Source organism: Priestia sp. D3YE.R1 (assembly GCF_049199565.1).
Classification (GTDB): Bacteria; Bacillota; Bacilli; order Bacillales; family Bacillaceae_H; genus Priestia; species Priestia aryabhattai.
The window spans coordinates 115,343-157,275 of the sequence record NZ_JBLTHW010000006.1 but is presented as its reverse complement, the minus strand read 5'-3'; the positions used below and the strand labels follow the sequence as shown (position 1 = coordinate 157,275).

Here is a 41,933-nt window from a genome sequence, read left to right as displayed (position 1 = left end):
CAGGATCAAACTCTCCGAAGAAATGTTTGACTTGCTCAATTTAAAAATAAAAATTAACGTTGACGTTTGTCGCTTTGTTCAGTTTTCAAAGTTCAACCGCCGCTCTTAAGCGACTTTTTAATCTTACCAGCTTATCTCTTTCTTGTCAACAACTTTTTTAAGAAGTTTTTTCAAGTTTTTGATAAATTTAGTATCGCTCATCAGCGACGTATATAAATTTACCACGGATTTTTCAAAGCGTCAATAGATTTTTTAAAATAAATCGTGTTTTTTTAGAAAAACCTTTCATCTAGGCTATAAAGTCATATGTCAGGGTATCTATACGTGATAACCATACCGTATCAGATACCCTTTATCTCTCTATCATTTCGCCACATAGTGTCTATGGTACAAACTCTTTCCTTTGGTTTCTACTTTTCTTACCATGATGATATCTTTTTCAATTAAAAACTCAAGGAGTATTCCTAAATCAATAGCATAAGGGCGTATTTCGGGATGATGAACAAGTTCATTAAACGTCCATTCCTGCTTTTCACTTTTCATAATATGAACAAGATGCTTTGCACCCAATTCAGTTTTTTTATTTACTAGAAATTCACTTGCTAAGAAAAGCAGCTCTAAACGCTTGCTAACCTCTTCTTGGCTAATAATTAGCTCTTCATAAAGACGATGAATTTCAGGTTCTATTTTTTTCACTTGGTTCCATACTGTTACTTCTGGGTGAAATCCATTTTCCAACACAGACAGTCGTGCTAAATGATGAAGAGCATGAATGACATGATTGAATGCATCTAAATAATGATTAGACGCATAAAAGTCTTTTCCTTCTTTAAATCGGCGAATCAACTTAGCAAACTCGACACCTATTCTCTTTGTCCGATCTTCTCTAGGGAAATCAATTAAGCGGTTCTTTAAGTTTTCCATATATTCGTTTCGATCAAATAGCACTTTACCATTTAAGATCCAATCAATAATACGGCGGTTCGTCCCATTCATAATCCATTCACTCATTTGCTGTTCAGAAGCCATATAAAGTGCCGCACGCTCATTTTCATATTCGTATTGTTTAATAAAAAGAGAAGTTTCTGTGGTTTTGGTCACAATAAATAAGATAGCATCCAAATTATCCGTCACTGGAGATTCTGATTTCTTTTTTTCAATCAGTAAAATACCTAGTGTGTCTTTATTGCTAGCTCTTTCTTGATATATTGGCCGTAAAACATCTTCCATTTTGAGCTCTCCTAACTGTAATAGACAAATATTTTTCAAAATTTTAAAGGCTATGGACTAAGATTTCTTTTTTTATTATATACGATGTATAACGGATATCCCACTCAGAATTATGGAAATCATTCAGAAAGCTCAAAAACCAAAGATAATTTTCCGAAGATTCAATTTTTATCACCATTCACTGTCTCACTCTATGATATATTGGTAACAGGGGGGATACTGATGGGGATAAAGTATTCAAATAAAATTAACAAGATTCGCACGTTTGCACTCAGCCTGATCTTTGTTGGTTTCATTGTTATGTATGGGGGAATTTTCTTTCGGTCTTCAGTTTGGCTAATGACTATTTTTATGCTTCTGGGGTTGCTGTGCATCGTAGCTAGTACCGGCGTTTATTTCTGGATTGGCATGCTTTCTACAAAAGCGGTTCAAGTAACCTGCCCTACATGTCGAAAGCAAACCAAAATGCTAGGGCGTGTAGATATGTGTATGTATTGCAACGAGCCGCTTACGCTTGATCGGTCTCTTGAAGGAAAACAATTCGATGAAAAGTATAATAGAAAAAAACAAAAAGAAAGCTGATAGTATCACTACTATCAGCTTATTAATGCGCTTTTTTAGCCGTACAATCAGGACACGTTCCGTAAATTTCCATTCGGTGGTGACTAATATCAAAGTCTGTAATATGAGCAGCCAGCTTTTCTACTTCGTCTAAACCAGGATAATGAAAATCCACAATTTTTCCGCAGCTTTCGCAAATCACATGATAATGCTCTGTTGTAACATAATCAAACCGGCTTGATGCATCACCGTATGTTAGTTCCTTTACAATACCTACTTCGCGAAATACTCTTAAATTATTGTAAACGGTTGCTACACTCATATTTGGAAACTTACCTTCCAGCGCTTTATAAATGTCATCTGCTGTTGGGTGTGTCATGGAATTGATTAAATACTCTAAAATAGCATGACGTTGTGGTGTAATACGAACGCCAGTACCTTTTAACGTTTCAAGGGCTTCTTGTAAATGATTTGACACGTCATGCACCCCTCTTCTGTAAGTATTATTACTTTATAATTCTTATAATTAGTCTACATGTTTTACCCACGTTTTGTCAACTTGATGCCTATTCCTATTTTATGTAATAAGTAAAAACTATTCATATATTTTATGCAAAAAAAGAAGTGTGGAAATCAACCCACACTTTTAAATATATTAACATCTGAGGAGGTATGCCCTACACTGATATTGTATGTTCAAAGACTAAAACTGCTCTAGTTATCTGCCTGTTTTTATGCCATTTTTTCTTTAATAAATGATAAAGCTTCTTCCACATGCCCTTTTACTCGAACCTTGCGATACTCTTTTACGAGCGTTCCTTCTTTATTAATGATAAAAGTAGAGCGTTCAATGCCCATATATTCTTTTCCAAAGTTTTTTTTCAGTTTCCATACTCCATACTCTTCAGCTACGCTGTGATCTTCGTCAACTAAAAGTAAGAACGGAAGGCCGTGCTTATCAATAAACTTATGGTGTTTGTCGATTGGATCCGGGCTCACTCCTAGAATCACCGCATCTAGCTCTTCAAAATTTTCATGCTGATCTCTGAAATCACAGGCTTCTGTTGTACAGCCTGGCGTCATATCTTTCGGATAAAAATACAGCACAACGTTTTTTCCTTTCATCGACGCTAGTGATACTTGTTCTCCATTTGTAGACATCAATACAAAATCGGGTGCTTTTTCTCCAACTACAGCTGTCATATTTATCTTCTCCTTTACGCTTTTCATTTTCTCTGAATAGCGTACCCAATATTAGATAAGATGACAAGTTTAAGTGCGGGTAACAGTTCGCATCACAAAGATTGCAGGCATAATATAGCCGATAAACGCTTCAAAAGTTGCAAATAATTTCCCAACTCCAACCGGATACATATCTCCGTATCCTACTGAAAATAACGTCGCTGCGCTGAAATACATGCTGTTAAACAGCGTATAAAAATAATGACCTTCATGTTCAAACCCTCCGCTTAACACTGGAATGCTCCCCATCTCACACACTGTATAAATAAGGCTAAATCCCAATAAAACTGTGATATATGAATAAAACAAGACAAAGAAATGACCAATTGAGAAAAAATGAAATTCTCCAAGTTCTTTTTCAAAGAGAAACTTCATACTACCAATCACAAAAACAATGATAACGAGGATTAGAAAAATAACCATCATTCTACTCCTTTAACTTGTACTCTACTACCACTATACGCACGTTCTTGTCCATTCATTACTACTCCGAAGCCACGAAAAAGAGCAGGCATTTAATTGCCTGCTCCTCTGTATTTTTTGACACCTGTATTCCATAAGAAAATAGAGATTACAAAAAAGACGATTCCTATAACTGGGGTTAAAAATGCATATCCGTACCATTCTGACCTTCCTAAGAAATAAGCAGCTGGATATACGCCTACAAATGCAAATGGAAGAATCCACGTTAAAACATATCGGATGACATTATTATAAATATCTACAGGATACCTTCCGTAATTTCCAATATTATAAATAGTAGGCATAATAGAAGTTCTGGCATCCGACCAGAAGCCTATGCTTGCTAAGGCGATGAAAATTCCTGCGTATACAAGCGCTCCTCCTAAAATAAACAATAGAAAAATAAAAACATCATACCACTGGAAATGAAGATGTAAAGAAGACGCAGCGTAAGCCATTACTGCAATTCCTGTGATACCACCAAACAATGATTCTAGTTCCATCCGCTCTAAAATAACTTGAAACAAACTGTGAATCGGCCGCGTTAAGATTCGGTCCATTTCTCCTTTAACAATGTACCGCTCGTTGAAATCCCAAATATTAAAGAAAGACGAAAAAATAGCAAAAGGGACCAAAAAGAAACCATAAATAAAGATAATTTCCTCTCGTGACCATCCGTGCAGCGACTGAGTATGTCCAAATACAACTAAAATAAAAATCAAATTAACTGTTTGAAACAATAAGTCTGAAATGATTTCAACTACCATGTCGGTGCGATACTGAAGCCTGGTTTTCATATATTGACTAATGTACTGAAAGAAAATCGAAAAATAAAACATTTTCATAGACTACCCTCCTTGAATAACCATTTTTTTCTTCGCTATGTTCCACAAACATGCAATAGGGATAAATAGAAGTCCTGACCAAACTGCTTGTGTGATAAGAGCATTTATTATTTCCTGCCCTTTAAATCCATTTGTGAAAATCATGCTCGGAATATAACTAATGGCCTGAAAAGGGAAATAGCTCATAATATGTTGCGCCCAGAAAGGATAGAAACTGATGGGCAAAAGAAGTCCTGAAAACAAATCAATAACCACTCGCTTTGCTCGAATGAGCCCATCATTGTTAAAGAGAAAGAAAGTCGTAATACCCGTTAATAAATTAATTTGTGTATTAATAATGAAACTAAAAATTAAAGACAGTCCAAAATAAAGCCATGTTGCTGCATTTGCTGAGAACTGTACTGGAAATAAAAACGCGACAATAATCATACCTGGCACTGAGAAAAACAGCAACCGAAAAATCCCTTCTCCCAGTCCTTGCATTGTTTTCATACCAAGGTAGCTATAAGGCTTAATTAACTCTACTGCCACTTTGCCATCTTTAATTTCCATTGCCATTTCACGGTCAATGTTATTAAAATAAAAGGCTCTTGCCATCCATGAAACTGCTACATACGTTGTCATCTGGGTAATGGATAACCCTTGAATATTCTCTTTTCCTCCATAAATAGCGGACCATAAAAAGTAGTAAGCACCAATATTAATCGCATAAATCAATATTCCGCTGTAATAATTCGTCCGATACGCCAGCATCATTAAAAAGCGAATGCGTATCATCTCTATATATTTATCCATTCACAACACCTTCTTCATAAATGTTGCGGATGATTTCTTCCGTTGAAATTTCTTCAATGTTAATATCACTGATTTCATGTTTTGCCACCACTTTAGCAATCAGCTGTGACATTAAGTCTCCTTTATTTTGAAGCTGCGCTGTCCACAAATATTTTTGATCACCTTCAATCCAGTTAACAGGCATCCCTTGCGTCAATAGCTTCAACTGCTCTTGATTTGGAGCTGTTCCAAATTCAAACGTAACTTGTTTAAGGTCTCCCCAATTCGAACGCAGCTTTTGCAGTGATCCGTCATAAATAATACTGCCTTCATCCAGCATTACAACGCGTTCACATAAAGCTTCAATATCTGCTAAATCATGTGTCGTAAGTAAAATTGTCGTATTATACTTTTCATTAATTTCTTTTAAAAATTGGCGGATTTTTAATTTAACTAGTACATCTAAACCGATCGTCGGTTCATCTAGAAATAGAAGCGGCGGATTATGAATAAGAGCAGCAGCCAGCTCACAGCGCATTCTTTGACCTAGAGAAAGCTTTCGCACCGGCTTATCTAGCAGCGGTCCAATATCTAAAGTTTGAATAACGTGCTCCATATGAGCGTTATAATCTTCATCTGACACTTTGTATACTTTTTTTAACAAGCGGAAAGATTCTTGTACGGCAATATCCCACCACAGCTGAGAGCGTTGACCAAAAACAACTCCAATCGTTTGGGCAAACTTCTCCCTTTCTTTATGAGGGTTCATTCCATTTACGGTAATCTCGCCTGAAGTAGGAGTTAAGATTCCTGTCAGCATTTTGATTGTGGTCGATTTCCCCGCTCCGTTTTCTCCTATATAACCTACCATTTCCCCTTGTTTTACGGTAAACGAAATATCGTTCACAGCTTTCATGACTCTATAATTACGGGTAAATAAATCCCGGAATGCCCCTTTAAGGCCAGAGCGGCTAGAATAAGCTTTAAATTCTTTCCGAAGTTGATTCACCTCAATAGCATTTTTCATCGTATTCCCTCCGTTACGTCGACGTATTAGTGGTTTCTTTTATTGTTTCCGGCGCCCTTGCTAGCAACTCCTCCAAGAAACGAGGAACTATTTTCTAGCAGTTAGCTCACAAATTTCTATCATACACGTTCTCGAATGTTTTTCAAGAAACAAATAAGTTTGATAGAATAAAGAAGTTGAACTTTTTATTAGGAGGCATAACATGCAATTTACAAAATCAGAACAATTACACGCTGAAGCGCTCGAACATATTGTAGGCGGCGTTAACAGCCCTTCACGTTCATATAAAGCCGTGGGAGGCGGAGCACCTGTTGCAATGGAAAAGGCAAGCGGAGCTTATTTCTGGGACGTCGATGGAAATAAATATATTGACTATTTAGCAGCTTACGGTCCTATTATTACAGGACACGCTCATCCTCATATCACGAAAGCTATTACAAAAGCAGCTGAAACGGGTGTTCTTTACGGTACTCCAACTGCTCATGAAGTCACATTTGCTAAAATGCTCAAAGAAGCGATGCCCGCATTAGATAAAGTGCGCTTCGTCAACTCNGTGTTCTTTACGGTACTCCAACTGCTCATGAAGTCACATTTGCTAAAATGCTCAAAGAAGCGATGCCCGCATTAGATAAAGTGCGCTTCGTCAACTCTGGAACAGAAGCAGTTATGACAACGATCCGTGTAGCACGCGCTTATACTGGACGCGATAAAATTATTAAATTTGCAGGTTGCTATCACGGCCATTCCGACCTTGTATTGGTGGCAGCTGGATCTGGCCCTTCTACACTCGGAACTCCTGATTCTGCAGGTGTACCAAAAAGTATCGCTAATGAAGTCATCACAGTTCCTTTTAACGATATTGAGCCTTACAAGGAAGCATTAGAAAAATGGGGCGATCAGATTGCGGCTGTTTTAGTAGAACCAATCGTTGGAAACTTTGGAATTGTTGAGCCGGAACCTGGCTTTTTAGAACAAGTCAACGAATTAACTCACGAAGCTGGAGCACTTGTTATTTATGATGAAGTTATTACAGCGTTTCGCTTTATGTACGGCGGAGCTCAAGATTTACTTGGTGTAAAACCTGATCTGACTGCCTTTGGAAAAATCATCGGCGGCGGTCTTCCAATCGGAGCCTACGGCGGTAAAAAAGAAATCATGGAAAAAGTGGCGCCGCTTGGACCCGCTTATCAAGCAGGTACAATGGCAGGAAACCCAGCTTCTATTCTTTCTGGGATTGCTTGCCTGGAAGTACTAAAGCAAGAAGGCGTTTATGAACAGCTGGATAAGCTAGGGGCGATGCTCGAAGAAGGTATTTTAAAACATGCTCGTACATATAACATGCCTATTACGATTAATCGATTAAAAGGCGCTCTTACTCTCTACTTTACAACAGAAACGGTTAAAAACTATGAACAAGCAGAAAATACAGACGGCGAATTATTCGCACGCTTCTTTAAACTAATGCTCCACCAAGGTGTCAATTTAGCTCCTTCGAAGTATGAAGCATGGTTCCTTACTACAGCTCATACAGAACAAGATATTACCGACACATTAGAAGCAGTGGAAAAAGCATTTAAACAATTAAGTGAAGAACGCTAATTTTTATTCTAAAGAGGCTGAGATAAAAGGATTTTAAACGAAGTGAAAAACGAACCATTGATCAGGATGTTTGATTAGTGGTTCGTTTTTTTGTTAGGGTAAACGTAGGTTTCATGTATGTAGGTCTTTCTAGCAGTTGATTGGATTTATTTCGTTATATCTCGACCTCTTTTTCGTTTTACCTTTGGGTTTCCTTATAGAACATTCCCACCTTTCATAACCATTTCTTACGCGTCATCTCCTTTTTGTCAGCCTGTCGAAAAATCCCGAGAAATACCCTTATTTTTCTGCTTGTTTTCTCTTGATATCCATTCTTAAACCTTGTATAGTATGTTATTGTTTATATTATTTCCAACAGGTTATGTAATAAAGAAGGATTGATTTTTGCAATTTATCATTTGTTTTGGGGAACATTCTTCATAACGAAAAAACTTTTCTACAGAAAGGAACTACGAACGCACATGAAACTTGGTGCCCGCATCTTAAAAACGGGAATTGCCATTACACTTTCATTGTTATTAGGTGAATTTCTAAGTTTACCATCTCCAATATTTGCGGCAATTGCGGCAGTTTTTGCAATTCAACCGTCTATTTACAGATCTTATTTAACAATATTGGAGCAAATACAGGCGAATGTGATTGGAGCTGCTTCTGCAGTTTGTTTTGGACTTATTTTTGGTACCCATCCCATCATTATTGGTTTTACCGCTGTTGTTGTCATCGCAGTCAACTTAAAATTACGTATTAATAATACAATTGGGCTTGCGCTTGTGACAGTAATTGCAATCATGGAAAATCCAGGAGATAATTTCGTTGAATATGCGCTTATACGCTTTGGTACAGTGTTACTTGGGGTATTCTCAGCATTTATTGTCAATCTTATTTTTATTCCGCCAAAGTATGAAACAAGATTGTATTATAAAATTGTAAGCACAACGGAAGAAATTATTAAATGGATTCGCATGAACCTTTATCACGCATCTGAGCACACATTGTTAAAAGAAGACATTGAAAAAATGAAAGACAATGTGGCTAAAATGAATCAAATCTTTGATTTTTACAAAGAAGAACGCACCTATTCAACCAAAAAACGTTTTGTTAAGTCACGCAAGCTCGTTTTATTTCGTCAAATGATTACCGTAACAACACAAGCTCTTACAACCTTGAAACTACTTCACCGAGTAGAAAATGATCTTCAAGTCATGCCGCAGCAATTTCAAGATTTAATCAAATCTGAAGTTGAGTGCTTGTTAATGTATCATGAGCAAGTATTATTAAAATTCATTGGGAAATTACGCGTACAGCCAACCACTACTGTACCAAACGAAGCCTGCGTTGGAAAACGAGCTTTAATCGATAAATTTATGCAGTATAAAATATACGATAATGATGAAGAGAATAAGGTTATTTATCATATCTTTCCTTTAATTTCTGTCATTATTGAGTATAGTGAAGAGTTAGAACATCTTGATAAGCTGATTGATACGTTCCAAAACTATCACAAAGATGATAACTCATTTGATATTAATCATCAGCGACAAGAAGATTAAAAACGCCACCTATTGTTAGACAATAGGTGGTGTTTTTAAATTGTATCAAGCTGCTGAACGTTAAAGAGCTGATAGTAATGACCTTTTTTCTTAATTAACTCCTCATGAGAACCCCGTTCGACTACTCTTCCATTTTCTAAAAGTACAATTTCATCCACATGAGTAATTGTAGATAAACGATGGGCTACAATGAAGGTCGTACGGTCTTTTGCCAGTTCAGCTAATGCTTCTTGAATATAGTGCTCACTTTCCAAATCTAGCGCTGAAGTGGCTTCATCAAAAATAAGAATAGCTGGATTTTTTAAAAATACGCGCGAAATGGAAATGCGCTGCTTCTGTCCCCCCGATAGCTTCATTCCCCGCTCTCCCACTTTTGTATCATATCCTTCAGGCAAATTCATAATAAAATCGTGTGCATTTGCGGCTTTTGCCGCAGCGATTACTTCTTCATCTGTCGCTCCTGGCTTTCCAAGCAGTATATTATTTTTAACCGTGTCACTAAACAACACCGTATCCTGCAGAACAATTCCAATCTTATCTCGCAGGCTGCGTACTTTATAGGTTTTGATATCAATGTCATCAATGAGAATTTTCCCCTCTGTCACATCGTAAAAGCGCGGAATTAAGCTGATAAGCGTGGATTTCCCTCCTCCGCTCATTCCAACAAACGCAACGGATTTTCCTTTTTCTACATCTAAATTAATATCATGAATCACAGGTTTTTCTTCTTCTTCATAAGCAAATGAAACGTGCTCAAACTGAACTTTTCCATGAAGCTCAGTGCATTCTTTTGCATCTTTTTTGTCTGTAATATCGTATTCTTCATCAATGAACTCAAACACCCGGTCCATAGATGCAACAGACTGCGTGAGCGTAGTCGATGAATTGACCAAGCGGCGAAGCGGATTATACAAGCGGTCAATGTAGGCAACAAATGCTACCATCGTTCCTACGCTAAGACTTTCTGTGATGACTTGATATCCAGCAAATGTAATCACGATTAAAGGTGCCAAATCGGTAATAGTATTCACTACTGCAAATGTTTTTGCATTCCAATTCGTATGATTGATTGCTTTTTGTAGAAAATTTGAATTTTGCTTATCAAATTGTTTCTGCTCATGAGGCTCAATAGCAAAGCTGCGAATAACAGAGATTCCTTGAACTCTTTCATGTAAGTGACCCTGCACTTCCGCTAAAGCCTGCGAACGGACTCTGGTTAAATGGCGCAGACGGCTGTAAAAATATTTTACAGAGAACGCATAAACCGGCAGCAAAATAATCGATACTAGTGTTAAAGGCACATTCATCGTAAACATAATCACAATGGCTATTACAATCGTCATCATATCAAGCCATACATTCATTAAGCCTGTGATAACAAAGTTTTTTGTTTGCTCTACATCATTGATGACTCGTGAAATCACTTCACCCGCTCGAGTATTTGCATAGTAACGTAAGCTAAGCTTTTGAATATGGCTAAACAGCTGATCCCGAATATCATATAATACTTTGCTCGATACCCACTGAGCATAATACTGCCTGTAATATTCAATGGGAGGCCTTAACACTAAAAATATAACAAACGAAATTCCCATAATCGTCACCATTTTATGAACTTTTTCAGCGGAAGACATGCCATGTCCATTTACGATATCGTCCAAAACATATTTCAAAAGCAGCGGAATTAATAAAGGAATAGCAAATTTAATAATACCAATTAATACAGTGCCGACAATTTGCCATTTATATGGCTGTACAAACTTCATGTAGCGTCTTATACTTCCCATAAAATCTCCCCTTTCTATCTATGAGGGCAAGCTTTCTTAGTATATGTACACGCGTCGATTTTTTAGTGCTTTTATCTCTTCTAAAAGATGGTGAGCATAACGCCAAAAAGAACATTATATCAAACAGTCAGCTTTAGACGGCCTAACATAATGTTCTCTAGATCATTCATCAAGAATGCCGATATGTTAAAAAGCGCTCATACCAAATGTCAATGAAATCTGGAGCAAACGGGCCTTTTCGCTGTCGAATCCAACCTTTTAACTCCTCTACGTGATTATGTAAAATACGGTCAATCACTTCTGGATAATTCATTTCTTTTCGATGCTTCTCATATTCATCTTCATCAAGAAGGGTGTATGTCATATCTGGGTAGACTTTGATATCTAAATCATAATCAATATATTTGAGCGCTTCATTGTCATCATAAATGAACGGCGAACTGATATTGCAGTAATAATAAATTCCATCTTCACGGATCATCCCAATGACGTTAAACCACTGCTGAGCATGAAAATAACAAATTGCAGGCTCTCTTGTGACCCATGTTCGTCCATCTGATTCTGTAACGACCGTGCGATCATTTCCTCCAATCACTAAGTTATTGGTTGCTTTTAATACGGTTGTCCGATCCCACACGCGATGAATATGTCCATTATGCTTGTAGCTGTGTATTTGAATTGTTTCTCCTTCCACCGGAATTCCCATCTCCAATACCTACTTTCATTTTAGCACTTAAAAAAATTCATATAACGTCTCCATTTGTCTTATGTTTATTATAACGGTTTCTCTCTCATTTTAACACAAATGTGCTAACCTTCTTGATTTCAAAAAAGTCACTTCCCCTACTTTTCCTTTGCTTGACAGCCTTAAAAAAGAGAGGAAGTGACCCATCAATGTTCATTAAGCAAGTGTAGAGCAAGCCCCTTCACTTTTATATGTACGAATAATGTCTTCGGTTTGTGCTTCAAACGTCAATTGAATCTCTTTTAATTTTAGCTTCATTTCACTAATTTCATACTGCACAGAATGAAGTTTTGCTTCTTCATGAAGTTTTATTAGTTCACCTTCAATTTCCTGACAGCGCTCAATCTCAGACTGCAAAAACAGAAGTTGATCCATGGTCTCCAATTGTTGAGTCACTAGCTGATCAAATTTTTTCATACGATAGCTCCTCCCTATTTGCTTTAACCATACACGCGGCACTTCTGTTAACATTCTGTTTAGGTGATCCAGATTCCTTTGACGAGCTGTGTAAAGTTTCAAGAAGTTTTGTCATACTTTGTTGCTTTTTATATAAGAAAAAGCGAACTTAACATCGCCGTATGAAAGACGTTAAGTTCGCTTTTGATATTAACCTTGGTATTTACCAGAGTTTTGGTTTTTCTTTGCTTCAGCTTGTGCGTTTTGTTGTCTCACTTCTTGAGCACTTGTTTCGCTAGCAAATTCAGTACCGAAGTTGTTTTTAGATGCTTGAGCATTTTGGCTTTTGTTTGCCGCTGCTTGAGCATTTTGTTGTTTCACTTCTTGTACATTTGTTTCGCTACCAAATTCAGTACCGAAGTTGTTTTTAGATGCTTGAGCATTTTGGTTTTTCACGTGTTGTGTGCTTGTACCAGATGCTGTTTTGTTTGTTTGTTTTGCCATTGTAATCACCTCCACGAAAATTAATATGCCCGGGAGGTAAATAGCGTATGCAAACTTTTTTCAGTATTTTAAAGCGCAAGCACAAAATACATTTACCTTACATTAAAAGTGAACGCCCTCCGTCAATAATAAGCGTTTGGCCGCAAATCATATTTGCTTGATCGGAGACTAAGAACATTACTGCATCTACCATGTCTTTTGGCTCCACCATACGACCAGCTGGAGTATGTTTGCGCGCATCATCTAACAGTTCATCACGATTTGGGAAATGCTTTAATGCTTCTGTATCCACAGCACCTCCAGATACAGCATTTACCACAATATTCTTTGGAGCAAGCTCCACTGCTAAATAGCGGGTCAATGCTTCTACAGCAGCTTTTGACACGCCTACTGTTGTATAATTTTCTAAATAGCGAATAGAACCAAGCGAACTGATGGTAACAATCTTTCCTCCGCCTACTTTTTCCATACGTTTAGCCGCTTCTTGTGCACAGAATAAATACCCTTTACTATTGATGTCCATTGTCCAATTCCAGTGAGTTTCTTCTAATTCCATAATAGGACGTAAAACCCCTGAAGCCGCATTACTTACAAATACGTCTAAGCGACCGAATGCTTCATCAATTTGTTCAAACATTTCTTTAATTTTTTCTACTTTTCCTACGTTTGCTTTAACAACTAATGCTTCTCTGCCTAATGCTTTGATTTCTTCCGCTACTTCCTGCGCTGCACTTTTGCTTCGTGCATAGTTTAATACAATATCGTATCCTTCTTTAGCCAGACGTAAGGCAATCTCTTTACCAATACCTCTGCTGCTTCCCGTAACTAGTGCTACCTTTTGTGACATGATGTCATCTCCCTTATGTATCATATTATCTTTACATTGTACTGATTTTATCGCATAAGAAACAAGTAATATAGGGAAAATAGATAAAACTTGATAAAATGAACGAGGTGAATAGAATGTATGTAGGTAGAGACATGACGGCTCTTTCAATGATTTCTAAAAGCGAGTGGAAAGACAGCGAGCTTGCGTTTTTCCATCACTCTTTACAGCAAATGACGCCGTATTTAAATGCTGAAGGACAAAGTATTCATCAGCAAATTATTAAAGAAATTGAAGCACGGGGCGGGTTACAGCGCCACGAAGCAGATTATACACACGGCACACATGTTTCATATGATTAAATAAAAGAAGCGCGGAGTTTATCCACGCTTCTTTTATTTAACAAGTAAATATTCTTTTAAGATTTTTTGATGGGAAACAGGAAATGCATATTGTTCTAAATCTTTTTCAGAAACCACTTTCAAATTTTTTAATGCACTGATATCACTTACAAGCTCTGCCTCATATACTGTGACGTTCCAGACGATATGAGAAAACACGTGCTGAATTGTGGTAAACGGCGCATTAATTTTAATATCAGCTCCGTACTCATTTTGAATAAATGCCTGAAGCTGCTGATGATCTGGCGCTATACTAAGATCTACTTCTATATTTGGAAATTCCCATAGGTTAGCTAAAAGTCCTTTGCTTGGACGCTTATGAATCAGATAATTTCCTTCACCGTCTTTAACCACCGCTGCAGCAAGCTGAAGAGCACGCGGCGCTTTTTTCTTTGATTTAACAGGAAGCTCATTTTGCACCCCTTCTTCAAAAGCGCGGCAATGTTCGCGAACTGGACATAACAAACAGGAAGGAGAAGTTGGTGTACAGACAATGGCACCCAGCTCCATCATGCCTTGATTGAAATAAGAAGGATTATCTTTTGAAATAATTTCATGCACGATTTCTTCAAACAGCTTTCTTGTTTTCGGTTTTGCAATATCATCCCAAACGGATAAAATGCGCGATAGCACACGCATGACATTTCCATCTACAGCAGGCTGCGGCACTCCGTATGCAATACTTAAAATGGCCCCTGTTGTATAAGGACCCACTCCTTTTAGTTTGGAGATTTCTGCTGGCGTATTTGGAACTTCTCCCCCGTATTGTTCGTGAACTTCTCGAACCGCGGTTTGCAAATTACGGGCGCGGGAATAATAGCCTAATCCTTCCCACGCTTTTAACACATCATCTTCATTCGCATAAGCTAAGTCTTTGATAGTGGGAAATTTGCTAATAAAATTATTAAAATAAGGAATAACCGTATCTACTCTTGTTTGTTGAAGCATAATTTCAGATACCCACACCTTGTAAGGGTCCTGATCTTGACGCCAAGGTAAAATGCGCTGTTCCTGTTCAAACCAAGAGATTAAGTCATTTTGAAATGCTCGAATATCAAAATTTTGTACAATATCTTTACTTTGTTTCACGTCATAGCCTCCGAGGTATTAACTATACATATACAATGTGTTGCTTTTTGAATCTTAGTAACTTTATGATAACCTTATAACAACTACAAATATGAATAGTAAAATGAATTGTTCAAATAATGAATAAAAACAGCCAATTTGCTGCGTTAATAATAAAACAAGATTTTTTGCTTTAAATCAAGCTTTCATGTTGAATTAGAATAATCTAAGATCGTCATCTTACAAAGGAGGAGTTCGCTCTGGATACTGGTACACACATTGCAATGGGAATCGCTCTGGGCGGCCTTGCAACATTAGACCCCACTGTATCTGCGAATACAGCCACAATGGATGCTGTGATGATTGGCGTAATGGCCGGGTCATTAGCACCTGATTTAGACACTGTTTTAAAGCTGCGAAACAATGCACAGTATATCCGCAATCACCGTGGAATTACACATTCTATCCCAGCTGTTATTTTATGGCCTTTGCTTATCGTGCTCATTCTTTCGCTTCTGCTGCCAGGAGCTAACTTGCTGCATCTATGGATGTGGACCTTTGCAGGCGTCATTATTCACGTTTTTGTTGATATCTTTAACGCTTATGGGACGCAGGCTTTACGGCCTTTCACAAATAAATGGATTGCGCTTGGCGTAATCAACACGTTTGATTACGTGATTTTCTCAGCTCACGTACTTGCGATTTTAATTTGGTTTATTGGAGCAGAGCCAGGACCAACATTTATTACGCTGTATGTGTTATTGGCGTTTTACTATGGACTGCGCTTTTATATGCGCCATCAAATCGCCAAAAAGCTTCGAAAACAGTTTCCTGATGTAATCAAGCTCAATATCTCCCCCACAATGCGTTTCACTCACTGGCACTTAGCCGTGACGACCGAAAAGTATTTTCATGTAGGAAGAGCAATCGGAGAAGAAATTTTCATTTATGATACGTTTGATAAAGTTCCAATTCCTGAATCGGCCGTAATCGAAGTAGCGAAAAAAGATGAAAACTTATCTGCTTTTCTTTCCTTTTCACCTATTTACAGATGGGAACTGGACGAATACAACGACCATATTGAAGTGCGCTTTATTGATTTACGCTACCGCAGCAAAGATTACTATCCATTTGTAGCCGTAGTCCAGCTTGATTACGACTTAAATATTATTTGTTCGTACACTGGTTGGATTTTCAGTGAGAAAAAATTGCGTAAAAAGCTTGATTACCTCCCGCACTAATCATAACAAGAACAAATATGAAACCCAAAAACGAACCGTCTTGAGAAGACGGTTCGTTTTTATTTAATGTTTTAAATAGTCATCGTTATTTAATAAATGCTGATATTTAGGGTTTTTAACCGCGATTTCATGAAGTTTGTCGCCGTAGCTGTTGATGTACATCGTAACAACCTTTTCCGTCGCTTCTTTCCCTTTATAATCATATCCTGCTTTTGCGTAAGACGACTCAAAATCTTCCCAGAAAAGTTCAACCCAAGTGCGCGCTTGAGCGTATGAGAGCGAACTGTTTTTATTTAATAGCTGATTCGTTAATCTTTCAAATATATCGTTCATAAGAACACCTCGATTACCAAAATTCTTTATGAGTATGTTTGCACTTTTAACTTACACTATAAATGCGGAGTTATTCACTCCCTCATGTACTATATCATAACCGCAACGCTTTCTGTTGTAAAAGGAGAGGTATCGATGCGCAATAAAGCAAAAGATTTTCCAAACCAACATCATACTAAGTTTGAAGGCGAACCTCGAGCAAAAGCTGAATACGCTTCAAAACGTGCAAATGGAACAATTAACACGCACCCTCAAGAACGTATGCATGCTTCTAATGAGCGCGAAGAATAACCGCTTGCTTTATTTATTTGTTTAAAAATAAAATGAATATAGAAATCAAACAAGCAGCACACTTCGTGCTGCTTGTTCGTCCCTTTATTTTTTCAACATGGAAATAGGCAATGCCTCTTCGTTTTGCGGTGAGCCAAGTCTAAACCCCCACGCAAAAACTCCGTTCATATAATCAATTTTAAAATATGAACCCGGATCTCCTTGAATTTCATATACTTCCCCTGCTTTAAACGTTTCAGGATCCAATAAATACGATCTAGCCATTGTTACTTTTCTTTCTAATACTGCATACTCATTGACCATGCCAAGCTGTTCAGCTTTTCGTGCTTTTTCTTGAAGAGACCCAATTTCTTGTTGAAGTTCATACGTCGTCATATCACTGTAACGTTTTTCAGACATGCTGTTTTCCCCCTTGGTTGCTTTCATTTTATTATAACAAAAGGTATAACTAAAGGGAGACTATGAAAAGGGAGTTTTGGGAATGAAAACAGTATTAATCACGGGCGGTGCGACGGGTCTTGGAAAAGAACTCGCAAAACTTTACGCAAAAGACTACAACGTCATTCTAGCTGGACGCAATCAACAGAAATTAACTGAGGCGCAGCATGAGCTGGGAGACAACGTATATACGATGTCTGTAGATATTACACAGCATGAAGAAGTAGGAAAATCTGTAGAAAAACTGCTGATGCAGCATTCAGTAGATATCCTTATCAACAATGCAGGCATTGGACATTTTGGTCCTTTGACAGATTATACAAAACAAGCAATCGATGAAGTCATCGATACAAATATAAAAGGAACTATTTTTTTAACGCAAGCGCTTATGCCTCATCTCTTGACGAGACCTGATCCTAAAGTTATAAATATCATTTCAACTGCAGGACTTCGCGGAAAAGCTAATGAAAGCGTCTATGTGGCAAGCAAATTTGGCTTAAGAGGATTTACAGAAAGTTTAAAAGTAGAGTATCAAAATACCAGCCTTCATGTGATTGCAGCTTATATGGGAGGCATGAATACTCCTTTTTGGGATCACAACAACCACATTAAAGATAAAAGCCGCTTGCGCTCGGCTTCAGAAATTGCTGAGATTATTTATAAACAGCAGAATGACTCAGAAGACATTTTGTTTTAAAGAAAGAGTGAAACCTACGTTAACGTTAACCATGAAAAAATCCGAACGAGTTGGATTCTCCATCAAGAATCTCGATTCACCGTTCGGATTTCCCTTCAACTAACGTACTTTTTCCTCCACCTCTACTCCTCTTCAATAGAGTCTAGAAATGATTGAATTTGATCAATGGAGAATCCTTTTCTATAAAGAGCCTGCTTCATTTTTTGCTGATATTCCCAGCCTTCATGCTTTGAAAAACGACGATGAGCTTTCATTCCTTGATATTGCAGAGCTTCCCAAACCTCATCGCTTTCTTTTTCTGTATCCGTTCGCTGAAATGCTTCTTGAATAACAGAAAACGAATAGCCCTTCACTGCCAATGCTTGTTCCATTTTTTGTTTCATCATTACTTGAGATAATTTTTTATATTTTCCTTTTAACTTTTCAATTAATTTTACAGCAGTTTGAATTTGCTGTTCTTCAGGGTATTCACATAAACTAAGGGTAATAATGGAATCAGAAATCCCCTTTTCTTTTAATTCTCTTTGAATCACATTTGGTCCTTTTGATTTCGTGTTCATCTGAGTTAACACAAATGCTTTTGCAAACTCTTCATCATTTAAATAACGATGGCTGACTAGTTTCTGAATAACTTGTTGAATAATAGTAGAGTTAATTTCTTTTTTCTTTAAATAATCATGTACCTCTTTTTCAGAGCGCATTCGATAAGATAAGTAAGTGATCGCTAAATTATAAGCTTTTTTCTCATCATCTGCGTACTGAATTTCCGTTAATTCAAATTCATCAAGCTCACGACCTTTTTTTAAGTCATATTTGATGAGGACATTTTCGTCAACGCCAAAGCCAAACTCTTCACCTTTACCGTAATCTAAATACACATTATAACGTTCACCGCTATTCTTTTGCGTTGTGATCTTTGTGACAACAGGCATACACCTTCACCTCATATTTCTTATTTAAATTGATGGCTGAAGAACCGCCAAACGTATCATACACATTTTTATTTATCTCAATAAAGGAGGAAGTTCGTATGAAAATTGTTATTGCTGGAGGAACTGGATTCGTAGGTAAAGCTTTAACAAAACATTTTTTAACACAAAAACATTATGTATATATTTTAACACGCAATGCAGACAAAGCTGCAAGAGATCCGAAACTTAAATATGTAGAGTGGATGCAAGAAAACAGCCAACCTGAAGAGCATGTAGAAGGAGCAGACGTTTTTATCAATTTAGCTGGCGTTTCACTTAACAGTGGCCGCTGGACGGACGAGCGCAAAAAAGCCATCGTGGAAAGTCGCCTTTCTTCTACTCAAGAAATCCTTCGCATTATGGCTGCCTTACCCGCAAAGCCGTCACTTTACGTAAATGCAAGCGCCGTTGGTTATTACGGGACATCAACGAAAGAAACGTTCACAGAAGCTTCTCCATCCATCGGCACAGACTTTTTAGCTGAAACGGTAAAAAAGTGGGAAAACGAGGCCCTAAAAGCTATGGAACTCAATATTCGTACTGTCTTAACAAGATTTGGCGTTATATTAGGAAAAGATGGCGGAGCACTTCCTTCTACGGCCCTTCCCTATAAATTATTTGCAGGAGGAACAGTCGGTTCCGGAGAACAGTGGATGTCTTGGGTACATCTTCAAGACGTCGTGAAGATCATTGATTATTGTATTCATACCGAACAAATAGAGGGACCTGTTAATGTAACGGCCCCCAACCCCGTTCAAATGAAAGAGTTTGGAAAGACGATTGGAAAAGTATTGAATCGTCCTCACTGGATGCCCGTACCTAGCTTTGGCCTTCAGCTGCTGATGGGAGAAATGAGTATGATTATTTTAAAGGGACAGCGCGTTTTACCTGAAAAATTGATTCAACAGAATTACATTTTTACATATACTGTATTAGAAGATGCATTGCGAGATTTACTCTAGTTATTTTCTGTTATTTCCCTAAAACAGGTGACTAAGCTGCCGATAGATAGGAGTAACTTTATGAAAACCATTCTCTTGAAAAATGCAACGCTCTATCCTATTACGTCAAATCCTATTTATAATAGTGATGTGCTCATTCAAGATGGAAAAATTGTTTTAATTGGGCCAAACTTGCAGCCACCTCTTCGAGTAGAAGTCATTGACTGCAAACAGCGTTATTTATTCCCTGGATTTATTGATGTTCATACACATCTAGGATTATATGATGAAGGAACCGGCTGGGCCGGGAATGATGCTAACGAAACCATTGAACCTATGACTCCACATATCCGAGCTTTTGACAGTGTACATCCTTTAGATCCTGGGTTTAAAGATGCCATTGAAGCGGGTATTACGTCTGTACACATTATGCCTGGAAGTGCAAATGTGATCGGAGGTACAACGTCCGTTATTAAAACAGCCGGAACAAGCATTTCTCAAATGTTGATTCAAGAGACAGCTGGACTTAAGATTGCGCTAGGAGAAAATCCAAAACGAATTCACAGCCATGGTAATAAAGAATCGATTACACGAATGGGTATTATGGGGATGCTGCGAGAAGCCTTTTATCATGCAAAAAGCAGTGACAATAAAAATGATTTGCGCATCAAACCGCTCATTCAAGCACTGAATAGAGAGATTCCCGTTCGAATTCATGCTCACCGAGCGGACGATATTCTATCAGCCCTGCGCTTAGCAGATGAATTTCATTTAGACGTTCGTATTGAACACTGTACAGAAGGCCATTTAATTGCTAAAGAGCTGGGTGGAAGAAATTTAAAAGTGAGCGTAGGACCAACTTTAACACGCCGCTCAAAGATTGAACTTAAGAATAAAACGTGGAAAACCTATCAAGCTCTTTGCAATGAAGGAGTAGAAGTTTCCATTACAACAGACCACCCTTATACACCTATTCAGTACTTAAATATTTGTGCATCCATTGCCGTACGTGAAGGACTCGAAGAACAAAAAGCATTAGAAGGCATCACGATTGCTGCTGCTCGGAATCTCCGTATTGATCATCGAATCGGCAGTATCGAAGCAGGAAAAGACGCCGACTTAGTGCTATGGAGCCATCATCCCTTTCACTACCTAGCAAAGCCTATTTTCACCATGATAGATGGTAAAATATTATTTAAAAAAAATTAACATTTTACCTATTTTCTTTTTTTATTTTTTTTAGTATGATACGTTTAGAAGCATGTGAATTTCACAAAAGCATAAACATCACACGTTGACTTTTTATGTTTGTTGACTTGTAATGGGAAGGCAAATGGTGCGCCACCAGGTAACTGGTTCTAGTGGGTTCGATTCCCACCCCGAAATTTTTTTAATTATTAAAAAATTTCGAGGGTGGGGACTTGATTGGAGTCTGTATATACCCTCGATCAGGAGGGAAAAGTTATGTTAAAAAAACGTGACCTAAATGACTGTCAATCTCTATACGAACTCATGGTACATCCTGATGTCTTCCCTTTTGTTCGTCATAAAGCCCATTCCTATGAAGAATTTTTATTTGTGACTAAACAAACGATGGAAGCAGAAGATCATGGAGAAATTATTTCTCGCACGATTTTAGATGAATGGGGTAACCCTATCGGCACCATTAATTTATTTGATGTACAGGACCAAGCTGGTTTTTTAGGCACTTGGCTTGGCAAACCGTTTCATGGAAAAGGATATAATCAAATTGCAAAAGAAGCGTTCTTTAATGAACTGTTCTTTGAGTTAAATATAGAGCGAATTTTTATGCGAATTCGTAAAATCAATATCAGGTCTATTAAGGCTGCCGAAAAACTGCCTTATGCAGTACTTGCGAATGAAACACACAAAGCTTTATACGATGAAATTAATCAACATGAAGACGTATATGATTTATACGAAATTCCAAAAGACTTGTATACATTATACTACCTGCGTCACGAACAAGACGTTCAAGAAGATCACCAGCTTAAAGAAGCGTAAGAGTCTCTCCGTTACACGGAGAGCTTTTTTTTATGATTAAAAACGAGAGATTCTGGAAAAAATAAGTAGCATGATCGAAAAACGTTAATTGGAGGTTTTTTTATGTCTGAAAAGAAACGAAAAGAAAACGCAAAAAATACGTTAAGTAGCGCTCAAGAAATCTATTACGGCCGCGAGTTTAAAAAAGCGGATCGTGCAGGCGGCTACACGAAAAAATAAGTGAGGCAAAACATCTCTATCCAACGCTTGATCATCCCAACGTCCTTTCTGTACACTGTGTATCGGAAGGACGTTTTATATTATGTAAAGATAATAACACGAAGATTCTATGCGTATGATTTACGTTTTTTTAATAATCTACTATATCCACAAAGTTTACCCACAATTATGTGGATAATGTGCATAACTTTATCGGATATGTATATTACCGCTTTCATAACTTGAAATGACAGTGGGTAATTTTTATGTAAATTTTCTGAAAAAATGTGAATAATGTGGATAAAGTTGTGAATATCCTATACAATTCAGCAGTTAACTTCTTGTTAACCTGTGGATATCTTCTTTAGCGCTTTCGTTTGTTTTAGTAGCATGAAAGCTTTTGATATATTATAAGTATAATAATAAAAAGTAGGGGAACTTCCCCTACTTTTTTATGATTGGAAACAATATATCCACACTTGTTCCTTGATTTAACTGACTAGAAAATGTCATCTGCGCACGGTGAGCTTTAATAATCCGGTAGCTGACCATCAGCCCTAAACCTGTACCTTTTTCTTTTGTACTATAAAAAGGCTCGCCTATCTTCGCTAACCGTTCAGGAGGAATACCTTGCCCTTCATCAGCAAGCTGCAGCCAAAGGTGGTTTTCTTTTGCTTTGATAGTAATATGAATACCCCCTCCTTCAGGCATTGCTTCGATAGAGTTTTTAATAATATTAATAAATACTTGTTTTAACTGATTTTTATCTCCATATACCTGTGGTAACTGGTCGTCCCTTTCAAATATGAAAGCTACCTTTTTTTCTACTGCTTCAGGTTCAAGAAGCAAGCACACTTCTTGAACAAGCGCTTGCATATTCAAGGGTTCAACATTCATAACCTGAGGTTTTCCTAACATCAAAAATTCTTCTACGATTCCATTCATTCGTTCTAATTCAGTTTCCATGATATCTATATACAAAGCATCTTTGGGATTTTGTTCTTTTAATAAGTGAACAAAACCTTTTAAAGACGTCAAAGGATTTTTGATCTCGTGGGCAACTCCAGCTGCAAGTTCTCCTACAACGGCAAGCTTCTCAGAAGTTCTAAGCTTCTCTTCTGCTTTTTTACGCTCCGTAATATCTGTCGATACGCACAGCATTTGAATCACTTCCTGTTTTTCATTCATAATAGGAAGTTTTGCTGTTTCGACCCACCGCCGGTTTCCTTTCGAATCTTTAAACTGTTCTTCTAATACCATCCCTTTTTGCGTACAGTTTGAAAACGCTCCTTTATATAAAAGATCTGATTGAAGGTTGAACTGATATTTATCAATTGATTGTCCAATCAAGTCATCAGATTTTTCACCTAGCAGTATCGCAAAAGATTCATTAACAAGAATGAACTCCCTTTTTTGATTAACGGCATAAATATAGCTTGGATTAATGTCAATGACTTGTCTTAAAAACGTTTTTTGTTCCTGCAGCTGATTTTCTTTTTGCTGTAAATTTGCTTTAGAATGGCGTATATAGCTAATCATTTCATTAAACTGTTTAGATAAAGTACCGATTTCGCCCCGCTCAATTTCTCGTTCTGGAATTTTTTGATTAAAATTCCCGTGCGCTACTTGTCCCGCCAATTCGTATAGTTTACGAATTGGATTCACAATTTGCCTTGCATATAACGCAGTAAAAAAAGAAAGCAGTAAAATTGTAATACCTGAAACGGTCCAAAGCGTTTTTTCAAACGTTTCATAAGGCCTGTAAATTTCTTCAACGGGTAATTCAGCAACAATTCCCCAGTCCAAAACAGGAATATATTCGAAAGACGCAAAGAAATACTTACCTTCGGTGTTCACAACGCGCTGATATCCTGATTTATGATTCATCGTTTCCTGGACGATTTCATTTTCCCTGGCATTTTCACCGATTCTCTGTTTCTCAGGGTGTGAAATAATTCTACCATTGCGGTCTACAATAAACGTATAGCCGTTCTCTCCTATATCGAACGTTTGAAAAATGGATTGAAAGCTTTTATTTTCTTCAATGCGCAGCGCTAAATTTATAACTTTTTTTACATTTTGCTGCTCATCCAAAATAGGAATCGCCATCACCACAATGTAATGCTTTGTGTCTGCTGAAACGACATCGCTTAAATATATTTTTTTAGTTCGCAGCGCTTCTTGAAAATATTTTCTTTTACTTAAGTTCACGTGCTTCATATTCTTTAAATCATCTGGGTAATAATGCTCCACATACCCTTTTGTATTAAAAATGGTTCCGCTATCGATATACGGTGAAATATTAACTATTTTCTGCAGTTCTTTGTCTATCTCTTGTTCATCATCCGATAAAAAAATAGGATCTTGCTGTACCTCGTCGCCCAAGCTCCAAATATCTTTAATCACGACGTTAATTTGCTCTTTCATTCTCTTGACGGTTTTATCAGTTACCTGTCGATATTGATCTTGAGAAATATTAGGCAGCATCACTCTTGAAACTATAAACATTAGCGTCAGTACGGTACAAATAAGAAGCACATTAATCGTGAAGATTTTCCAAAACGTATGAGATTTAAACCATTTCATGTTTGTTCACCTTAATCTAATGAAGTCTACCTCCATTGTACTGTAAAATGAAAACTTTTCCATGTAAATGATAGAATTCCACCTTTAGACATAGAAGAAAAGCATTGGGTTCTACATTACGACCAGAAAACTATGAGCTTTTTCACTGTGTTTTAAACATTTTTTTAAGGTTCTTATATAAACTTTGCTTCCTGCATTTTCTTCATGCAGTAGAAATCCATTATTTATCCTCCAATAAAAAGACCCCATCACGAAATGATGAGGTCGTCAATTTACTATTTCTTTTTCCTTCTAGCCCAGTAAAAACCAAATAAAAGAATAAACCAAACGGGTGTCAACAATAAGGCTGGGCGCGTCGCATCAGAAAACAGCATAATAATAAGAATCACTGCAAATAACGCTAGCACAACATAGTTTATAAATGGTGTTAACGGTGCTTTGAATGTTGATGCTGCATGCAGCTGCGGACGCGTTTTTTTATATCTTAGATGGCAAATCAAAATGATACTCCACACCCAAATAAAACAAATAGCGCTAATGGTTGTTACGATGCCAAAAGCTTGGTCTGGTATCAGTTTGCTTAACAAAGCTCCCGCTGAGATAACCAGCGTAGATACAAACAATCCGCTGCTTGGTACGTGGTTTTTGTTCAGTTTTGCAAACGTAGATGGCCCTTGGTCATTTTTACTTAAATTATATAAGATACGGCTTGTTGAAAACATTCCGCTATTACAAGCAGAAGCGGCTGAAGTTAATACAACAAAATTAATAATTCCAGCAGCAAGCGGAATTCCGACTAAACTAAAGGTTTTAACAAATGGGCTTTCTGCCGCATTTAATTCCATCCACGGGTTAATAAATAAAAGGACGATAAGCGCTCCAACATAGAAAAATAAGATTCGCAGCGGAATTTTATTAATGGCCGATGGAATATTTTTTTGGGGATTTGATGTTTCCGCTGCCGATACCCCTACCAATTCAACCCCGACGTATGCGAAAATAACCATTTGGAATGAAAGTAAGAAACCTGAAACCCCGTTCGGAAACAGTCCTCCATGATTCCAAAGATTTTGAACCGTAACCGATCCTGTATCCGTTTTAAATCCGATTACCAGTAAAATAACGCCAATCACAATTAACGCAAGAATCGTAATAACCTTTATTAAAGCAAACCAAAACTCTAATTCTCCAAATAATTTTACGGTTAATAAGTTAAGCCCTAATAAAATAATCACACAAATAAGTGCAGGAATCCACTGAGGGAGATTGAACCAATATTTCACATATACGCCAACGGCAATCACGTCAGCCATAGCTGTCATGATCCAGCAAAACCAGTACGTCCATCCTGTGACAAATGAAGCCCATGGTCCAAGATACTCTTCAGCAATATCTGTTAACGATTGATAACCTGCTTTAGACAGCAGTAGTTCTCCTAGCGCTCTCATCACAAAGAAAAGCGCAATACCCACAATTAAATAAGCAAAGATGATAGAGGGACCTGCAAGCTGTATTGCTTTACCAGAACCTAAAAATAATCCCGTCCCAATGGTTCCTCCAATCGCGATTAGCTGAACATGACGATTGGATAAATCCCTCTTTAATTCTCGTTGTTCCAACTCTAACTCCTCCTAACAATAAAACCTTTGATACAATCGTGCGGACTACAAAATAAAGTCCAATAAAAAAAGAGATTGGATGCGCTCCAATCTCATGGTCATAAGAATAACAAATATTATGGTACATACTAACAATTAGTAACATGCCAAATAAATATCCGGTACTCTTCTGTCCTTTTGCCTGAGATTGTGAACCCTTCGGCGTCGCGAAACTATCGCGATCTCTCCAGAAGCTGCTCCTGCTATAGTGTGATCCATAGCAATCATAGCTTTCTACGTATTAAATTTTTCAGTCAATAGAATGACTGTCGAATAGTTGTTTATTCTAATACCAGTTGGATGCTTTGTCAATAAGAAAAATTATTTTCATTTATTTTCCTTCTTTGAAAGAAGACACTACATAAAAACCTTGTTCTTTTATTTGTGATAAAAATCATCCTATCACAAACAAAAAAAAAGCAGAATCAAATCTGCCCTTTACTCTTTTTCTATTCATTTCTTTAACGTCAAACTCACCACATTCTCCACATGCGCCGTATGAGGGAACATATCAACAGGCTGAATGTAATCAACATGATAAGCCTTCGACAGCTGCTGCACATCTTTCGCTAATGTGGATGGATTACAAGAAACGTAAACCACTTTCTTTGGCTTCACTTGTAAAATTGTTTTTAGAAGCTTGTCATCACAGCCTGTTCGCGGAGGGTCAACGACGATTACGTCTGGCTTCCAGCCTTCTTTTACCCACTGCGGCATCCATTTTTCAGCTGGACCCGTCACATATGTGGCATGTTCAAATCCATGGTCTTTGGCATTTTTTCGCGCGTCTACAACGGATTCTTCAATCGTGTCCATTCCGCGAATTTCTTTGGCATCTTTAGCAAGCCATAAGCCAATTGTCCCTACTCCGCAGTATGCATCTACAATTTTTTCACTGCCCGTTAGCGCAGCTGCTTTTTTTACTTCGTCATATAGCTTCACCGTTTGAAGAGGATTCAACTGGAAAAATGCACGCGCTGAAAGTTCGAATGAGATATCACCTAACGTTTCTTGAATCACTGATTTTCCAGCGAGCGTAAACGTTTCGTCTCCAAAGATAAGCGATGTTTTTTGGCCGTTTACGTTTTGTACGAGCGATTTCACTTCCGGCAGGCGGCGCTGAATTTCTTTCATCAGCAGCTCTTTTTTCGGAATTTCTTTTTTAGCCGTAATCAAGACAATTTGAACTTCACCCGTTTCAAATCCTACTCGAGATACAATGGTACGCACAATTCCACGGCGTTTACGCTCATTGTAGATAGGGATTTGAAGGTCTTGTAAAATTCGTTTTATTTCTTTTGTCACGTGATTTGTGGCTTTATGCTGAATGGGACAGTTTTCAATATCAATCAAGCGGTGAGAATTCAGTCCGTACAAACCAGCAATGACTTTTTGTTTGTCCACGCCGACTTGAAACTGAGATTTATTACGATAGCGCCACGGATCTTCCATGCCAATCGTTTGGCGTGTTTTTTCTTCTACTTTTTTTAATGAACTGTGACGTTCGAACGCTTGCAGAACGATATCGCGCTTGGATTCTAGCTGACCTTCATAGGATAAGTGCTGAAGCTGGCAACCTCCGCACTGGTCGTAAATAGGACAGGGTGCTTCTACGCGATGAGGAGATTTTTTGCGAATTCGCTTGATTTTCCCTTCGGCAAACTTATGCTGAACATTTGTTGCTTCTACAACTACTTCTTCATTCGGTAATGCTCCCGGCACGAAGACGACTTGGCGCTTAAAATATCCTACGCCTTCTCCATTAATACCGAGTCTTTTTATAGTCAACGGAAACGTTTGTCCTTTTTGAACTTTCATTTCAGTTTTTGGTTTATTCATGAGACCAACTCCGATTAGTTTAAATTCTTTATATAGTTATTAACGGTCTTTAGCTGCTTAAAACCTATTAGACCGTATCGCTTTAAAAAAGACATCAACGCATATTATAACACTTCAACAGCAAAAAACCGACAGAAGAAACATTCCCGTCGGTTTTTATCTTTATTTCGTTTTAGAAGGACTTTTCTTCATTTGTTTGCGTTCGTTCATTAAATCATCAATACTTCTAAACGTATAGCCCTGCTTTTTTAAATCCACAATCGCTTGATCTAACGCATCTGCGTTATCTTTTGAAACGGTATGCAAAAGCATAATCGCACCTGGATGTATTTGAGCCATCATATTGTCGTATGAGTAGCGCCAGCCTTTTTGTTCATTCACTTTCCAGTCAACGAATGCAAGTGACCAAAATACATTCGTATAGCCTTCTTGCTTTGAAAGAGCTAGCGTTCGCTCGCTAAATACACCTCTAGGTGAGCGAAGATACTTCATTTCATCACGACCCGTAATATTCTTGTATTCATCTTTTACTTTTTGCAGTTCCTCTTTAAAACGCGCATCATCCACTTGAGTTAAGTCAGGGTGATGCCATGAATGATTGCCGACAATATGCCCTTCTTTTACCATTCTCTTAATTAGCTTAGGCTCTTCTTTTAAATAGTGTCCTGTTACAAAGAACGTGGCAGGAACCTTTCTTTTTTTGAGCACGTCTAATACCTGCGGTGTATAACCATTTTCATAACCGTTATCAAACGTTAAATAAATATCTTTTTTAGTTGTATCTCCGAGGTAAAACGCATCATACTTAGCAAGAATTTGTTCATAAGCTGTACCTGCAGATGCGGGCTTGTGATTTTTACTTTTTTGAAATCCCCAGCTGATCGGAGTGTTTGGATACATTTGTGCTTCAACAGATTCTAGGCCTGTTGACATCACGAATAAAAAAACGAGAAAAAAGGTGAACCGGCGCATAAGAAGCTCCTTTCGGAAGTCATTTTACGCTTAGTATCCACTCAATTTTCTCGTTCATGAACGTTACTTTTTACCATACGCTCTGAACGTATGTTTATTTAAATACCGGCTCCTTAAATTGCTCAAGCTTTTCAAATGAAGATTTGTCTACATCTGCATGCAAGCTGTTTCCGTGCGAATCCATCGTCACTACAGCTGTAAAGCCTTCTACTTTTAAATGCCACATTGCTTCAGGGATACCAAACTGCATCAAATCAACGCCTTCTACGCTTTTGATACAATCAGCATAGTACTGCGCAGCTCCGCCGATAGCATTTAAGTACACGCCGCCATGCTCTTGAAGAGCAGCAAGCGTTTTAGGACCCATACCGCCTTTACCGATAACCGCGCGGATACCAAATTTCTTCATAATATCCCCTTGGTAAGGTTCTTCACGAATACTTGTTGTTGGTCCTGCAGCGGTTACGTGCCATTTTTCATCTTCATCTTTTAACATAACCGGACCACAGTGATAAATGATTTGTCCATTTAAATCAATTGGCGCATCGTGATCTGTTAAATGCTTATGAATAGCGTCGCGTCCTGTGTACATCATACCGTTGATGCGCACCACGTCGCCAACTTTTAATTCACGAATTTGCTCTTCTGTAATAGGTGCTTGTAATACAACTTCTTTTGTTTCATCCGCATTTTGTTTCTCTTCTGCACCTGCATTTTTATTAAAATCTACTTCTTCGCCTTCTTGATACAGCCACTCTTGAACGCTTCCTGTATCGGCATTGATTTTAACGCCCAAACGGCGGTAAGCCCAGCAGTTATACGCAACTGACACATAGAAGCTAGCAGGAATACGATTGATTACGCCGACTTTACAGCCAAGTAATGTCGTTTCTCCGCCGAAGCCCATTGTACCGATTCCTAACTTATTGGCATTTTCCATTACATACTCTTCTAATTCTTTCAACTGAGCATTTGGATTTTCGTCATCTAAGTTTCGGAACAGCTGCTCTTTTGCTAATTCATAGCCTGTTGTACGGTCGCCACCGATTCCAACACCAATGACGCCGGCACTACAGCCTTGGCCTTGCGCTTGGTATACTGAGTGCATCACACATTTACGAATGCCGTCTAAATCACGGCCAGCTCGACCTAATCCTTCTACTTCACAAGGCAGGCTATACTGAATGTTTTTGTTTTCACAGCCGCCGCCTTTTAAAATGAGACGCGCATCAATATAGTCATTTTCCCACTGTTCAAACTTAATAACCGGCGTGCCTCCGCCTAAATTATTACCGCTGTTTTCTCCCGTTAACGAATCTACAGAGTTAGGGCGAAGCTTTCCGTGCTTTGTTGCTTCTTCAATTGCCCAATAAATCGCTTCTTTAATTTGAAGCTGATTCACTCCTACAGGGGTTTTAATTTTAAATGTTGGCATACCTGTATCTTGACAAATTGGCGATAAATTATCATCCGCCATTTTAATATTATTGGTAATGGTCGCTAAAGACATTGCTGCACGCGTTCCTGCATTTTCACGCGCTTTTGCCTTTGCGATAGCACGTCGAACGTCTTTTGGCAATTTTGTAGATGTTTCAACAATTAAATCGTACATGCTTTGTTTTAAAGCTTCAATCATCACTTAATTCCTCCCATATCCCGCTAATGTATGTATTTATCTATCTGTCGTACAACTTTCAAAATTTATTATACTCCTTCAAAAATTGTTTCGAAAGACCTTTATAGGAGGATTTCCACTTCAAGCAAAAAAGCGCTAGTTTTTCTAGCGCTTTTTTCTTCTTCATTCTTTATCTTTTTTAAACTGCTCACATTTTGCTTCTAGGTCATCAATCATTGTGATCAAACGGTCAATGTCTTCTAGATCTGTGTTTTCAGGCTCCATAGAGTCTAATACGTGTACAAACATATTTAAACGATCTTTTAAATAACGTACTTGTGAATCTTTATCTCGAACGGCGTTTCCCATTTTAAACCCTCCTGATATAGCTTTTCATTCGTATTTCCTTATATCCTAACGAATACTTTCATATTTGACAACTAAAAGCAATAAAATCCATAATAGTCACTGGTGTCCGTTTTGAATGGGACGTATAATTTAGTCTAGCAGGACGGACCGTGAGATGTTTTCATCATCATTTCACTTTACGGAAAAATAAAAGGAGTTTTTTTATGGCCACTTTACAACGAATTACCCCGGAGTTCGATCCGTGGGAAGCGTATTTAGATATGAAACAATATGGCAAACCGACGCTCACAAACGTTGAATTTACAACAACGACGCTTTGTAATATGCGATGTGAGCACTGCGCAGTTGGATATACGCTGCAGCCAAAAGACCCAAACGCACTGCCTCTTGATTTAATTTTAAAACGTCTCGATGAAATTCCAACACTTCGAGCGTTAAGCATCACGGGCGGAGAGCCTATGATGTCTCTATCTTCTGTAAAAAATTATGTGGTGCCTTTATTAAAGTATGCACATGAACGAGGTGTCCGTACACAGATTAATTCAAATTTAACATTAGATCTTGCTCGTTACGAACAAATCATTCCTTATTTAGATGTTTTACATATTTCTCACAACTGGGGAACGATGGATGACTTTGTGGAAGCTGGCTTTGCAATGATGGAGCGAAAGCCTACTTATGAGCAGCGCGCCAAATATTTCGACCGTATGATTGAAAACAGCCGCGCGCTTGTAAAAGCAGGTGTAACGGTATCAGCTGAAACGATGTTAAATAAACGTACGCTTCCTCATATGGAAAAAATTCATCGTCAAATTGTGGATGAAATGCTTTGTCAGCGTCACGAAGTACACCCTATGTATCCAAGTGACTTTGCCAGCACTTTAGAAACATTATCTCTTCCTGAAATGCGTCAAGCTATTCATCACCTTCTTGATATTCGAGATGAAAATGTGTGGATGCTATTCGGCACGTTACCGTTTTATGCATGCAGTAATAACGAGGAAGACTTAACGCTTTTACAGCGCTTGTATAGCAGTAAAAATGTAACCGTTCGAAACGATCCAGACGGGCGTTCTCGCCTAAATGTAAATATTTTCGACGGAGATATCATCGTAACTGATTTTGGTGATACGCCTCCTCTTGGCAACATTCAAGATACAAAACTTACAGACGCTTTTGATACGTGGCAACAAAGCACGATTTCTAAAGAACTTAGCTGCCATTGTTCAGCAGTGTCGTGTTTGGGACCTAATATTTTGGTGAAAAACAGCTATTATCAAGGTACTGATTTCAGCAAACTCCAAGCGAACATTACAAAATAACAAAAAGAGATTCCATCGTGGGAATCTCTTTTTTTGTTATCTCGGCTGATCGTAAGCCCCAAAACTTAAGGAGACATAATCTTGTACTGGAATCCATGCTCCAATTCCTTGAGACGTTACATTTCTCACCACAATTGAACGCTTGCTGCCTTTTACCGTTACATACACTTCTCCATACGTCACTTTTCCCTTTTCACTTACGGCAGGCGTGTACGCATAGAGATAACCTACTTTTTTGGGAGCTACGTTATACACCTGGTCTTTTTTCGTTCCGGCACCTACAAACGTTTGAAATGATAAAGTGAGCTTTGTTTTTTTAGCTGCTTCAATTAGCATCATTTGTTTAACATGATCAGGCTGGGGCACTTTTGCTGTTAATCCGCCTTTTACATGGCTTTGATTTTCCTGACTGTACATCATTTTGTACTGAGTTTTTCCTGCTCTGTTATCATAATGATTCGTATTGATTCGCTGGTGCTGCCAGTTAACGTTTGTTTCTGTTGATTCATAATTTAACGGCCACTGTCCTAAAAAAATGGTTGCTCTGAACCCAATTGCCCATGGAGTTTTAGAAATGTTTGATTCATTTAATATACGAATTAAATCAGGGTTTTCAATTTTTACATTTGACGTTTCAATGAGCTCTTTTGTGAACTCACTCGGCTGCAAATAAGGCGTGTCTTGACTAGCATTTGGATACGTATTTTCTTTTGAAATATTTAAAGCTGAAGAAGGCACGTTGATGGTAGGCTGAGCTGTTTTAGCAATGGCGATCTTCGTTGAACATGAAAATGAAATAATGATGGTAAACACAAATAAAAGCAATTTACGTAACATCTAGAAACTCCTTTCAACATCGTTAATGAATGCAACCATAGTTTTTTCAAACATCCCCTGTTTTATCCTGAATACCAAAAGGGAAATTCTTCTATTCACCTACAAAAAAGAAACGTCCACATAAAGTGAACGTTTCTTTTTTAAATAAGATAAAAACCAATTCCCATAATAATATAAGCGCCTAAAAGAGTTGCACCTTCGAACCAGTTTGTATCTCCGTCGTTAGAAATGGCAATCGTTAAAAATACGGCTGTTACCATCGCAATCAACTCCGGCCACGTAAAAACAAGAGACATTTGATTTTCGAACATCAGCGACACTAACACTAGTATCGGTGCTACAAACATCGCTACTTGTAAAGTCGAGCCAACAGCAATTTCAACTGCTACACCCATGCGATTTTTAACAGCCATAATAATTGCGGAAGCATGCTCTGCCGCGTTCCCAACAATCGCTACAATGATGACCCCGATGAACAGCTCACTCCAGCCAAAGCTTTCCGAGACAATTTCGATTGTACTTACCAAGCTTTCGGATACGTAAGCTACAGCTAACGTAGACAAAAAGAGAACCGCAATCGCTTTCCACATTGACCACTCTGGCTCCTCATGTTCTTCCACTTCTTCACTTTTATGCTGATACACGCCTCGATGCGTTACCAGCTTAAAAAATAACGCCGCTAAGTACAAGATGATGAGAATAATGGAGATTCCAACACTTAGGGACATGGTCTTCGCTTCGTCCATTTCGCTAGCAAACACTTCAGGAATAACAAACGCAACAATAACGGCAAAGATCAATAATCCAGAATTATGTCTTGCATCATAGACGTTAAATTCTTGACGCTTAAATTTAAGTCCTCCGATAAAGAATGAAAGACCGCCTACAAGAAGAAGATTTCCTAATACAGAACCGGTTAACGATGCAAGCACTACGGCTGTAAGGCCTTCTTTTAGAGCAAAAATAGAAATAATTAATTCTACAGCGTTACCAAACGTGGCATTTAATAGACCGCCTATTCGAGGACCAGCTACAACAGCTAAGCTCTCTGTTGCTCTTCCCATAAAAGCTGCGAGGGCAATGATTGTTAAACAGTAAATAATAAACATAAGAACATCTGACCAGTGCATCATGTGCCCAATAACAGATAGCGGCACCCCAAGAATAACCGCTATAAGAAAAATCCGATTGATCATCGATATGTACACCCACCTTATTCATTTTTTGACAACAAAATCAATCATATCAAATTAATGGAATTTGTATAGACTCACCGTCAATGTTAGTATTTTTAACCTATTTTTATAAATGATAAACCCCTAATTGATTTTTGATTAAGATATTTAAAAATCAGCCAAACTACCAAGGATAATGAGATAGAATGAGGAGTGAAAAAATGAGTAATGATGTAAAAAATCAAATTTTATCCGTACTGGATGACTATACAATCGGAACGTTAGCTACGATTCAAGATGGAAAACCTTATTCACGCTTTATGATGTTTTTTCATGAAGATCTTGTGCTCTACACCGCCACCAATAAAGATACCCATAAAGTCGAAGAACTAGAAAAAAACCCTTACGTTCATATTTTATTAGGCTATGATGGGCAAGGTTGGAGTGATCCGTATGTAGAGGTAGAAGCCAAAGTAAATGTAGAAACAAACGAAGAGTTAAAAAAGAAATTTTGGAATGAAAAGTTAAAAGAGTGGATTAAAAGTCCAGATGATCCAAATTATTTGCTTCTTCAGCTGACCCCTGAACGCATGCGCTATTTTGATAAAGCCGGAAGCAAACCAAAAGAAATATAAAAGTGGACAATGTCCACTTTTATTTTATTTCGAAGGTTTCTGTCACTTTTATACTGTCAATAATCGACTGTAGCATCGAACAATTTTTTCGAGCTAGCTCAATTGATTTTTCAATTTTATCTAATGGAAGGTCTTCTCCTGTGATGATATAGTGCAAATGAATTTTTTCGATTCGCCCCGCTTTTTCATCATTGCGCGTCACATCAGCTTGGATGCGTAGATCTGAAAAAGAGATTCTTTTTTTCTCTAGAATCTTTCTTAACACGCCTCCGCTGCACACGGCAATGGACGATGTCATTAACTGATAAGGACGAAAGCCATGCTCTTCATCTCCGGCGATATGCAGCTCTCCGTAAGGAAGATTTGTCGTAAAACCCTCTTCTTTTTTCATGTTAAATTCCATTTTCTTCACTCCTTTACTTCATTATAAACCGCTTTTTATATAACCAACTACTCTCACTATGGATTACTTGTTACACTGCGGTTTTATTTCCGGGCACCATCACAATAAAAAAATCCGAACGAATTTAATTCTTGATCAAGAATTAAATTCGTTCGGATTTTCCTTCAACTAACATACTTTTGTCCTAGCCTTTTTTATGCCGCCATGTTAAATTAATTTTCCAGCGCGAATATCATCCGTCATTCCTTCGTAAGGCGCTTGAGCGATAACTTCCTCATTGTTCGCTCCGACATTTTTGATGAACGTAATATCAGCAAATTCCGGAACAACATATTTTGGATATGTTTCGTATTTTTCACGGGATTCGTGCATTAAATCAAGATAATCATTTTGATAGCACACGGTAATTTCAGGATGTTCATGTACCCATTTTGGAAAGAAAATAATGCCGTGCATGCGTTTTTCATCAGGCATAAAGTTCAAAGATACATCTGTGCCCGTTGGTTCAGTCCAGGATACTTTATATACACCTTCTGTTAATTTCACAATATCTACTTTCTGGTCACGAACCCATCGTCCTGCCACCATTCCGCTATGAATACGGTAATCGATTGTATTTTCGTTTTTAATATAGATTTCATATTCCCATCCGTTTTCGTATGTGTAAATCATATGATTCCCAATAAATTTTTCCATGTTTATACCTCTCCTCTAATTTGATTTATAAAACTTCATATATGTCTAGCACAACGCTGTCTGGGTTTCTTACAGCAGCGCCTATAAAAATGCGGTCCTGTAACCACTTATACTTTGCACTTCCAGTTTCAAAGACAGGAATCGTACGAAAGTAAACGTGCTCTGGAGGTACAATTTCACCTTCAGCAGCCTGTTCTCTAAATTCTTTACTAACCTGACGTATTCCGTTGTTTTCAATGTAGATAAGTTCATCATCTTCTGTGTGAATCACATAACGAGCAGATAAATCGACGCGGCCATCCCAACGAATAATTTGAGAATCTGCTCCGCTTGGAAGGATTAAGCCTTTTATCTTTCCATTTGCAGTACCTGACTTAATGGGGATAAACTGTTTTTTCCCTAACCCTGTATGACCAATGACAATCGGGGTACCAACATTAATTGTGAATGTCGCTATTTTCTTTAACCCTGGTTCTATCATAGCAATCACCTCTTAATTGTAAACAAAAACATGTAACTATTTACATATTTTATTCTACTCTCCTTACATAAAGATGTCAAATGGACAGCACGGCCTGTTTATATCCTTGTCAATAAAGCGTTTTCCTTGTACGATTAAACAGTTGGATTGACAAAATATAGATAAAAAGAGGTTAAATGCTATGGGTGCTACTCATCAACAACGTTTCTGGATTTTAGTTAGCCTTGTCGCCATTTCTGGATTCAGCCAAGGCATGCTGCTGCCTTTAATTGCTATTATTTTTGAGAAAGACGGTCTTTCCTCTACTATAAACGGATTAAACGCAACTGGATTGTACCTGGGCATCTTATTTATTTCTCCTTTCATGGAAGCGCCGCTTCGCAGATACGGATACAAGCCAATTATCGCAGCAGGCGGACTTTTAGTTATTGTATCTTTAGCTTTGTTTCCCCTGTGGAAATCTGTTGTATTTTGGTTTGTGCTCCGTTTATTTATTGGAATAGGAGATCACGCGCTGCACTTTGGAACTCAAACGTGGATTACATCGTCTTCCCCTGCTGATAAACGAGGGCGAAATATTTCATTGTACGGACTTTTTTTCGGTATTGGTTTTGCTGTTGGACCTTTAATGACGCCGTTAATTGAAATTAATCAAGCGCTGCCTTTTATGATTTCATCCGCTCTATGTCTTCTAACGTGGGTATTTTTGTTTTTAATAAAAAATGAATTTCCCCTACAGGAAGTTGAGGTGAACTCATTAAAAGAAACGGCTAAACGATTTTCTAAAGCGGCTAAATATGCTTGGATTGCTTTTTTACCGCCTTTTGGATATGGGTTTTTAGAATCATCACTGAACGGAAGCTTTCCCGTATATGGTTTGCGAATTGGTTTGCAAGTAGAGTTTATTTCACTTCTGCTGACTTCTTTTGCAGTGGGAGCTATTGTTTTTCAGCTTCCTCTTGGCATACTAAGCGATAAATTCGGACGGAAATTGGTATTAGGATGGATTTTATCAATTGGAGCCGTGACTTTTTTTACAGCAAGTCTCTTGGAAGACACCGCTATTCCATTAGTAGCTTGTTTATTTATAGCAGGCATGGTTGTAGGTTCTACGTTTAGTTTAGGAATCAGCTATATGACGGATTTGATTCCTGCTCGTCTGCTTCCTACAGGTAATTTACTATGCGGCATTGCTTTTAGTATCGGAAGCCTGGCCGGTCCTTACATAGGCGGTACTTTTATTCAGTTCTTTCATCATGTCAGCTTTTTTAATATTATTAGCGGGATGCTTGGCTTTATTTTTATCATTCTTTTTGTATTCGGACAAAAAATGCCTATGCAGCAAAAAACAAGCGAGAACCTATAGGTCCTCGCTTGTTTTTTAAACTTTTAGCGTTCGATGCTGAAGAGCTGACTTTTCAACTTGTATCGTCGTATGCTCAATGCCGCAGTGATCGTGTACTAAATCAATGGCTTTTTGCAAAATTTGCTGACAATCTTTTTCATCTTCTACGCGCATATGACAGCTCAATGAGTCCAGTCCTGAAGTAATCGTCCAAATGTGTAAATCATGCACATCTTTGACTCCTTCAATGTTTTCAAGAAGGTTTTTGATTTCACTATGATCCACTCCTTCAGGAGAACCTTCCATCAAAATATGAACACTATGAGCAAGCACGCCCCAAGCGCTTTTTAAAATTAATACAGACACAACTACAGAAATAATCGGGTCAGCAATATACCATCCAAACAGCATCATAAGAAGTCCCGCTACAATAGCACCAATAGATCCTAGAGCATCTCCCAATACGTGTAAGTAAGCACTGCGTAAATTTACATTTCCTTTTACATCGCCTTGTCTCATAAGTGACCAGGCGCTGATTAAATTAGCGAGTAAACCAACAGCAGCAATCAGCATCATGCTGCCGCTTGCTACAGACTGCGGCTCTAGTACGCGCTGATAGGCTTCATAAATGATAAACCCTGCTATTACAAACAGTGCCACTCCGTTAAAAAGAGCCGCTAATATTTCAAAACGATAATAACCGTACGTTTTTTTAGCCGATGCAGCTCGGTTAGCAAACCATATCGCTACTAGGCTAAGAGCAAGTGAGCTTGTATCAGACAGCATGTGTCCGCTATCGGATAATAACGCTAAGCTATTTGTAAAAAGCCCTCCAACAAACTCAAGAACCATAATACCCGCGGTGATAATTAGTGCAATTAACAGACCTTTTTTGTTGCCTTCACGCTGTGTATCAAAATGGTGATGGTGACCATGATGATGGTGACCATGATGATGGTGGTGATGATCATGACTCATGCAAAGCCCCTCCTCCTATTCGTTATGTGCGCATTCTACGTGCTGAATCACTTGATGTAAAATTCCAACCACGTGTTCATCATCGTACGTATAGAAATACGTATTCCCTTCACGACGATATTTTACTAAACGTAAATGACGCAAGTGAGTTAACTGATGTGAAATAGCTGATTGTGAAACACCAAGCACTTCAACCATATGACCGACTGAACACTCTTCTTGAAATAGCAAATAAAGAATTTTCATTCTCGTAGGATCTGAAATAGCTTTTAGTATTCTTGATGCTTCTTCTACTGTTTGAGGCGATAAAAACGAATGTTCATCTTTTTTCATACCATCTCTCCGTTCATTATATGCAAGTATATGAGCATATGTTCATATATAAATTATAAAACACATTTTTCTATATAGTCAATTATTTACGTCTTTCAAAATTTTTTTGCCTATTTTTAAAAAAAATCCACACAAAATACTTTTTCTGTTATATAATACAATTAAATATAATAAACTGTATTAAAACAGATGGAGAGGAGAATAATGAATGAGCAGACAAGAACGTAAAAACATGATTACATTTATTGAAACAATGAAGGGGATTGACCGTGAAACCTTAATGTACATGACGGATGCCGATATCGAGCACATTTACACTTCCGCTTATAAATATTATGAAGAGCATTTAGATATGTAGTATGTTTTTTACAGAATGCAGACGTCCAGCTGCATTCTGTTTTTATTTTTTAAGCATTAGTTGTTACCTCCTTGCTTGTTCCGTGCTATACTATACTAAATATCCCAATTCAAAAGATAATAAATGGAAAAAGTGTGCTGCTATCGCTGAGATGGCAGCTTTCGTGCTTTTTTAGGGGTAATGATTGTGATTATTCTTCTCAATTATCGTTCAAGGAGGATTTGTATGGAAAATGCGTTACCTAAAAAACAAGAACAAACGCCGCAAACGTCTTCTGCTGTCAACGTATTAAAAACACATGGTGAACTCATTGCTGCACTGTTGAGCGGAGTGCTTATTTTAGCCGGCTGGCTGCTTTCAAAACAGCAGGATACAGCTGTATCTATTACGCTCTTTGTATTAGCTTATGTGATAGGCGGATTTGCTAAGGCAAAAGAAGGAATTGAAGAAACGATCGAAAATAAAGAATTAAACGTCGAAATGTTAATGATTATTGCCGCCATTGGAGCAGCTGTAATTGGCTACTGGACAGAAGGTGCTATGCTTATTTTCATTTTTGCATTAAGCGGTGCATTAGAAACGTACACCATGAATAAAAGCAACCGAGAAATTAGCGCCTTGATGAATTTACAGCCGCAAGAAGCAACGCGCCTGATTGGAGATCAAGAAGAAATTGTATCGATTTCGGATTTACAAATCGGTGACTTGCTGCTAGTTAAGCCGGGTGAACGAGTGCCATCCGATGGTATTGTTGTCTCAGGTCAAACAACGATTGATCAGGCTGCTATTACGGGTGAATCTGTTCCTGTACTAAAACAGCTCGATGATGAAGTATTTGCGGGCACGGTGAATGTGAAAGGCGCCATTACCATTAAAATGACAAAGCCAAGTGCTGAGACGCTGTTTCAAAAGATCATTCAACTTGTTCAAACGGCTCAAAGTGAAAAGTCTCCTTCTCAATTATTTATCGAACGATTTGAAGGCACATACGTAAAAATTGTTCTATCGGTTGTGGCAGTTATGCTTTTCCTCCCACACTATGTGCTTGGATGGAGCTGGACCGAGACATTTTACCGAGCAATGATTCTCTTAGTTGTAGCGTCTCCTTGCGCCCTAGTTGCATCTATCACCCCTGCTTCGCTGTCTGCTATTTCAAACGGAGCAAAAAAAGGAATTTTGTTCAAAGGCGGTGTGCATTTAGAAAGGTTAAGCCATTTAAGCGCAATTGCTTTTGACAAAACAGGAACGTTAACAAAAGGAAAGCCAGAAGTGACAAATGTTATTGTACGTTCTGATATAAACGAACAGGAATTTCTTATTAAAATAGCATCCATTGAGCGTCAGTCCAATCACCCGCTTGCTCAGTCCATTGTTGATTTTGTGAAAAACAAGAAGGAATTGACGCTTGTTCAGCCAGATTCACTTGAAGACGTTCCCGGATACGGTGTCATTGGGTCTCTTCAAGGAGATACGTGGAAGATAGGAAAAGCAGATTTTGTAGGTAAAGAAGATGCAGCTGAATTTGAAAATGGGATTTCATCTACGCTTGCCAGTGAAGGAAAAACGATTGTGTATGCAAAAGACCAGCATGGTATTGTGGGATTGCTTGCGCTAAAAGACGTTGTACGAACAGAAGCTGTAGACGCTGTTAAATCTCTTAAAGAGCAGGGTATTCATACCGTCATGATTACAGGAGACAGCGAAAAAACAGCCGAGGCCATTTCAAAAGAATGTGCCGTCGATGAATACATTGCAGAATGTTTGCCCGAAGCGAAAGTAGATAAAATTAAAGCGTTAAAAGAAAAATTCCCTACTGTTTCAATGGTGGGAGATGGCATTAACGATGCACCTGCTCTCGCTACTGCTAACGTTGGAGTAGCCATGGGAGAAGGAACGGATGTGGCACTTGAAACGGCAGATATCGTTTTAATGAAAAATGATTTATCAAAAATTTCGGATGCAGTAGCTCTTTCTAGACGAATGAACTCAATTGTGAAGCAAAACGTTATTTTTTCTATTGCCGTCATCTTTTTATTGATTTGTTCGAATTTTTTCCAAGTGCTTGATATGCCATTTGGTGTTATTGGTCACGAAGGCAGCACCATTTTAGTTATCTTAAACGGCCTGCGTTTGTTAAAATCTTAACGCAAAAAAGAGGTTGAGACATAACAAAATAAAT

At 38.0% G+C, this 41,933-nt stretch carries 44 protein-coding genes, 2 pseudogenes and 1 riboswitch (1 of these 47 cut by a window edge); of the genes and pseudogenes, 16 read left to right on the top strand and 30 right to left on the bottom strand.

Features of this window, described 5'->3' with window-relative positions:
- Nucleotides 1–363: 363 nt before the first annotated feature.
- Nucleotides 364–1,230, bottom strand: a complete 867-nt coding sequence (locus ACOZIR_RS25070; protein WP_045291955.1) for a nucleotidyltransferase-like protein — start codon at nucleotides 1,228–1,230, stop codon at nucleotides 364–366.
- A gap of 222 nt (nucleotides 1,231–1,452) precedes the next feature.
- On the opposite strand from ACOZIR_RS25070, the gene ACOZIR_RS25065 reads away from it, so the two are divergent.
- Nucleotides 1,453–1,812 (top strand): YgzB family protein, encoded by a 360-nt coding sequence (locus tag ACOZIR_RS25065; protein WP_045291956.1) that lies wholly within the window; start codon nucleotides 1,453–1,455, stop codon nucleotides 1,810–1,812.
- Nucleotides 1,813–1,834: 22 nt separating this feature from the next.
- On the opposite strand, the gene perR is transcribed toward ACOZIR_RS25065, so the two are convergent.
- The 6 genes from perR to ACOZIR_RS25035 all read right to left on the bottom strand — a co-directional run bounded on the left by perR (nucleotide 1,835) and on the right by ACOZIR_RS25035 (nucleotide 6,141).
- The gene (gene perR / locus ACOZIR_RS25060) at nucleotides 1,835–2,269 is read right to left on the bottom strand and encodes a peroxide-responsive transcriptional repressor PerR (protein WP_013055172.1); all 435 of its coding nucleotides are present in this window, start codon (nucleotides 2,267–2,269) and stop codon (nucleotides 1,835–1,837) included.
- A 254-nt stretch (nucleotides 2,270–2,523) separates the two neighbouring features.
- A complete protein-coding gene (bcp, locus tag ACOZIR_RS25055; RefSeq protein ID WP_045291957.1) occupies nucleotides 2,524–2,994 on the bottom strand; it encodes a thioredoxin-dependent thiol peroxidase in 471 nt (156 codons plus the stop codon).
- Between the two features lie 69 nt (nucleotides 2,995–3,063).
- Entirely contained in the window at nucleotides 3,064–3,456 is a 393-nt protein-coding gene (locus ACOZIR_RS25050; protein WP_045291958.1) for an ion channel, read from the bottom strand.
- Between the two features lie 92 nt (nucleotides 3,457–3,548).
- Nucleotides 3,549–4,334 (bottom strand): ABC transporter permease, encoded by a 786-nt coding sequence (locus ACOZIR_RS25045; protein WP_057275247.1) that lies wholly within the window; start codon nucleotides 4,332–4,334, stop codon nucleotides 3,549–3,551.
- A 9-nt stretch (nucleotides 4,335–4,343) separates the two neighbouring features.
- A complete protein-coding gene (locus ACOZIR_RS25040) occupies nucleotides 4,344–5,135 on the bottom strand; it encodes an ABC transporter permease (RefSeq protein ID WP_045291959.1) in 792 nt (263 codons plus the stop codon).
- Nucleotides 5,128–6,141 carry an ABC transporter ATP-binding protein gene (locus ACOZIR_RS25035; RefSeq protein ID WP_045291960.1) on the bottom strand — a complete coding sequence of 338 codons (1,014 nt, stop codon included), beginning with the start codon at nucleotides 6,139–6,141 and terminating at the stop codon, nucleotides 5,128–5,130. Before ACOZIR_RS25035 ends, ACOZIR_RS25040 begins: the two co-directional genes overlap by 8 nt.
- A 202-nt stretch (nucleotides 6,142–6,343) precedes the next feature.
- On the opposite strand from ACOZIR_RS25035, the pseudogene ACOZIR_RS25030 reads away from it, so the two are divergent.
- Nucleotides 6,344–7,740: pseudogene (locus ACOZIR_RS25030) on the top strand (aspartate aminotransferase family protein).
- A gap of 461 nt (nucleotides 7,741–8,201) precedes the next feature.
- Nucleotides 8,202–9,290, top strand: coding sequence for an FUSC family protein (locus tag ACOZIR_RS25025; protein ID WP_045291961.1), 1,089 nt, complete (start codon nucleotides 8,202–8,204; stop codon nucleotides 9,288–9,290).
- 35 nt (nucleotides 9,291–9,325) lie between these two features.
- Here the strand turns inward: ACOZIR_RS25025 and ACOZIR_RS25020 are convergent, their stop codons facing one another.
- From ACOZIR_RS25020 to fabL, 5 genes are all read right to left on the bottom strand, one after another.
- Nucleotides 9,326–11,077 (bottom strand): ABC transporter ATP-binding protein, encoded by a 1,752-nt coding sequence (locus tag ACOZIR_RS25020; protein ID WP_045291962.1) that lies wholly within the window; start codon nucleotides 11,075–11,077, stop codon nucleotides 9,326–9,328.
- Nucleotides 11,078–11,246: 169 nt separating this feature from the next.
- Nucleotides 11,247–11,783: a nucleoside tri-diphosphate phosphatase gene (locus ACOZIR_RS25015; protein WP_013055163.1), complete on the bottom strand. Its 537-nt coding sequence runs from the start codon at nucleotides 11,781–11,783 to the stop codon at nucleotides 11,247–11,249.
- A 195-nt stretch (nucleotides 11,784–11,978) separates the two neighbouring features.
- Nucleotides 11,979–12,239, bottom strand: a complete 261-nt coding sequence (locus ACOZIR_RS25010) for a YgaB family protein (protein WP_421536014.1) — start codon at nucleotides 12,237–12,239, stop codon at nucleotides 11,979–11,981.
- Between the two features lie 189 nt (nucleotides 12,240–12,428).
- On the bottom strand, nucleotides 12,429–12,722 hold the full coding sequence (locus ACOZIR_RS25005) for a gamma-type small acid-soluble spore protein (RefSeq protein WP_045291963.1): 294 nt from the start codon (nucleotides 12,720–12,722) through the stop codon (nucleotides 12,429–12,431).
- A gap of 97 nt (nucleotides 12,723–12,819) precedes the next feature.
- Nucleotides 12,820–13,569, bottom strand: a complete 750-nt coding sequence (gene fabL / locus ACOZIR_RS25000; RefSeq protein ID WP_016762867.1) for an enoyl-[acyl-carrier-protein] reductase FabL — start codon at nucleotides 13,567–13,569, stop codon at nucleotides 12,820–12,822.
- Nucleotides 13,570–13,685: 116 nt separating this feature from the next.
- On the opposite strand from fabL, the gene ACOZIR_RS24995 reads away from it, so the two are divergent.
- Nucleotides 13,686–13,910 (top strand): hypothetical protein, encoded by a 225-nt coding sequence (locus ACOZIR_RS24995; protein ID WP_014461827.1) that lies wholly within the window; start codon nucleotides 13,686–13,688, stop codon nucleotides 13,908–13,910.
- A 33-nt stretch (nucleotides 13,911–13,943) separates the two neighbouring features.
- On the opposite strand, the gene mutY is transcribed toward ACOZIR_RS24995, so the two are convergent.
- A complete protein-coding gene (mutY, locus tag ACOZIR_RS24990) occupies nucleotides 13,944–15,038 on the bottom strand; it encodes an A/G-specific adenine glycosylase (protein WP_045291964.1) in 1,095 nt (364 codons plus the stop codon).
- Between the two features lie 239 nt (nucleotides 15,039–15,277).
- Here mutY and ACOZIR_RS24985 point away from each other — a divergent pair, with 239 nt between their 5' ends.
- Nucleotides 15,278–16,258, top strand: coding sequence for a metal-dependent hydrolase (locus ACOZIR_RS24985; protein ID WP_028410120.1), 981 nt, complete (start codon nucleotides 15,278–15,280; stop codon nucleotides 16,256–16,258).
- A 63-nt stretch (nucleotides 16,259–16,321) separates the two neighbouring features.
- Here ACOZIR_RS24985 and ACOZIR_RS24980 read toward each other — a convergent pair whose 3' ends face one another.
- The gene (locus ACOZIR_RS24980; protein ID WP_013055156.1) at nucleotides 16,322–16,591 is read right to left on the bottom strand and encodes a YfhJ family protein; all 270 of its coding nucleotides are present in this window, start codon (nucleotides 16,589–16,591) and stop codon (nucleotides 16,322–16,324) included.
- Between the two features lie 135 nt (nucleotides 16,592–16,726).
- Between ACOZIR_RS24980 and ACOZIR_RS24975 the strand changes: the two genes are divergently transcribed.
- Entirely contained in the window at nucleotides 16,727–16,882 is a 156-nt protein-coding gene (locus ACOZIR_RS24975) for a small, acid-soluble spore protein K (protein WP_013055155.1), read from the top strand.
- A gap of 84 nt (nucleotides 16,883–16,966) precedes the next feature.
- Here ACOZIR_RS24975 and ACOZIR_RS24970 read toward each other — a convergent pair whose 3' ends face one another.
- Nucleotides 16,967–17,281, bottom strand: a complete 315-nt coding sequence (locus ACOZIR_RS24970) for a YfhH family protein (protein ID WP_013055154.1) — start codon at nucleotides 17,279–17,281, stop codon at nucleotides 16,967–16,969.
- An 82-nt stretch (nucleotides 17,282–17,363) separates the two neighbouring features.
- Between ACOZIR_RS24970 and ACOZIR_RS24965 the strand changes: the two genes are divergently transcribed.
- Nucleotides 17,364–18,017: an SDR family oxidoreductase gene (locus ACOZIR_RS24965; protein WP_328120309.1), complete on the top strand. Its 654-nt coding sequence runs from the start codon at nucleotides 17,364–17,366 to the stop codon at nucleotides 18,015–18,017.
- Nucleotides 18,018–18,139: 122 nt separating this feature from the next.
- Here ACOZIR_RS24965 and recX read toward each other — a convergent pair whose 3' ends face one another.
- Nucleotides 18,140–18,949, bottom strand: a complete 810-nt coding sequence (gene recX, locus ACOZIR_RS24960) for a recombination regulator RecX (RefSeq protein ID WP_421536013.1) — start codon at nucleotides 18,947–18,949, stop codon at nucleotides 18,140–18,142.
- 98 nt (nucleotides 18,950–19,047) lie between these two features.
- On the opposite strand from recX, the gene ACOZIR_RS24955 reads away from it, so the two are divergent.
- The 4 genes from ACOZIR_RS24955 to ACOZIR_RS24940 all read left to right on the top strand — a co-directional run bounded on the left by ACOZIR_RS24955 (nucleotide 19,048) and on the right by ACOZIR_RS24940 (nucleotide 22,173).
- Entirely contained in the window at nucleotides 19,048–19,950 is a 903-nt protein-coding gene (locus ACOZIR_RS24955) for a TIGR01777 family oxidoreductase (RefSeq protein ID WP_074682681.1), read from the top strand.
- 60 nt (nucleotides 19,951–20,010) lie between these two features.
- The gene (locus tag ACOZIR_RS24950) at nucleotides 20,011–21,138 is read left to right on the top strand and encodes an amidohydrolase (protein ID WP_421536012.1); all 1,128 of its coding nucleotides are present in this window, start codon (nucleotides 20,011–20,013) and stop codon (nucleotides 21,136–21,138) included.
- Between the two features lie 255 nt (nucleotides 21,139–21,393).
- Nucleotides 21,394–21,954 (top strand): GNAT family N-acetyltransferase, encoded by a 561-nt coding sequence (locus tag ACOZIR_RS24945; RefSeq protein ID WP_013055149.1) that lies wholly within the window; start codon nucleotides 21,394–21,396, stop codon nucleotides 21,952–21,954.
- Between the two features lie 102 nt (nucleotides 21,955–22,056).
- Nucleotides 22,057–22,173: a YfhE family protein gene (locus ACOZIR_RS24940; RefSeq protein ID WP_013055148.1), complete on the top strand. Its 117-nt coding sequence runs from the start codon at nucleotides 22,057–22,059 to the stop codon at nucleotides 22,171–22,173.
- 423 nt (nucleotides 22,174–22,596) lie between these two features.
- On the opposite strand, the gene ACOZIR_RS24935 is transcribed toward ACOZIR_RS24940, so the two are convergent.
- From ACOZIR_RS24935 to ACOZIR_RS24910, 6 genes are all read right to left on the bottom strand, one after another.
- Nucleotides 22,597–24,738 (bottom strand): cache domain-containing protein, encoded by a 2,142-nt coding sequence (locus ACOZIR_RS24935; RefSeq protein WP_328120305.1) that lies wholly within the window; start codon nucleotides 24,736–24,738, stop codon nucleotides 22,597–22,599.
- Between the two features lie 275 nt (nucleotides 24,739–25,013).
- Nucleotides 25,014–26,357, bottom strand: coding sequence for an amino acid permease (locus tag ACOZIR_RS24930; protein WP_328120304.1), 1,344 nt, complete (start codon nucleotides 26,355–26,357; stop codon nucleotides 25,014–25,016).
- Between the two features lie 159 nt (nucleotides 26,358–26,516).
- Nucleotides 26,517–26,597: riboswitch (glycine riboswitch) on the bottom strand.
- A gap of 252 nt (nucleotides 26,598–26,849) precedes the next feature.
- Entirely contained in the window at nucleotides 26,850–28,235 is a 1,386-nt protein-coding gene (rlmD, locus tag ACOZIR_RS24925) for a 23S rRNA (uracil(1939)-C(5))-methyltransferase RlmD (RefSeq protein WP_045291970.1), read from the bottom strand.
- A 162-nt stretch (nucleotides 28,236–28,397) separates the two neighbouring features.
- A complete protein-coding gene (gene pdaA / locus ACOZIR_RS24920; RefSeq protein ID WP_421536011.1) occupies nucleotides 28,398–29,207 on the bottom strand; it encodes a delta-lactam-biosynthetic de-N-acetylase in 810 nt (269 codons plus the stop codon).
- A gap of 94 nt (nucleotides 29,208–29,301) precedes the next feature.
- On the bottom strand, nucleotides 29,302–30,843 hold the full coding sequence (locus ACOZIR_RS24915; protein WP_116758279.1) for a fumarate hydratase: 1,542 nt from the start codon (nucleotides 30,841–30,843) through the stop codon (nucleotides 29,302–29,304).
- 162 nt (nucleotides 30,844–31,005) lie between these two features.
- A complete protein-coding gene (locus ACOZIR_RS24910) occupies nucleotides 31,006–31,191 on the bottom strand; it encodes an SE1561 family protein (RefSeq protein ID WP_013081532.1) in 186 nt (61 codons plus the stop codon).
- A gap of 203 nt (nucleotides 31,192–31,394) precedes the next feature.
- On the opposite strand from ACOZIR_RS24910, the gene yfkAB reads away from it, so the two are divergent.
- Nucleotides 31,395–32,513 (top strand): radical SAM/CxCxxxxC motif protein YfkAB, encoded by a 1,119-nt coding sequence (gene yfkAB, locus ACOZIR_RS24905; RefSeq protein ID WP_045291972.1) that lies wholly within the window; start codon nucleotides 31,395–31,397, stop codon nucleotides 32,511–32,513.
- A gap of 36 nt (nucleotides 32,514–32,549) precedes the next feature.
- Here the strand turns inward: yfkAB and ACOZIR_RS24900 are convergent, their stop codons facing one another.
- Together ACOZIR_RS24900 and cax are read right to left on the bottom strand one after the other, a co-directional pair.
- On the bottom strand, nucleotides 32,550–33,350 hold the full coding sequence (locus ACOZIR_RS24900) for a YfkD famly protein (RefSeq protein ID WP_028412446.1): 801 nt from the start codon (nucleotides 33,348–33,350) through the stop codon (nucleotides 32,550–32,552).
- A 140-nt stretch (nucleotides 33,351–33,490) separates the two neighbouring features.
- Nucleotides 33,491–34,546: a calcium/proton exchanger gene (gene cax / locus ACOZIR_RS24895; RefSeq protein ID WP_045291973.1), complete on the bottom strand. Its 1,056-nt coding sequence runs from the start codon at nucleotides 34,544–34,546 to the stop codon at nucleotides 33,491–33,493.
- A 200-nt stretch (nucleotides 34,547–34,746) separates the two neighbouring features.
- On the opposite strand from cax, the gene ACOZIR_RS24890 reads away from it, so the two are divergent.
- Nucleotides 34,747–35,160, top strand: coding sequence for a pyridoxamine 5'-phosphate oxidase family protein (locus ACOZIR_RS24890; RefSeq protein ID WP_028412447.1), 414 nt, complete (start codon nucleotides 34,747–34,749; stop codon nucleotides 35,158–35,160).
- Nucleotides 35,161–35,179: 19 nt separating this feature from the next.
- Here the strand turns inward: ACOZIR_RS24890 and ACOZIR_RS24885 are convergent, their stop codons facing one another.
- The 3 genes from ACOZIR_RS24885 to ACOZIR_RS24875 form a co-directional block, all read right to left on the bottom strand.
- Nucleotides 35,180–35,563 (bottom strand): OsmC family protein, encoded by a 384-nt coding sequence (locus tag ACOZIR_RS24885; protein WP_310878893.1) that lies wholly within the window; start codon nucleotides 35,561–35,563, stop codon nucleotides 35,180–35,182.
- A gap of 207 nt (nucleotides 35,564–35,770) precedes the next feature.
- Nucleotides 35,771–36,259 (bottom strand): phenolic acid decarboxylase, encoded by a 489-nt coding sequence (locus ACOZIR_RS24880; RefSeq protein WP_045291975.1) that lies wholly within the window; start codon nucleotides 36,257–36,259, stop codon nucleotides 35,771–35,773.
- A gap of 25 nt (nucleotides 36,260–36,284) precedes the next feature.
- Nucleotides 36,285–36,740, bottom strand: coding sequence for a DUF3237 domain-containing protein (locus ACOZIR_RS24875; RefSeq protein ID WP_045291976.1), 456 nt, complete (start codon nucleotides 36,738–36,740; stop codon nucleotides 36,285–36,287).
- Nucleotides 36,741–36,921: 181 nt separating this feature from the next.
- On the opposite strand from ACOZIR_RS24875, the gene ACOZIR_RS24870 reads away from it, so the two are divergent.
- The gene (locus ACOZIR_RS24870) at nucleotides 36,922–38,106 is read left to right on the top strand and encodes an MFS transporter (RefSeq protein WP_415383737.1); all 1,185 of its coding nucleotides are present in this window, start codon (nucleotides 36,922–36,924) and stop codon (nucleotides 38,104–38,106) included.
- 15 nt (nucleotides 38,107–38,121) lie between these two features.
- Here the strand turns inward: ACOZIR_RS24870 and ACOZIR_RS24865 are convergent, their stop codons facing one another.
- Both ACOZIR_RS24865 and ACOZIR_RS24860 read right to left on the bottom strand, forming a co-directional pair.
- Nucleotides 38,122–39,063 (bottom strand): cation diffusion facilitator family transporter, encoded by a 942-nt coding sequence (locus tag ACOZIR_RS24865; protein ID WP_415383736.1) that lies wholly within the window; start codon nucleotides 39,061–39,063, stop codon nucleotides 38,122–38,124.
- 15 nt (nucleotides 39,064–39,078) lie between these two features.
- On the bottom strand, nucleotides 39,079–39,396 hold the full coding sequence (locus tag ACOZIR_RS24860) for an ArsR/SmtB family transcription factor (protein ID WP_013081523.1): 318 nt from the start codon (nucleotides 39,394–39,396) through the stop codon (nucleotides 39,079–39,081).
- Nucleotides 39,397–39,604: 208 nt separating this feature from the next.
- Between ACOZIR_RS24860 and ACOZIR_RS24855 the strand changes: the two genes are divergently transcribed.
- Together ACOZIR_RS24855 and ACOZIR_RS24850 are read left to right on the top strand one after the other, a co-directional pair.
- Nucleotides 39,605–39,754, top strand: coding sequence for a BH0509 family protein (locus ACOZIR_RS24855; RefSeq protein ID WP_013055132.1), 150 nt, complete (start codon nucleotides 39,605–39,607; stop codon nucleotides 39,752–39,754).
- 225 nt (nucleotides 39,755–39,979) lie between these two features.
- Complete coding sequence (locus ACOZIR_RS24850) at nucleotides 39,980–41,899, top strand: heavy metal translocating P-type ATPase (protein WP_415383735.1); 1,920 nt, start codon at nucleotides 39,980–39,982, stop codon at nucleotides 41,897–41,899.
- Here ACOZIR_RS24850 and ACOZIR_RS24845 read toward each other — a convergent pair.
- Nucleotides 41,865–41,933 (bottom strand): annotated as a pseudogene (locus ACOZIR_RS24845) (hypothetical protein); its annotated part runs 165 nt beyond the window's last position; the annotation flags it as partial. The gene ACOZIR_RS24850 and the pseudogene ACOZIR_RS24845 overlap by 35 nt on opposite strands.

Excerpts from the sequence above, each read along its gene's own strand:
- pdaA (WP_421536011.1), bottom strand. The coding sequence starts at position 29,207 with ATGCGCCGGTTCACCTTTTTTCTCGTTTTTTTATTCGTGATGTCAACA.
- ACOZIR_RS25045 (WP_057275247.1), bottom strand. The coding sequence starts at position 4,334 with ATGTTTTATTTTTCGATTTTCTTTCAGTACATTAGTCAATATATGAAA.
- ACOZIR_RS24980 (WP_013055156.1), bottom strand. The coding sequence starts at position 16,591 with ATGAACGATATATTTGAAAGATTAACGAATCAGCTATTAAATAAAAAC.
- ACOZIR_RS24995 (WP_014461827.1), top strand. The coding sequence starts at position 13,686 with ATGTATGTAGGTAGAGACATGACGGCTCTTTCAATGATTTCTAAAAGC.
- fabL (WP_016762867.1), bottom strand. The coding sequence starts at position 13,569 with ATGTCACAAAAGGTAGCACTAGTTACGGGAAGCAGCAGAGGTATTGGT.
- ACOZIR_RS25065 (WP_045291956.1), top strand. The coding sequence starts at position 1,453 with ATGGGGATAAAGTATTCAAATAAAATTAACAAGATTCGCACGTTTGCA.
- ACOZIR_RS24870 (WP_415383737.1), top strand. The coding sequence starts at position 36,922 with ATGGGTGCTACTCATCAACAACGTTTCTGGATTTTAGTTAGCCTTGTC.
- ACOZIR_RS25050 (WP_045291958.1), bottom strand. The coding sequence starts at position 3,456 with ATGGTTATTTTTCTAATCCTCGTTATCATTGTTTTTGTGATTGGTAGT.
- ACOZIR_RS24865 (WP_415383736.1), bottom strand. The coding sequence starts at position 39,063 with ATGAGTCATGATCATCACCACCATCATCATGGTCACCATCATCATGGT.
- ACOZIR_RS25005 (WP_045291963.1), bottom strand. The coding sequence starts at position 12,722 with ATGGCAAAACAAACAAACAAAACAGCATCTGGTACAAGCACACAACAC.
- ACOZIR_RS24970 (WP_013055154.1), bottom strand. The coding sequence starts at position 17,281 with ATGTCTGAAAAACGTTACAGTGATATGACGACGTATGAACTTCAACAA.
- ACOZIR_RS24935 (WP_328120305.1), bottom strand. The coding sequence starts at position 24,738 with ATGAAATGGTTTAAATCTCATACGTTTTGGAAAATCTTCACGATTAAT.
- recX (WP_421536013.1), bottom strand. The coding sequence starts at position 18,949 with ATGCCTGTTGTCACAAAGATCACAACGCAAAAGAATAGCGGTGAACGT.
- ACOZIR_RS25070 (WP_045291955.1), bottom strand. The coding sequence starts at position 1,230 with ATGGAAGATGTTTTACGGCCAATATATCAAGAAAGAGCTAGCAATAAA.
- ACOZIR_RS24940 (WP_013055148.1), top strand. The coding sequence starts at position 22,057 with ATGTCTGAAAAGAAACGAAAAGAAAACGCAAAAAATACGTTAAGTAGC.
- ACOZIR_RS24900 (WP_028412446.1), bottom strand. The coding sequence starts at position 33,350 with ATGTTACGTAAATTGCTTTTATTTGTGTTTACCATCATTATTTCATTT.
- ACOZIR_RS25040 (WP_045291959.1), bottom strand. The coding sequence starts at position 5,135 with ATGGATAAATATATAGAGATGATACGCATTCGCTTTTTAATGATGCTG.
- ACOZIR_RS24850 (WP_415383735.1), top strand. The coding sequence starts at position 39,980 with ATGGAAAATGCGTTACCTAAAAAACAAGAACAAACGCCGCAAACGTCT.
- ACOZIR_RS25015 (WP_013055163.1), bottom strand. The coding sequence starts at position 11,783 with ATGGGAATTCCGGTGGAAGGAGAAACAATTCAAATACACAGCTACAAG.
- ACOZIR_RS24875 (WP_045291976.1), bottom strand. The coding sequence starts at position 36,740 with ATGATAGAACCAGGGTTAAAGAAAATAGCGACATTCACAATTAATGTT.
- ACOZIR_RS24910 (WP_013081532.1), bottom strand. The coding sequence starts at position 31,191 with ATGGGAAACGCCGTTCGAGATAAAGATTCACAAGTACGTTATTTAAAA.
- ACOZIR_RS24955 (WP_074682681.1), top strand. The coding sequence starts at position 19,048 with ATGAAAATTGTTATTGCTGGAGGAACTGGATTCGTAGGTAAAGCTTTA.
- ACOZIR_RS24855 (WP_013055132.1), top strand. The coding sequence starts at position 39,605 with ATGAGCAGACAAGAACGTAAAAACATGATTACATTTATTGAAACAATG.
- ACOZIR_RS25020 (WP_045291962.1), bottom strand. The coding sequence starts at position 11,077 with ATGGGAAGTATAAGACGCTACATGAAGTTTGTACAGCCATATAAATGG.
- ACOZIR_RS25035 (WP_045291960.1), bottom strand. The coding sequence starts at position 6,141 with ATGAAAAATGCTATTGAGGTGAATCAACTTCGGAAAGAATTTAAAGCT.
- ACOZIR_RS24965 (WP_328120309.1), top strand. The coding sequence starts at position 17,364 with ATGAAAACAGTATTAATCACGGGCGGTGCGACGGGTCTTGGAAAAGAA.
- rlmD (WP_045291970.1), bottom strand. The coding sequence starts at position 28,235 with ATGAATAAACCAAAAACTGAAATGAAAGTTCAAAAAGGACAAACGTTT.
- ACOZIR_RS24880 (WP_045291975.1), bottom strand. The coding sequence starts at position 36,259 with ATGGAAAAATTTATTGGGAATCATATGATTTACACATACGAAAACGGA.
- ACOZIR_RS24860 (WP_013081523.1), bottom strand. The coding sequence starts at position 39,396 with ATGAAAAAAGATGAACATTCGTTTTTATCGCCTCAAACAGTAGAAGAA.
- ACOZIR_RS24915 (WP_116758279.1), bottom strand. The coding sequence starts at position 30,843 with ATGATTGAAGCTTTAAAACAAAGCATGTACGATTTAATTGTTGAAACA.
- yfkAB (WP_045291972.1), top strand. The coding sequence starts at position 31,395 with ATGGCCACTTTACAACGAATTACCCCGGAGTTCGATCCGTGGGAAGCG.
- ACOZIR_RS25025 (WP_045291961.1), top strand. The coding sequence starts at position 8,202 with ATGAAACTTGGTGCCCGCATCTTAAAAACGGGAATTGCCATTACACTT.
- ACOZIR_RS25010 (WP_421536014.1), bottom strand. The coding sequence starts at position 12,239 with ATGAAAAAATTTGATCAGCTAGTGACTCAACAATTGGAGACCATGGAT.
- ACOZIR_RS24975 (WP_013055155.1), top strand. The coding sequence starts at position 16,727 with ATGCGCAATAAAGCAAAAGATTTTCCAAACCAACATCATACTAAGTTT.
- ACOZIR_RS24950 (WP_421536012.1), top strand. The coding sequence starts at position 20,011 with ATGAAAACCATTCTCTTGAAAAATGCAACGCTCTATCCTATTACGTCA.
- bcp (WP_045291957.1), bottom strand. The coding sequence starts at position 2,994 with ATGACAGCTGTAGTTGGAGAAAAAGCACCCGATTTTGTATTGATGTCT.
- ACOZIR_RS24885 (WP_310878893.1), bottom strand. The coding sequence starts at position 35,563 with ATGGAATTTAACATGAAAAAAGAAGAGGGTTTTACGACAAATCTTCCT.
- ACOZIR_RS24890 (WP_028412447.1), top strand. The coding sequence starts at position 34,747 with ATGAGTAATGATGTAAAAAATCAAATTTTATCCGTACTGGATGACTAT.
- ACOZIR_RS24945 (WP_013055149.1), top strand. The coding sequence starts at position 21,394 with ATGTTAAAAAAACGTGACCTAAATGACTGTCAATCTCTATACGAACTC.
- cax (WP_045291973.1), bottom strand. The coding sequence starts at position 34,546 with ATGATCAATCGGATTTTTCTTATAGCGGTTATTCTTGGGGTGCCGCTA.